57 protein-coding genes (2 of these 57 running past the window's edge) are annotated in these 55747 nt (G+C 61.7%); 35 read left to right on the forward strand and 22 right to left on the reverse strand.

From position 1 onward, the window contains the following. On the reverse strand, positions 1-262 hold the start of the coding sequence (locus KBY73_RS08785) for an aromatic ring-hydroxylating dioxygenase subunit alpha (protein WP_254936723.1). The gene continues 692 nt to the left of window position 1, outside the view; only the first 262 of its 954 coding nucleotides appear in the window; the start codon lies at positions 260-262; the stop codon falls past the left edge of the window. A 389-nt stretch (positions 263-651) separates the two neighbouring features. On the opposite strand from KBY73_RS08785, the gene KBY73_RS08790 reads away from it, so the two are divergent. The 5 genes from KBY73_RS08790 (at position 652) to KBY73_RS08810 (ending at position 4833) form a co-directional block, all read left to right on the forward strand. Continuing rightward, positions 652-924, forward strand: coding sequence for a cytochrome P450 (locus tag KBY73_RS08790; protein WP_254936724.1), 273 nt, complete (start codon positions 652-654; stop codon positions 922-924). Positions 925-1083: 159 nt separating this feature from the next. Beyond that, positions 1084-1665, forward strand: a complete 582-nt coding sequence (locus tag KBY73_RS08795; RefSeq protein ID WP_254936725.1) for an EF-hand domain-containing protein — start codon at positions 1084-1086, stop codon at positions 1663-1665. Between the two features lie 26 nt (positions 1666-1691). Further along, entirely contained in the window at positions 1692-2435 is a 744-nt protein-coding gene (locus KBY73_RS08800) for a Coq4 family protein (protein ID WP_254936726.1), read from the forward strand. Continuing rightward, a complete protein-coding gene (locus KBY73_RS08805) occupies positions 2425-3615 on the forward strand; it encodes an MFS transporter (RefSeq protein WP_254936727.1) in 1191 nt (396 codons plus the stop codon). The genes KBY73_RS08800 and KBY73_RS08805 overlap by 11 nt, the downstream gene beginning before the upstream one ends. A gap of 429 nt (positions 3616-4044) precedes the next feature. Then, positions 4045-4833, forward strand: coding sequence for a hypothetical protein (locus tag KBY73_RS08810; protein WP_254936728.1), 789 nt, complete (start codon positions 4045-4047; stop codon positions 4831-4833). A gap of 322 nt (positions 4834-5155) precedes the next feature. On the opposite strand, the gene KBY73_RS08815 is transcribed toward KBY73_RS08810, so the two are convergent. The 4 genes from KBY73_RS08815 to KBY73_RS08830 form a co-directional block, all read right to left on the reverse strand. Continuing rightward, positions 5156-5404: a hypothetical protein gene (locus KBY73_RS08815; protein ID WP_254936729.1), complete on the reverse strand. Its 249-nt coding sequence runs from the start codon at positions 5402-5404 to the stop codon at positions 5156-5158. 81 nt (positions 5405-5485) lie between these two features. After that, the gene (locus KBY73_RS15145) at positions 5486-6124 is read right to left on the reverse strand and encodes a PPC domain-containing DNA-binding protein (RefSeq protein ID WP_396096865.1); all 639 of its coding nucleotides are present in this window, start codon (positions 6122-6124) and stop codon (positions 5486-5488) included. Between the two features lie 658 nt (positions 6125-6782). Beyond that, positions 6783-7433 carry an SGNH/GDSL hydrolase family protein gene (locus KBY73_RS08825; RefSeq protein WP_254936730.1) on the reverse strand — a complete coding sequence of 217 codons (651 nt, stop codon included), beginning with the start codon at positions 7431-7433 and terminating at the stop codon, positions 6783-6785. A gap of 235 nt (positions 7434-7668) precedes the next feature. Beyond that, positions 7669-9204, reverse strand: coding sequence for an NAD(P)/FAD-dependent oxidoreductase (locus KBY73_RS08830; RefSeq protein WP_254936731.1), 1536 nt, complete (start codon positions 9202-9204; stop codon positions 7669-7671). A 118-nt stretch (positions 9205-9322) separates the two neighbouring features. On the opposite strand from KBY73_RS08830, the gene KBY73_RS08835 reads away from it, so the two are divergent. Continuing rightward, positions 9323-11008, forward strand: coding sequence for a protein adenylyltransferase SelO family protein (locus tag KBY73_RS08835; protein WP_254936732.1), 1686 nt, complete (start codon positions 9323-9325; stop codon positions 11006-11008). Here KBY73_RS08835 and KBY73_RS08840 read toward each other — a convergent pair. Beyond that, a complete protein-coding gene (locus tag KBY73_RS08840) occupies positions 10990-11661 on the reverse strand; it encodes a L,D-transpeptidase (protein ID WP_254936733.1) in 672 nt (223 codons plus the stop codon). The two genes, KBY73_RS08835 and KBY73_RS08840, sit on opposite strands and share 19 nt — an antisense overlap. Positions 11662-11680: 19 nt before the next feature. Beyond that, a complete protein-coding gene (locus KBY73_RS08845; RefSeq protein ID WP_254936956.1) occupies positions 11681-12100 on the reverse strand; it encodes a nuclear transport factor 2 family protein in 420 nt (139 codons plus the stop codon). A 279-nt stretch (positions 12101-12379) separates the two neighbouring features. Here KBY73_RS08845 and KBY73_RS08850 point away from each other — a divergent pair, with 279 nt between their 5' ends. Beyond that, positions 12380-13081: a glycosyltransferase gene (locus KBY73_RS08850; protein WP_254936734.1), complete on the forward strand. Its 702-nt coding sequence runs from the start codon at positions 12380-12382 to the stop codon at positions 13079-13081. A gap of 13 nt (positions 13082-13094) precedes the next feature. Next, positions 13095-14546 (forward strand): glycosyl hydrolase family 57, encoded by a 1452-nt coding sequence (locus KBY73_RS08855; protein WP_254936735.1) that lies wholly within the window; start codon positions 13095-13097, stop codon positions 14544-14546. A 6-nt stretch (positions 14547-14552) separates the two neighbouring features. Here KBY73_RS08855 and KBY73_RS08860 read toward each other — a convergent pair whose 3' ends face one another. From KBY73_RS08860 to KBY73_RS08880, 5 genes are all read right to left on the reverse strand, one after another. Continuing rightward, positions 14553-15218: an SDR family oxidoreductase gene (locus tag KBY73_RS08860; RefSeq protein WP_254936736.1), complete on the reverse strand. Its 666-nt coding sequence runs from the start codon at positions 15216-15218 to the stop codon at positions 14553-14555. A 45-nt stretch (positions 15219-15263) separates the two neighbouring features. Continuing rightward, positions 15264-16073, reverse strand: a complete 810-nt coding sequence (locus KBY73_RS08865; protein ID WP_106501758.1) for a prohibitin family protein — start codon at positions 16071-16073, stop codon at positions 15264-15266. Between the two features lie 26 nt (positions 16074-16099). Beyond that, positions 16100-17179 carry an alanine/ornithine racemase family PLP-dependent enzyme gene (locus KBY73_RS08870; protein WP_254936737.1) on the reverse strand — a complete coding sequence of 360 codons (1080 nt, stop codon included), beginning with the start codon at positions 17177-17179 and terminating at the stop codon, positions 16100-16102. Continuing rightward, positions 17176-18318 (reverse strand): DUF1611 domain-containing protein, encoded by a 1143-nt coding sequence (locus tag KBY73_RS08875; RefSeq protein ID WP_254936738.1) that lies wholly within the window; start codon positions 18316-18318, stop codon positions 17176-17178. The genes KBY73_RS08870 and KBY73_RS08875 overlap by 4 nt, the downstream gene beginning before the upstream one ends. Before the next feature lie 93 nt (positions 18319-18411). Continuing rightward, positions 18412-19431, reverse strand: a complete 1020-nt coding sequence (locus tag KBY73_RS08880) for a GGDEF domain-containing protein (RefSeq protein ID WP_254936739.1) — start codon at positions 19429-19431, stop codon at positions 18412-18414. A gap of 94 nt (positions 19432-19525) precedes the next feature. Here KBY73_RS08880 and KBY73_RS08885 point away from each other — a divergent pair, with 94 nt between their 5' ends. Continuing rightward, entirely contained in the window at positions 19526-19846 is a 321-nt protein-coding gene (locus KBY73_RS08885) for a 4a-hydroxytetrahydrobiopterin dehydratase (RefSeq protein WP_254936740.1), read from the forward strand. Here KBY73_RS08885 and KBY73_RS08890 read toward each other — a convergent pair. Continuing rightward, positions 19843-20694, reverse strand: coding sequence for a galactose mutarotase (locus KBY73_RS08890; RefSeq protein WP_254936741.1), 852 nt, complete (start codon positions 20692-20694; stop codon positions 19843-19845). The genes KBY73_RS08885 and KBY73_RS08890 overlap by 4 nt on opposite strands. A 146-nt stretch (positions 20695-20840) precedes the next feature. Between KBY73_RS08890 and KBY73_RS08895 the strand changes: the two genes are divergently transcribed. Continuing rightward, the gene (locus tag KBY73_RS08895) at positions 20841-21017 is read left to right on the forward strand and encodes a hypothetical protein (RefSeq protein WP_254936985.1); all 177 of its coding nucleotides are present in this window, start codon (positions 20841-20843) and stop codon (positions 21015-21017) included. Positions 21018-21094: 77 nt separating this feature from the next. After that, positions 21095-21298 (forward strand): hypothetical protein, encoded by a 204-nt coding sequence (locus KBY73_RS08900; protein WP_254936742.1) that lies wholly within the window; start codon positions 21095-21097, stop codon positions 21296-21298. A 3-nt stretch (positions 21299-21301) separates the two neighbouring features. Here KBY73_RS08900 and KBY73_RS08905 read toward each other — a convergent pair whose 3' ends face one another. Beyond that, the gene (locus KBY73_RS08905; protein WP_254936743.1) at positions 21302-21457 is read right to left on the reverse strand and encodes a hypothetical protein; all 156 of its coding nucleotides are present in this window, start codon (positions 21455-21457) and stop codon (positions 21302-21304) included. Between the two features lie 313 nt (positions 21458-21770). Here KBY73_RS08905 and KBY73_RS08910 point away from each other — a divergent pair, with 313 nt between their 5' ends. Next, complete coding sequence (locus tag KBY73_RS08910) at positions 21771-22898, forward strand: DUF4912 domain-containing protein (protein ID WP_254936744.1); 1128 nt, start codon at positions 21771-21773, stop codon at positions 22896-22898. On the opposite strand, the gene leuS is transcribed toward KBY73_RS08910, so the two are convergent. Continuing rightward, positions 22895-25525 carry a leucine--tRNA ligase gene (leuS, locus tag KBY73_RS08915; protein ID WP_396096871.1) on the reverse strand — a complete coding sequence of 877 codons (2631 nt, stop codon included), beginning with the start codon at positions 25523-25525 and terminating at the stop codon, positions 22895-22897. The genes KBY73_RS08910 and leuS overlap by 4 nt on opposite strands. Before the next feature lie 58 nt (positions 25526-25583). Beyond that, complete coding sequence (locus tag KBY73_RS08920) at positions 25584-25823, reverse strand: Hfq-related RNA-binding protein (RefSeq protein ID WP_254936745.1); 240 nt, start codon at positions 25821-25823, stop codon at positions 25584-25586. Positions 25824-25834: 11 nt separating this feature from the next. Between KBY73_RS08920 and dapF the strand changes: the two genes are divergently transcribed. From dapF to dacB, 5 genes are all read left to right on the forward strand, one after another. Next, on the forward strand, positions 25835-26968 hold the full coding sequence (gene dapF, locus KBY73_RS08925; protein ID WP_254936746.1) for a diaminopimelate epimerase: 1134 nt from the start codon (positions 25835-25837) through the stop codon (positions 26966-26968). Then, entirely contained in the window at positions 26969-28153 is a 1185-nt protein-coding gene (locus tag KBY73_RS08930) for an aminotransferase class V-fold PLP-dependent enzyme (protein ID WP_254936747.1), read from the forward strand. Continuing rightward, positions 28153-28845 (forward strand): DUF1995 family protein, encoded by a 693-nt coding sequence (locus KBY73_RS08935; RefSeq protein WP_254936748.1) that lies wholly within the window; start codon positions 28153-28155, stop codon positions 28843-28845. Before KBY73_RS08930 ends, KBY73_RS08935 begins: the two co-directional genes overlap by 1 nt. A 73-nt stretch (positions 28846-28918) precedes the next feature. Then, positions 28919-29458 (forward strand): DUF4330 domain-containing protein, encoded by a 540-nt coding sequence (locus tag KBY73_RS08940; protein ID WP_254936749.1) that lies wholly within the window; start codon positions 28919-28921, stop codon positions 29456-29458. 1 nt (position 29459) lies between these two features. Beyond that, positions 29460-30770, forward strand: a complete 1311-nt coding sequence (dacB, locus tag KBY73_RS08945) for a D-alanyl-D-alanine carboxypeptidase/D-alanyl-D-alanine-endopeptidase (protein ID WP_254936958.1) — start codon at positions 29460-29462, stop codon at positions 30768-30770. On the opposite strand, the gene KBY73_RS08950 is transcribed toward dacB, so the two are convergent. Then, positions 30767-31639: a hypothetical protein gene (locus KBY73_RS08950; protein WP_254936750.1), complete on the reverse strand. Its 873-nt coding sequence runs from the start codon at positions 31637-31639 to the stop codon at positions 30767-30769. The two genes, dacB and KBY73_RS08950, sit on opposite strands and share 4 nt — an antisense overlap. Before the next feature lie 8 nt (positions 31640-31647). Beyond that, positions 31648-32133, reverse strand: coding sequence for a pantetheine-phosphate adenylyltransferase (coaD, locus tag KBY73_RS08955; protein ID WP_254936751.1), 486 nt, complete (start codon positions 32131-32133; stop codon positions 31648-31650). Positions 32134-32198: 65 nt separating this feature from the next. On the opposite strand from coaD, the gene KBY73_RS08960 reads away from it, so the two are divergent. From KBY73_RS08960 to KBY73_RS08990, 7 genes are read left to right on the forward strand one after another with little or no spacing between them, the layout of a single operon-like run. Next, positions 32199-32693 (forward strand): flavin reductase family protein, encoded by a 495-nt coding sequence (locus KBY73_RS08960; protein WP_254936752.1) that lies wholly within the window; start codon positions 32199-32201, stop codon positions 32691-32693. Beyond that, a complete protein-coding gene (uvrC, locus tag KBY73_RS08965) occupies positions 32690-34651 on the forward strand; it encodes an excinuclease ABC subunit UvrC (RefSeq protein ID WP_261349707.1) in 1962 nt (653 codons plus the stop codon). Before KBY73_RS08960 ends, uvrC begins: the two co-directional genes overlap by 4 nt. A 44-nt stretch (positions 34652-34695) precedes the next feature. Further along, the gene (locus tag KBY73_RS08970) at positions 34696-34959 is read left to right on the forward strand and encodes a hypothetical protein (RefSeq protein ID WP_254936960.1); all 264 of its coding nucleotides are present in this window, start codon (positions 34696-34698) and stop codon (positions 34957-34959) included. A 2-nt stretch (positions 34960-34961) separates the two neighbouring features. Then, positions 34962-36473, forward strand: coding sequence for a cryptochrome/photolyase family protein (locus tag KBY73_RS08975; RefSeq protein WP_254936753.1), 1512 nt, complete (start codon positions 34962-34964; stop codon positions 36471-36473). 43 nt (positions 36474-36516) lie between these two features. Then, on the forward strand, positions 36517-37107 hold the full coding sequence (gene hemJ / locus KBY73_RS08980; protein WP_254936754.1) for a protoporphyrinogen oxidase HemJ: 591 nt from the start codon (positions 36517-36519) through the stop codon (positions 37105-37107). Further along, positions 37058-37765 (forward strand): PHP domain-containing protein, encoded by a 708-nt coding sequence (locus KBY73_RS08985; protein WP_396096876.1) that lies wholly within the window; start codon positions 37058-37060, stop codon positions 37763-37765. Before hemJ ends, KBY73_RS08985 begins: the two co-directional genes overlap by 50 nt. A gap of 29 nt (positions 37766-37794) precedes the next feature. After that, entirely contained in the window at positions 37795-38337 is a 543-nt protein-coding gene (locus KBY73_RS08990; protein WP_254936756.1) for a hypothetical protein, read from the forward strand. Positions 38338-38356: 19 nt separating this feature from the next. Here KBY73_RS08990 and cobN read toward each other — a convergent pair whose 3' ends face one another. Then, positions 38357-42085, reverse strand: a complete 3729-nt coding sequence (gene cobN / locus KBY73_RS08995; RefSeq protein ID WP_254936961.1) for a cobaltochelatase subunit CobN — start codon at positions 42083-42085, stop codon at positions 38357-38359. A gap of 85 nt (positions 42086-42170) precedes the next feature. Between cobN and KBY73_RS09000 the strand changes: the two genes are divergently transcribed. The 3 genes from KBY73_RS09000 to KBY73_RS09010 are packed head-to-tail and all read left to right on the forward strand — an operon-like array spanning position 42171 to position 47102. Then, positions 42171-43088, forward strand: a complete 918-nt coding sequence (locus KBY73_RS09000; protein ID WP_254936757.1) for a branched-chain amino acid transaminase — start codon at positions 42171-42173, stop codon at positions 43086-43088. Between the two features lie 5 nt (positions 43089-43093). Beyond that, positions 43094-46780 (forward strand): methionine synthase, encoded by a 3687-nt coding sequence (gene metH, locus KBY73_RS09005; protein ID WP_254936758.1) that lies wholly within the window; start codon positions 43094-43096, stop codon positions 46778-46780. A gap of 49 nt (positions 46781-46829) precedes the next feature. Next, positions 46830-47102 carry a DUF4090 family protein gene (locus KBY73_RS09010; protein ID WP_254931395.1) on the forward strand — a complete coding sequence of 91 codons (273 nt, stop codon included), beginning with the start codon at positions 46830-46832 and terminating at the stop codon, positions 47100-47102. A 3-nt stretch (positions 47103-47105) separates the two neighbouring features. On the opposite strand, the gene KBY73_RS09015 is transcribed toward KBY73_RS09010, so the two are convergent. Next, entirely contained in the window at positions 47106-47333 is a 228-nt protein-coding gene (locus tag KBY73_RS09015) for a hypothetical protein (protein ID WP_254936759.1), read from the reverse strand. 199 nt (positions 47334-47532) lie between these two features. On the opposite strand from KBY73_RS09015, the gene KBY73_RS09020 reads away from it, so the two are divergent. Next, positions 47533-47916: a DUF2237 family protein gene (locus KBY73_RS09020; protein WP_254936760.1), complete on the forward strand. Its 384-nt coding sequence runs from the start codon at positions 47533-47535 to the stop codon at positions 47914-47916. A gap of 8 nt (positions 47917-47924) precedes the next feature. On the opposite strand, the gene KBY73_RS09025 is transcribed toward KBY73_RS09020, so the two are convergent. Beyond that, positions 47925-48680 (reverse strand): SDR family NAD(P)-dependent oxidoreductase, encoded by a 756-nt coding sequence (locus tag KBY73_RS09025; RefSeq protein WP_254936761.1) that lies wholly within the window; start codon positions 48678-48680, stop codon positions 47925-47927. A gap of 33 nt (positions 48681-48713) precedes the next feature. Between KBY73_RS09025 and KBY73_RS09030 the strand changes: the two genes are divergently transcribed. The 5 genes from KBY73_RS09030 (at position 48714) to KBY73_RS09050 (ending at position 53373) form a co-directional block, all read left to right on the forward strand. Next, positions 48714-49688 carry an NAD(P)H-dependent glycerol-3-phosphate dehydrogenase gene (locus tag KBY73_RS09030; protein WP_254936762.1) on the forward strand — a complete coding sequence of 325 codons (975 nt, stop codon included), beginning with the start codon at positions 48714-48716 and terminating at the stop codon, positions 49686-49688. Between the two features lie 20 nt (positions 49689-49708). After that, a complete protein-coding gene (locus tag KBY73_RS09035; RefSeq protein WP_254936763.1) occupies positions 49709-50617 on the forward strand; it encodes a PhzF family phenazine biosynthesis protein in 909 nt (302 codons plus the stop codon). Positions 50618-50694: 77 nt separating this feature from the next. Continuing rightward, complete coding sequence (locus KBY73_RS09040; RefSeq protein ID WP_254936764.1) at positions 50695-51648, forward strand: SpoIID/LytB domain-containing protein; 954 nt, start codon at positions 50695-50697, stop codon at positions 51646-51648. Beyond that, complete coding sequence (locus tag KBY73_RS09045; RefSeq protein WP_254936765.1) at positions 51593-52477, forward strand: ATP adenylyltransferase; 885 nt, start codon at positions 51593-51595, stop codon at positions 52475-52477. The genes KBY73_RS09040 and KBY73_RS09045 overlap by 56 nt, the downstream gene beginning before the upstream one ends. A gap of 95 nt (positions 52478-52572) precedes the next feature. Continuing rightward, a complete protein-coding gene (locus KBY73_RS09050; protein ID WP_254936766.1) occupies positions 52573-53373 on the forward strand; it encodes a sigma-70 family RNA polymerase sigma factor in 801 nt (266 codons plus the stop codon). On the opposite strand, the gene KBY73_RS09055 is transcribed toward KBY73_RS09050, so the two are convergent. After that, positions 53321-53515 (reverse strand): sigma factor SigF, encoded by a 195-nt coding sequence (locus tag KBY73_RS09055; RefSeq protein ID WP_254936767.1) that lies wholly within the window; start codon positions 53513-53515, stop codon positions 53321-53323. The two genes, KBY73_RS09050 and KBY73_RS09055, sit on opposite strands and share 53 nt — an antisense overlap. 308 nt (positions 53516-53823) lie before the next feature. Between KBY73_RS09055 and KBY73_RS09060 the strand changes: the two genes are divergently transcribed. Further along, the gene (locus KBY73_RS09060) at positions 53824-55344 is read left to right on the forward strand and encodes a DUF3370 family protein (RefSeq protein WP_254936962.1); all 1521 of its coding nucleotides are present in this window, start codon (positions 53824-53826) and stop codon (positions 55342-55344) included. Between the two features lie 2 nt (positions 55345-55346). Beyond that, positions 55347-55747 carry the start of a J domain-containing protein gene (locus KBY73_RS09065; RefSeq protein ID WP_254936768.1) on the forward strand. The gene runs 658 nt beyond the window's last position, so the window shows 401 of its 1059 coding nt (coding positions 1-401); the start codon lies at positions 55347-55349; its stop codon lies beyond the right edge, outside the window.

Below are 55747 nucleotides of genomic sequence, written 5' to 3' on the forward strand. Positions count from 1 at the left end.
TGTGGCAGCGGTCAGGAATCGGCTGGCCGGGTTGCTGGGGCAGGAGCCGGCAGTGCCCCCTGGTGTCGAAGGCCCAGCCGTGATACGGGCAGTGCAAATGCCCCTCGGCGCCGATGCGACCGTCGGCGAGGGAGGCGGATCGATGGCGACAGCGATCGTCCAATGCGCCGAGCTGACCATTCTCTCCTCGCCAAATCACCAGGGACCGCCCCAGCAGGGTCACTGCCACCGGATCCGCCCCAAGCTCTTGAAGGGGGAGCATTGGATACCAAAACGGTTCCAACCTCTGAAGGAGCGAATCCATCGACGAAAGGCCTTGCCATCCTGCGCATCTTAAATTTGTTTTCTCACCAGTTCATTCAGCAGCCCTGAGCAACCCCACCGAGCTGCTCAAAGGGCGTGTGATCCACCCAGGCCATATGGGACCTACAGCAGTTACAGATCGCCAAATACCGTCTCAGCCTGAGGTTTCGCGCCTCTGAGCTCTGAAAGTTCATGCCGTAGGCCCATTCGCTCAAAAGGGTCTTTATGAACCGATCAGCCTTGGCGTTGATCCGGGGTCTCTAGGACTTTGTGCGCTTTGGCATCAGACCCATGGACTGGCAAGCCAGCCGCCAGGGCGTGGAGAGATAGGCACTCCTCGATGTCGACATGGATGATGTAGCCCTCCTGATTAAACTCGTATCGCCACATGGACACCGATGGCTGCAGATTCTTGAGACGGCCCAAGCACTCAATGTGAGCGCGGTGCGTGAGCCAATTGAACTGGGCGGTTGCCTCATCCCCGAAGGCGACTCGATCATCGCCCTGGTGGGAGCTGCGAACCGCGATCCTCGCGTGTACGTTGAACAGAATCGCTTCCTGTTGGATCGCCAACCCAACCCCCATCTCAGCTTTGCCCGCGGCCTGGACCACTGCCTCTGATTGCACCTGGATCGGTTGGAGATTCAGGCGGTGCTGTGAGCCTGGATGGAACGATTTGAACGCATTGACGTGGATGAAGGGCGTAGCAAGGTTCTGGTGGGCGATCGCTTTTGCGGCGTTGAGGGGTTCATGATCCGTTTCTCTTGAGGTTCTTTACCCGTGCAGATCCCTCAAGCCCTGGTTGAGCGCTACCAGCGCCTCTTTCGCTTCTACGACCGCGATCGTGACGGCAGCCATTCCCTGGAAGGCGACTTCCAGCCTGTAGCGCAGGCCATTAATGCTCGATGGGGTGAGCGACCAACGCCTTTTCCCGATTTGCTCGGCCTGTTGCTGTCCACCTACAGCCATGAAGTCGAAAGGCGCGATCTCGATGGCAATGGGGCCGTCAATGAGGAGGAATTTGTGACCTCCCATGCCTCGGTGATTGAGGCATTTGGCCGTTTGCCGCAGCAGGCACGTTCCTTTATCGCCAAATCAGCCGGTGGATTCTTTGATTGCCTCGACCTCGATGGTGATGGCTGCTTGGAGCTGGCCGATCTCGAGGCCTATGCCAGTGCCTTTGGCAAGCCAACCGCGGGTATTCAGGCGAATCTGGCGCGGATGCTGGCGGCGTTTGATTTGCCGCCAGATCGATTGCCCAAGGCCGTGTTTCTAGAGTTGGTGGTCCAGTATTGGTTTGATCCTTCAGGCGAAGCCCCCGGCCGCTGGCTGTTTGATATCGGGGCGGATCTTTCCCCCTGATCCTCCCTCCCCGAGTTCTCGCTCTAATGCGCAACCTCTCCCATCTGTTTGCGCCGCAGGGGGACTCGCCTGCCAGCGAACAGGTCACCCCCTTTGGCCGCGCCATGGGGCCCCACCTTCAGGCGATGCTGCCTGATTTGTTGCGGTTGATTGAACAACCCGATCATGTGCCCAGCGCCCTGGGCCTGCTCAACTGCAGCTACGCAAGCCCGTTGGCGTTCGAGGCTCGCCAATTGGTTCGGGCCGACTCTCTTGTTGCGGCGCTGGTGCAAGAGCGCTACTGGGGGGATTGGCCTTCTGTGGAAAAGCTTGCTGCCATGACCGAGGGCAGCTTGGGCCATGCACTAGCGGTTCTGCTTCAGCAGGCAGGTTTGGAGTTAATCGACAGGCCAGAAGGGATAGAGCAGCTCCCTGAAGACGATCAATATCTTCAGTTGCGCATTCGCGCTTGCCATGACATCTGGCATCTCGTGACGGGCTTCCCCAATACCCTGCCGGGCGAAGTTGCCCTCAATGGCTTTGGTGCCCGTCAGCTTAGGCAGCCGGGTTCGGCCTTGCTAATTGCAGCTGATCTGATGTCGCGGGCTCACTTGGGAGACACCAAACCCGATTTGGCTGATGCGGTGTCTTTTGGCCTGCGACTCGGCGGCGTTTGTGCGCCGCTATTAGCCCAGCGCTGGGAAGAGGGCTGGAACCGGCCGCTGGATCAGTGGCGCCAGCAGCTCGGTATCGCCGATGAATTGTGTTTGAGCCCCTTCCATGGACATTGATTCCCTACCAGCGGCACAGCCTCCCCAGCTCCCATCTCTAGGCCTGATGGCCCTTGCGGTAGGGATAAGCGTGGCCAATCCCTTTTATGCCCAGTCGTTGTTGCCCTCGGTGGAGGCGGCGTTTGGTCTCCAGGGCGGCAGTGTTTTGCTGGGCCCCATGGCCACCCAACTTGGGATGGCCGTAGGTTTTTTGTTCTTGCTTCCGCTGGGTGATGGCACCGAGCGGCGGCGCATGCTCACCCTGCTGGCCGCAGGAATGGCCCTGGCCTGTGGGGCCGTGGTGTTAGCACCAACCTTTCCAGTCCTGGTGGTGAGCTGGTTCGCCCTTGGCGTGGTGGCGCTTATCCCAGCGCTGTTGCCGCCCTTTCTGACAGCTCTCACCCCAGAGCATCAGCGAGGCCGCATGCTCGGCATCGTGCTCAGCGGCCAGTTCAGCGGCATTTTGCTCTCGCGCAGCGTCAGTGGTCTGGTAGCCCAATTGTGGGGCTGGCGTTCGATTTATGTCCTATCTGCTGTGGCCATGGTGGCAGTGGCGTTGTTGTTTCGCAGGCGGCTGCCTGCCTTCCCCCCTGCCGAAACCAAGGGCTATTGGGCCCTCCAGCGCTCCTTGGTCCAGCTCTGGCGTGCCAATGCCCGGCTGCGGCGCTCGTGCCTCACCCAGGCCATGCTATTTGGCAGTTTCATGGCCCTGTGGAGTGCGGTGGCCCTTCACCTGGCTGGGCCCCCTTGGCGTTTGGGCCCTGCGCTGATTGGCAGCTTTGGTTTGGTAGGCCTAGTAAGCATCCTGGCGGCGCCGTGGGTGGGGCGCTTGGTGGATCGCTATGGCCCAGATCGGATTGTGGTTTGGGGTGTTGTCTGCACTGGCCTGGGGGTGGGTTTGCTTGGGATATGGCCCAGCTCCTTGCCCGCCCTTGCCCTGGGGCTGATGGCGGTGGATTTAGGTGTTCAGGGCAGTTTCGTAGCCAACCAAGCCCGCATCTATGGCATTGATCCGGCGGCTCGCAGCCGCATGAGCGGCCAACTCTTTCTCACGGCCTACCTCGGAGCGGCGGCCTGTTCGGTTGTGATCTCCATGTTCTGGAGCAGCTGGGACTGGCTTGGCACCTGTGCCTTTGCATTGATCCTGGTCGCCATGGCGTTTGTTCTGGAGCGTCAAGGCGAGGGAGTGTCCCTACACTAGAGAGGTAAAATGTATAAGTTGGATGCGGTAAAGCCTGGGTAAAATCCGGCAAAAACTCGGTTAATTTATAGCCAGAAGACCTGTTTTGAGGCCGTTTTAGTCGAGGATTAAAGCTCTCCATCGAGTATTTCCAGCACAGAACATCCAGGCTATTTCTCCTCAGGCTTCAGCCGTAAATAGCAAGACACTGAGTGGCAACAGCTTCAACTGCCCCCTCCCAAAAGCCAAAGTATCGGGAATGGATCCTGTGCGCTTTTCTACTGGCGGTACCCAGCTCATTGGCAATGCTAATGCTGGGGGCATCGGTGACCATGGCCAAAAAAACAGCTGGTTCAATTCTGCGCCCGCCCCTGTTTTGGCTCAACTAAGCCGCGGCCCAGATGTCATTCCAGTAACGCGTCTAGCGGGATTTCATCAGCCTCTAGGTTTGTGGCCCAGTCCTACGACCTTAAGCAAGTAGTAATCGACAGCGGCGGGACCCAGCTTTTGATCCATCACTGCAACAAGGGCGTCGACCTGGTGGGGGTGGTGGCCCTCAGCGGCCACAACGCCATTGGAGGCGCCGCCAACACCGTTATCACCTTGAACCATTGCCCCAAAGACAAGGGCTTGCGAGACAAGATCAACCCCCAGCGCGGGCTGTTAAGCGAAGGCCGCAGCGGCGGAGGCTGTGACGTAGTGATCGACCGCGCTGCATCTGGATCATTCCGGCAAGTGAGCACCTACGAGCACTGGCAGCAGCAGCTATCTGAAGCTAAGAAGGCCAACAAACTGGATCGACTCACGGAACTGCAAAAGTATGTATTGGATGCATTGAACGCCAGCGATGAATGGCTCGCACGGCGGCAGATTTGCGAGGCCATTGGCCTTCCCTGGACAGAACGTGGACGCAGTGGTGATGCGCGCAAAGTTGGCGACTCATTGCAGCGGCTGGTGGAGCTAGGAGCGGTGGAATCGGCACGAAGTAGAACTGAAGCAACGTTCCGCGCCTCACGTGAAACACAAGAAACAACCGTGACAACAGCGCCAACCAGTGATTCCAATGTTCCTCAGTGTCACGAACAGGCCGTGACACTGAAAACGCCTGCGACAACATGCCGGCACGGTCGTCACGTACGTCACCACCCACACAGGCCTCCCACCCCGTTTGGCTGCCCCAACTGCTGGCGAGCCGAGAGGCCAACCCCGAGGATCACCCCCATACTTGAGGGCTGCTGATGGCAAAGCACGGCTTGCCTCTTTGGCTGGCCCGAAGGTCCAGGAATCACTCAGGCGGTGGGATGCCGAAATCGACCGCTGCTTAGCGAAAGGAGAGGAGGAGGAGCCTCCCTGCGTCCGGTATCCCCGGCCGGTTTTCTTAGTGCTGAAAGGTGATCTGGAGGACTGTGCCCTGGCGAACCTGGCGTCCCTTAAAGGTGTTTGGCATCTTGTGGGGTTAAGCGCAAGGTGCCATGAGTTGGTCAGAGCTGGTGCACCCCCACACCATCCTGCTGCCAAAACTACGCAGTCCTGAATAGGTGCGGCTAAGCCCAGATCGCATCTATGAGCTGCTCAGCGATGCCGCCGGCAACCGCTTGAGCAGGCTGATCGCCTCCGCCGGTGTCACCACCTTCAAGGCCTTGAGCTGGCGCTGCTTCTGCTGTAAGCCAGGCAGTGCCAATGCATAGATCAGCAACGCCACCAGGTCGATCGCCAGAAAAACCGGCCAGTAGGCCAGCACAACCCCCAGGGCCATCAGGACCAGCAAGGTGCCGCAGCCGGTGGCGCATCCGATGTTCTGCTGGGCCATGGAGTGGGGATTGCTGCTCAGATCTGAGGGGTCAGCACCGTCAATCTCAGCCTGGCTGATTACCAGCGCCAGCGGAAGAAGTCAGAGCCATGCAATAACCGCATGGAATTGCGCTAGTCCACGCTGAAGCCTCCCCACAACCATCTCAACGACGTCCCGCCTGGAGAAGCTGGGTCGCTTTCTGTTGCGGGGCCTGCGCATCGGTGCCAGCACGGTGTCGATCGTGGAGCTGCTTCGTAGCGACTGGACCGGCGGTATAAGCGCCGGGGTGGCCTGGCTGGTGTAGCTGCAGGTTGAGCGGCGGCTGCCTGCCCTCAACCAGGAGCCCGAGGAGTGGATCCGCAGCTCGGCATAGCCGGTAGCAGGATCCAGATCCCGCCAGAAATGCCACTCCGCCAGCAGGCCAAGCACTAGCTCGGTGGTGGTGCGCACCAGCGAGCCGGAGCAGAGGTGACCGCCGATCACGGCACCTTTGCTGTCAGCGATGGCGATGTGGAGCTGGGCGCCATCGGCTGAAAGGGTGCCGGAGACGCTGAGGATCTCCAGCTCGCCGTGGATGGTCGTGGCCTCAGCAGCCCCCGCAAAGCGCAGCTGAGCAACTGAGAGGCTGCCGATAGCGCTGATCACACAGCCCGCCTGCTCCTGCTGCTCGCCCATCCAGGTTTCAGGCGCCTGACGGAGAACGTCTCCAGGCTGCAGCCGCAACGGCACCACCTTCATGGGGCCAGTCCCTCCACCAGGCCCTGGATCATCACCAGGGCATCGACGAAACCCAACTGCCTGTGGCGAAATGCTCCCGGCAGGGTGCCGACCACTTGAAAGCCATTTCGCTGCCAGCAGTGCCCATACCGCTGGCCAGTCGGCCGGGTTTTAGGGGCGGATTTGCAGGGGGCGATCGGGAAGTTGTCAGAGATATGAACGTTGCTCTGTTGATTGTCACCCCAACATGAAGGCGCCCCGTGGAGGGCGCCTGCTCACCCAAGGTTTGCCGGTCGGGTGTCTGTTGTTTCACGCATCACCTGTCTGGAGCCTGGCAGGAAAGGAATAGGAATCACGTTTGGGAGAAGAAATGCTCAGGGCTTGACCTTCTCGGTTGTGATCCAAACCCGGGTTATGCAGCCCGGTGAGGTAAGGCTGGGAAACAAAACTGGCGTATCGCTCTCTGCTGTTACGGGATGACGCTCGAGCTGCCTCATCGCGTTCACTCTGATGAAACATTCGTACCTCCGTTGCGTACACCGGCTCAGGTTGGCTCCCTAGTCTCCCCTCAACTTAAAAGTAAGCCGCTTTCAAGCGGTGGCTGGTTTTGGGAGTACCTGTTCCCGTATTCCCGGTCCCACAGTCAGCGCACGAATTCGCAGGCCTCCCCATTGCCATATCAGGCTATATCACCTATTAAATCCTTCACTACCGGCACAAGTGCTAAGGCCAATTTGCGATGTCCATGGGCATCCAAGTGAATCCCATCTCCTGCTACGGCAACTACCTGATTACTGTCGATAAAGCTGCAGTTATATTGGGCGCATGACTGCTCGTATTGAGCAGGCAGCTCAGCGGAACGAGTTATTGCATCCTTGAAATGATGGGTCATGAGCTCGGACATATATCCAAACCTTGGTGGCGCAATCACTAAAATCTTTGGTGAACCCTTGCTGAAGCTGGTGGTGCTATTGGTTGCTATCTGCAAGAGTGCGCTAATGCCCCGTGCTGATTCATGAGCCGATGCATTTAGGTGGTGCTTTAAATCATTAGTGCCAAGCATTATTATTAACAGATCAAGCGGCGCATGGCTTTCGAGAACGGCCAGTATTGTGGTGCGAGCATTTCGACCGTCTCGATATGGTTCATCGAAAACAGTCGACCTCCCATTGAGACCCTCTTCAATAACGTAATACGACTCTCCTAGCGATTCTTGCAGAACTCCGGGCCATCGTTCCTTGCGAAGAAGGCGACCTGCAGTGAGGGGTATATATCCCCAAGTATTCGAGTCGCCAAAACAGAGTACCGATTTTTCTCTTGTCACAATCATTCCAAGTCGTGGCCTGACGATCGCTTAGACGCATCCGCATCAATTGGCAGCGATAGCTTCACAAACGACAAAGTTGCAGGCTTCTGGCTGAGCCTATCCCGGGGACTGCAGCCGCAAAGGCACCACCTTCACGGGGTTGGCCCCTCCACCAGCTCCTAGATCATCACCAAGGCAGAGGGATTTGGGCCCGAGGTAATAGGTTCCCACCACGGAGTAGTCAGTAAGTAGTCAGGCTTCAGCGCACCAGCTCCAGCTCCTCCAGCAAGCGCCGTTGGGCCGCAGCGGGCACAAAGCGGTGGGCCGCCATGGCTCCGCTCACGGCTACAGGCGGCACGCCAATTCCAGGGAATACGCCCGCACCACAGAGCGCCAAGCCTTTGATCGGGGTGCCGCCGCCGGGGAAGGCTCCGCGGTTGGCGGGCCAGGCGGGGCCATAGCTGCCCTGGTGCACCCGCAGAAAATCGCGATGGCTCAGGGGGGTTCCCTGCAGCTCAAGCACCACGCGCTCGCGCCAATCGGGCACCAGTTGATCGAAAACGCCATGGAACACATCGCAACGCTCGCGGCGCAGCTGCTCATAGGCGGGGCTGCCCCGCTCCAGATCCTTCCAGAGCTCCCAGGGTTCGTTGGCTGGCGTGTAGCCGTGCAACACCTGGTGGCCCGGCGGCGCCAGGGAGGGATCCAGCCGCGAAGGCATCGATAGGACCACCATATTGCGCTCAGCCCTGATGCCCCGCTGCCAATCCCCCACCCACACATGGTGGATCGGCAGCTCGGCCAGGCCTTGATCTTTGAAAGCCAGGTGCCAGTGCAGAAAACTGGGACAAGCCGGCGCAGCCAGAAGCTTCTGGCGCCAGCGCTCCGGCGCACTGCCCTTACCCAGCAGGGCGGCCGTATCCCATGGGCTGGCATTACTAATAACTCCGTGGCGGGCGTGCAGCCGTTCGCCGCTGACCAGGCGCACCCCCGTGGCTCGCCGGCCCGACAGTTCGATTTCAGCAACAGCCGCGCCCGTGCGCAGCTCGCCCCCATGGCGGCGGATGCCCCGCACCAATGCGTCCACCACGGCGGGGCTGCCCCCTAACGGGTAGTCCAACCCTGCATCGGGCTCAAACCACTCGCCAAACAGGGTGGCCATGGCGGCGGCACTGGTCTGATCAGGCTCCAGGCCGGAGATTAGAAAACACAGCATCTCCACCCAATGGAGCAGAAAGGGATCGCGCAGATGGCGGCGGGCAATAGGCCCAAAAGCTCCGCCCAGCGCTGCCAGCTTGCCCGCCTGGCCGATTAGTTCCCAACCCTGGCTGCCAAGAGTGGTGAGAAGGCCAGCGCCGGGGCGCAGGGCCAACAGCGGCAGCGATCCGGCGGCGCGGCAAAACGGGGCCATTGCCACCAAAAAGTCCTGCCATTCAGTGGCAACCGCTGGCCCCCGCAGGCTGCGGAGCACCTCCAAAAATGGATCCAAACCCACGCCAATTCGAAGATTGCCCTCGGGCAACAGCAGGCCCCACTCCGAGTAGCGCACCACCGGCACGCTTTCACCCACGGCCCGCAGCACCTGGGCCAGGGGGTTGGCACTAGGCCAGCGACCCAGCCCGCTCCAAAGCGAAGGGCCAGACTCGAAGTGGAAGGGTCCCCGTCGAAAACCATGGGCGGCGCCGCCGGGCTGGCTGTGGGCCTCCAGCACCTGCACCTCTAGCCCGTGACGCGAGGCGATGGCGGCGGCACAAAGGCCCCCCAGGCCACTGCCGATCACGATTAGATCCGGCATCGCCCCTCTCGCTCGTGGCAGCAAAGCAATCGACCTTAGTAAGTGGAGATAGGCCCTCGGGCTTAAGCCTCCATCCCTAGCCTCGATTGATACCTCTCGGCGAGAACCCGCGAGCACCGTGACCACTACACCGATCACATCCTTCGCTGAGTTCGCGCAACGGGCTGATTATTCGCTGCTGGAGGGCTTGCAGCCAGATCCCCAGGCCACGCTGGATGGCCACGATCACCGGCCCCGCCAGGTTTTTTCAGGCCATTACGTGCCGGTCACACCCACGCCCCTGCCAGTGCCCGCCTACCTGGCGCACAGCTCCGCCCTGTTCCAGGAGCTGGGCCTGAGCGACGCCCTGGCCCACGATGAGGCCTTCCTGCGGCTGTTTTCCGGCGACATCAGCGTGGCGCGGCAGCCGATGCGCCCCTACGGCTGGGCCACCGGCTATGCCCTCTCGATCTACGGCGCTGAATACATCCAGCAGTGTCCGTTTGGCACCGGCAACGGCTACGGCGATGGCCGGGCCATTTCCGTGTTTGAAGGCGTGTTCAATGGCCAGCGCTGGGAGCTGCAGCTCAAGGGCGGCGGCCCCACGCCTTACTGCCGCGGCGCCGATGGTCGGGCCGTGTTGCGCTCCAGCGTGCGCGAATTTCTGGTCCAGGAGTTCATGCACGCCCTGGGGGTTCCCACCTCCCGCTCCTTGACCCTATGTGGGTCTGGCGCTGAAATCGTGCGCCGGCCCTGGTACACCCCGGGTTCCCGGTCCTTTGATCCCGACGTGCTGGTCGATAACCCAGCGGCGATCACAACCCGAGTGGCGCCATCGTTTCTGCGGGTGGGCCAGCTGGAGCTGTTTGCCCGCCGCGTTCGCCGCCAGGCCCATCCGGAGGCGCTGAACGAGCTGCGCCTGATCGTGGCCCATCTGATTGAGCGCAACTACCGGCCGGAGATCGATCAGAACCTGGCGTTCAGCGACCAGGTGCTGGAGCTGGCGCGCTTGTTTCGCACGCGGCTTATCGCCCTTGTGGCCCATTGGATGCGGGTGGGCTACTGCCAGGGCAATTTCAACAGCGACAACTGCGCCGCCGGTGGTTACACCCTCGACTACGGCCCGTTTGGTTTCTGTGAACGCTTCGATCCCGGCTTCCAGCCCTGGACCGGTGGCGGCGAGCACTTCAGCTTCTTCAACCAACCGCTGGCGGCCGGAGCTAATTACCAGATGTTCTGGTCGGCCCTGCGGCCGCTGCTGTCTGACAACAGCGAGGCCCTGGCGCAGCTGGATTCCATCCGCGACGGCTTTGCCGGCGCGATGAACCAGGAGCTCGAGGCGATGTGGGCCCGCAAACTGGGCCTAGCCGCCCCTGATGCCGCCCTGGTGAACGAGCTGCTGGAGCTGATGCTGCGCTCCCAGGCCGATTACACGATCTTCTTCCGGAAGTTGTCGGAGCTTCCTGCCACCACCCCCGAGCACCTCTCAGCCCTCAAGCAGAGCTTTTATGAGCCGTGTTCGGAAGGCCTCGACGCGGCATGGAGCGGCTGGCTGGAGCGTTGGCGTGCCCAGATTGGCGACCTGCTCGAGACATCAGCAGCGATGAAACGCTGCAACCCAGCCATCACCTGGCGCGAGTGGTTGGTTGCGCCCGCTTATCAACAGGCGGATCAGGGTGACACCAGCCTGATCCAGGAGCTGCAGGCCGTATTCAGCCATCCCTACGAGGAACCTTCCCTAGAGCTGGCGGCGACCTACGACCGCCTCAAGCCCAGAGAGTTCTTCAACGCCGGTGGGGTGTCGCACTACAGCTGTTCGTCGTGAACACACTTGCCGCCAGTGGCGTTGATCACCACCTGATCGCCAAGCTTCACGGCCGAGAGCAGGAGCTTCAAATCTGGTCCGGCCACGTTCACGCAGCCGCCGGTCACCTTCTGGCCGATGCGGTTGTCGTTGTTGCTGCCGTGAATTGCGAAGCTGTACCAGCGAAATTTGCCGTCATAGGTGTTGAAAGCGAAGGGCTGCTTGACGCTGTCCACCGGCTCCAGGCTCACGTAGCCGCTGCCGTATTCGCCGCTTTCGCCATCGCCGTCGAAGTCGATGGCGTTCATGTTGCCAAAAAGCATTTTGCGCAGCTCGGCCTCGCTCTTGCCTGACTTGGCGATCAGGGCGGGATCCATCACAAAGGTGTTGCCGCTGAGGATGGCATTCACCCGGAAGCGGCCCAGGGGTGTGTAGCCCTCCTCGAAGCGGCTGCCGGCGCAGGTGATGCCGTTGCGGCCGAAGCCCACCTTAAAAATGGTGCGGTCCTCGCCCCGTGGCAACACCCCGAAGCTCCTGGAGGGATCCTTTGGGTCGAGCTCGATTCGGATGGGACCAGTAACGCCGGCCGGTACTGGTTTGGGTTGCTTGTTGGTGCCGCAGCCGAACAGCTCCGTAGCTAGAGCGAGCAGAGCGAGTGTGGAGAAAGGGCGCATCACGGTTCCTGCTGCTGCCTCAGCCCACAAAGCGCTTGTATAACCAGCGCACAAAGCCACCGAGCACAGGCACCGGCCCGAAGGTGGGGCCCACGAAGTCGAAATAGTCGCGGTGGTCGCAGATCTTGCCCTCGCTGTTGAGCAGCAGCCGGGAGGTGCCTGGATACACAAACTCAATGCCCTTGATCTTCAGACCCATCTCCCACTCCACAAAGGCCGAATTGGCTTCAATCGCGATCGCGCCGGGGGTGAGGTAGGTGTCGTCACAGCGCTTCAGCAGGCCCTCCTGGGCTTTGATGTAAGCCGAAATGCCATCTCGCTCCTGGGTGGGATCGCTGAAGTGCACGTCCTCGGCGTAAAGCTGCCGCCATTGCGCTTCGCTTGGGCCGGGGGCGCCGTAGGGCTTGTTGAACAAGGCGCGCAGCTGGGCACTGTCCACCGCGGGTAGATCAAGGGCTGAACCCAGGATGCCGCAGGCCCAGTGGTGAGCAAAGTCCCAGGGCGACATCCGTGCTGTGGGCCTTTGCGCTCAAGTTTTTTGAAAATTTGATTTGATCAGTTTCATGCTCAAATCTTTCGGATTTTGCCTATTTGGGCAGTGAGCAACGGTCTTAGTGTCTCCAGAGTCGACTAGGATGAATGGGCTCGCAATAATTCAACTAATTTGACGACAGTTAGCGTCATTACTCCGACCAGGCTTTTGCCCGATCGATTGTCTATGCTGAGCAACCTGAATCGCAGTCTGGCTGATAATAGCTGCAATATCGAACATGTGATTGTCGTTGATGGCAACGACCTCGAAGCCCTGCCTGCCGAGCTTGCAGCCAACGCCACTGTGATTGCTTCTGCCCGGCCGATTGGTCAGGCGGCTGCTCGCAATCTTGGCCTGCTTGTTGCTCGGGGGGAGTGGATCACCAGCGCCGACGACGACGACTGGCTTTACCCCCATTCCATCGACAAGCGCCTGGCCGCAATTAATGGCCAGGCAGGGGCCCTGTGGGCGGCCGGTTATTGCACTGACGATCTCAAAAACGATCCTGCAATTGTGGCCGCTGGGCCATGTCTGGCAGGTGATGTTTGGCGAGCCTGGCCATCCCCCCATGACAGCATTCCCCTGGGGCCAACCACCCTGCTTGTGCAGGCCGCCCTACTCAAGCGTGTCGGTGGCTGGATGGGCCTGCCACAAGGTGAAGATGTAGGCATGATGATCGCGGTTACAAGTAGTGCAGCAGGCGTACTAATTTCTGATTATGTCTATCACATACGCCTCCATGTTGGTCAGATGACAAAATCGGCGTGGTTTGATGATTTGGAGCTTTTATCGCGTCGATCTGCTTGGGAGCGCGGTCAAACCATCCTTTCGCAGCAACTTGCAAGTTCCTCAGTGCCGCTGATTCGGCAGCGCATTGCCACGCTTTGACTATCTCAAACCTGTGAGCAACCCCTCCTTGCCGCCGATCGCTGGCCGCGAAGCTGAAATCCTCGCCCTTGTGCAGCAGCAGCAGCCGGTATTTCTGCCCGCTACGAATCTGGAGTTGGAGCAGCTTCGTTCAGGCTTCGCCTGTGCCCTGCACATGCACCAGCCCACGATTCCAGCCGGTGCCAATGGAGAGCTGATCTCCCACCTCCAATACATGGTTGAGCATCCCGGCGAGGGGGACAACCACAACGCTGAAGCCTTCGCCCATTGCTATCGGCGTTTGGCTGACATCATCCCCCAGTTGATTGCTGAGGGCGCCAATCCGCGGATCATGCTGGATTTCTCCGGCAATTTGCTGTGGGGATTCCAGCAGATGGGTCGCCAAGACATCCTCGAGGCGTTGCAGCGGCTGGCCTGTGATCATGCCCTTCAACCCCATGTGGAGTGGCTCGGCACCTTTTGGAGCCATGCCGTGGCCCCCTCCACGCCAATCCCCGATCTCAAGCTGCAGATCCTGGCCTGGCAGCATCACTTTGCGGCGATGTTTGGTGATGCTGCCTTGCAGCGGGTGAAGGGGTTCTCGCCGCCGGAGATGCATCTGCCCAACCACCCAGACACGCTTTACGAATTCATCAAGGCCCTGCGGGAGTGCGGCTACCGCTGGCTGCTTGTGCAGGAGCACAGCGTTGAGAATCCCGATGGTTCCGCCCTCAGCCAGGAGCAGAAACTGGTGCCCAACCAATTGGTGGCACGCAGCTCCAGTGGTGAGGTGGCGTCGATCACGGCGCTGATCAAAACGCAGGGCTCCGACACCAAGCTGGTGGGTCAGATGCAGCCCTATTACGAAGCCCTGGGGCGTGGCCCCATACTGCTTGGCGGCGTGTCTGTGCCGGCCCTCGTCTCCCAGATCGCCGATGGCGAGAACGGTGGCGTGATGATGAACGAATTCCCCCAGGCCTTCATCCAGGCTCATCAGCGCATCGCCGCCGAGGATGGTGGCGCTGGCACGGTGGCGATTAATGGCAGCGAATATCTCGAGATGCTTGAGGCCGCCGGTGTGTCTGCCGGCGACTATCCGCCGATTCAGGCGGTGCAGCAACACAAGCTTTGGCAGCAGCTGGGCGACTCACCCAGCGCTGCAAATGTGGAGGTGGCCATCGCCGAGCTCCAGGCCCGTGATTCCTCCTTCTCGATGGCCGGTGCCTCCTGGACCAACAACCTCAGCTGGGTAGAGGGCTACTCCAACGTGTTGGAGCCGATGACCAGCCTAAGCGTTGCCTTTCACCAGCATTTCGATCCCCTAGTGGAGGCCGATCCCTCAGTTACCCATACTCAGTCCTACCAGCAAGCGCTGCTGCATTTGCTGCTGCTGGAAACCAGCTGCTTTCGCTACTGGGGCCAGGGGGTCTGGACCGACTACGCCAGCGAGATTCACCGGCGCGGCGTCGTCAGCCTGGGTGCTTGAGCGGCATTACCAAGGCAGCAGCGTGCCGTTGGCGTGCCAGAAGCCACCGCTGGTTGCCAGGCTGAGAGCATCAATCCGGGCCAGCAGGCCCCGCACCGCCTCCTCGGGGCTGATGCCCTGGGGGTTGAAGTTGACCATGCGGGTGCTCACCAGCCCAGGGTGCAGCAGTGCCACGGCGATGCCGCGGGGTCGCAGGTCGATCGCCAGGGATCGCCCCGCCATGTTCAGCGCCACCTTTGACATCCGGTAGCCGTAGGAGGAGCCGGAGCTGTTGTCGTCAATCGAGCCCATGCGGCTGGTCATCAGCGCCAGTTTGGAACCGGGCTGCAGATTCGGCAGCAGGGCGGCCACGAGCAGCAGGGGCGCCATGGCATTCACCTCAAACTGGCGCCTGAGGCTGTCGCTGTCGAGATGCTCCAGGCGGTTGGTTTCAAGGATGCCGGCGTTGAGGATCACCCCGTCAAGCGGCTGGCCAGCTAGCCGTTGCTGCAGAGAATCAAGATCTGCTTCGGCGGTGAGCTCGATCCCCGCCTCGAGGCGCACCCCCAGCGCCTCCAGTTCCGGCGACGGCGTGCGGCAGACGGCGATCACCTGATCGCCGCGGCCCTGTAGTTGTCTGCAGTACTCGAGGCCGATGCCGCGGTTGCTGCCGGTAACGAGGAATGTTGGCATTGCTGGCCTGTGCAATTGCTCAAGACTGACTGATATCAGCCAGCATCAGCGCCGTCCGTTGACGATCACCGAGTTGCCGCTCCCCCCAGCAGTACCCGGCAGGGCAGGCACCACGGAGGTCTGGCCATCCCACTTGTCGAGGAAGAGCTTGTAGAGCACCTGGTCATCGAGGCTTGAGTTGAGCGTTTCGTAGCGCTTGGCTTCCTGCTCGGCGATCAAGACCTCGGTTTGGGCGCGCAACAGCTGCTGTTCAGCAATCTGCTTCTGTTCAATCGCGGCGCGGTATTCCTCGGCGATTTGCAGACCAGTGAGATCGAGTCCCTGCACGCTCACGTAGTCAAACTTACGCAGCTCCTCCGCCACCTTCTCCTGCACCAGTTCCGAAATGGAGTTCCATTCGGTGGCGATTGTCACCAGCTCGTATTGCGAAAAGACTGATTTGAGTGCCTTCAGTAGCGATGGCTGGATCACGCGGGGATAGATCTGCTGGTCGTCGGTAGCGATCGTCTCGTAAATCCGCCCCGCTTCTGCGGGCTTCATGGCGTATTTCACTGTGGCAGTGGCCTGGATCACCTGGAGATCCTTAGTGAGAGTCGAAAACTGCTCTGGTCGCACCTGGGTGCGTACGTCAAATAGCGAAGTGTTCTGCACCAGGGGGGCCTTGATGTTGGCGCCTGGGCTGCGGGGGGTACCGGTGACCTTGCCCAGGGTTGTGACTACGGCCACGTTGCCGGCCGGCACGATGAACACGGTTTGGCTGAGCAGAATCGCGATGCCCACCAATACGGCCGCAATCAGGCTGAGGGTTGCTCCAGGACCATCGGGACTGCCAGCTGAGCGAAGGGGCGACTGCATGAACGGGTCTGAACCAATTGCGAACCCTAGGCAGGTCCTCCGATGAAGCAACGGCTCACAAATGGAGATGTCATCGACCGCAGCAGGGTGCTGTAGCTGATCTGGAAGCGCTGTTCATCGCCCGGCACTAACGCCTCTGCCGCTCCGCTCACCACCAAGTGGTCGCTGGATGCGCCCTCGATGCTGATCCCAGGGGCACTAAGACCGGCCGGGTCGGCATCCTGTTCGCCCAGGGCAAGTAGGGCTCGCATCGCCATGGCTTGGTCTGGTTGTTTTTGGGGAGCAACTGGCTCTTTGGCAAAACTGGTGCAGTGACGGGTTCCCCAGGCACGGCTTGGCTTGCGCTTGGACTCGATCACCTCTGCCACCAGGGTGATGGCATCTGTGTACAGCCCTGGTATGGCTGTGCGGGTGAGGGGCTCTCGCCCCAGCAGTAGGGCCTCGCCGAGTCGCAGGTGGTTGATGCGGCCCGGATCGCCGCCACCAGTCAGCCAGGGAAGATTGGCCGAATTACCTCCAGAGCACCACTCGAGCCTGATGCCAAAACGCCTTTCCAGGGAATCGATCAGACGCGATAGCTCGGCCATATTGGCTTCATCTGGGGCAACGCCGTTTTGACAGCCCAGATTGGTGCCGATGCCAACCAGCAGCAGGTTTGGCAGGGCCAGGGTTAGTAACACCATCGCCTCAAGATCTGCCGCGAGAATTCCCTCGCGCAGGTCCCCTAACTCCACCATCAGCAGCACTCCGTGGCGCACCCCCTGGCAATGGGCTGCAGCTGCCAAGGCCTTGAGCACCACCGCCTCGCTGTTGCAGCTAACCGCCGCATGGGCCACTACCCGATCCACCTGGCTGAGCATCGGTGAGCGAACCAGCAGCAGGGGCACGCCAAGCTCGCAACGGCTAAGCGATTCGATTGATTCGATTCGCGATTCACCGATGGAATGCACCCCTGCCGCCACCCAGGAGCGCACAATTTCTGGCAGTCCCAGGGTTGCCTTGCTGACCCCGGTCACCTTGATTCCTTGGCGGGCAAGCCGATTCACCATGGTGGTGGCGTTGTGCTGCAGGTGCTCGAGATGGATCTCAAGCCGCGGTGCGCTCAAAGCTTCCCGTCAGTTGATCCGCACAACTCGGGGAAAGCCCGCAGCACCATTGCCACCAGAGCAGAGGGTGCACGGCTCACCGCATCGGTGACAGGAATGGCGAGCTCGGCGGCATAGAGGGCGATTGCGGCACTTACCTCGGCGTCATCCATGCCCTCATGATTCAGGGTTAGGCCGATTACCCGCGTTGGCGCGAAGGATTCGATCAGGCGAATTTCACTGGCAGGCGTGGGCATCGGCATAAACGGAAAGTCGCTGAGCTGCCGGCGTGCTGGCGCGTGCTGCAGCACCACCGCTTGGGGCTGGCTGCCCCGCAGGATGAAGCCGGAAGAGAGGTAGGCGGGATGGCTGAGGGCCCCTTGGCCTTCAATCACGATCACCGCAGGTTTTTCCGTGCAGTAGGCCTCCACCACTGCGCCCTCCACCTCCCCTGAGCAAAACTGCGACGGAATTGCATCAAGAGGAATGCCATAGAGGCCCCCTTGAATTAATCCGGTTTGGCCCGTGCTCACCAAAACGGCGCGGATACCACTGGCGTTTAGGGCTTGAACCAGAAGCGTGGCCGTGGTGCGCTTACCGATAGCGCCATCGGTGCCGAGCACGGCGATTCGAATGCAGCGTGCCTTGGCGATCGAACCATTGAATAGGCGAAGATCCTTCAAAGAGGGTGGACGACGCACATCCCGAATTGACACTTGATGACGAATAGCCGCCAGCGCAAATTCACTGTCGTCATTAAGGAATTCGCGCATGCCGCTGACCAGATTCAGGCCTGCTGCCATGGCCAGCAGCAGCGCTTGACGATCCTCTTTGCCATACAGGCCATCTGCAGGCGCCATGCCATAGATGAAGGTGCTGGCGCGGGGCCCTGGCAAGGCAAGGGCCTGTTCTAGATCAGCCACGATGGGAATGCCGTTGCTGATGCCGTCTAGTAGCAGACCTGCATCATTCCCAGCTGATTGGCTGTCAATAATTGCTCTAATCTCGAAGGCTTCACAGAAGCGTACGAGTCCGTGGGCGGTTTTGCCGTCGAGCCCCGCGAAGTTTCCTTCGCAATAAACGACTGCAGCCGATTTTACCGCTACTTGATGCGGTGAAATCGAAATGGTCAGGTCATTGACCTGTTTTAGAAATGCCAAATAAGCCAGGACCCATCGTTTGCCCAGGCTTGAAACAAGTCTGAGGTGGTGATTTCAGGGCTCAGAATTGGCCGCTGGAGGGCGTGGATAAGTTCACCCTAGGGCGCTTTCTGCTTCTAGGGGGTCAGCCAGTATTTCGGCGATCTGGTTTTGGCCATTGCCCTGCGCCAGACATAGGGCCCGTTCGGCGCGAAGCAGGGCATCGACGGGATGGCGATCGGCGGGGGCCAGCAGGGTCATGCCGCCACTGGCCGTTAGCTGGTGGCCGCTGGCCGAAAAGGCTCCCCGCAGCTCGTTGATGCCAGCGCGGATGGCATCAGCCCGTTCCATGGCTGTGTCAGTGTCAACGTTCACCATCAGCAGGGCGAATTCATGGTCGCCGATTTGACCTACAAGGTCCTGCTCGCATTGCTGGGAGCGCAGCAGGGCGGCAACGTCCATTACCGCCTGATCCGAGGCCTGCAGACCCCAGCGGTTTTTGATCTGGTCGAAGTGGTCGAGCTGCAGGGCCAGCACGGCCAGGTTTTCGCCTGCCTGGCGTGCCCGCAGTAGCTCAGGCTCAGCTTGCTCCAGGAAGTTTGCTCGGTTTGCTAGGGCGCTGACTGGATTCACCGTGGTGAGTCGACGCAGTTCAAGTTCACGCAGCACCAGCTGGGCCAGATCCTCGAGCAGTCGCACCTGGCTGGAGCTGAAGTGGCGCGGCAACCTGTCGATCACGCACAGGGTGCCGAGGTTGTGGCCGTCGCGACTCTGCAGCGGTGTGCCTGCGTAGAAGCGCACCTTTGGGTCTTGAATAACCAGGGGATTGGTGCAGAAACGTGGATCCTGGCGGGCATCTGGCACCACCAGGGTTTCATCACCGGCAATGGCGTGGGCGCAAAAGGCCATCTTCCGCGGCGTTTCGGTGCTGTCTATGCCGTGGTGGGCAAGGAACCACTGGCGGTCGCCATCCACAAGCGAGATGAGCGCGATCGGGGTTTCCAGCACAGTCGAGGCGAGCCGCACCAGCCGCTCGAAATGCTCATCGCCTGGATGGTTAAGTACCCCCAAGCGCTCTAAATCCCTTTGGCGTTGGGATTCGTCCGCCGGAATCGGGTAATCGGGATACGGCATGGACTGATCCGATAATGCCAATCCTAGGAAGTCTTCGGCGCGCCAACCGGGCTTCGCTAGGGCCATGATTTAGTTGTTGCCAACAGCACTTCCCATGGCCCTGCACCAAGAAAGCTGTCTCCCCTGCCGCGATGGGGCGCCGCTCCTGGATGCGGCTGAACTAGCCGAATTGTTGACCCAGTTGCCCGGTTGGCTGGTTGTGGATGGACACCACTTGCAAAAGGCCTGGAGCTTCGCTGATTTTCAGCAGGCGCTCGATTGGCTCAACCGGGCTGGGGCGATCTGCGAAGCAGAGGGTCACCATGCCGAATTCAGCCTTGGCTGGGGTCACGCAAGCGCTGAGGTGTACACCCACAAGGTGGATGGCCTAACCAGAGCTGATGCGGTTTTGGCCGCCAAACTTGATGGGGCTTAGCAGGCGCTAACGGCGTAATGAGTCTGCAGCCGGCAGGTTTCGCTGGGACCAATCTCAAGTTTGCCATCGCCACTGATCAGAGCCTGGCGAGGTCCAGTCCAGGGCTCTAGGCAGACCATTGGACGGGGCGGTTCGGTCCAGAGCACCACCAGGTTGAACGGGGCGCTGAGCTGCAGATCAAGGGCCAGGCCGGCATCCGGATCCAGCAAGCGGACGTCTCCACTGGGACGGACCAACAGGTCAATGCCGTCGTCCATTCGCTTGATTTGTTCTGCTGTGTCAGCGTCGGCCATTGATAGGTGGTTTAAGCAGCGCTCCGGTAGCCCCTCAAAGCGGGGAGATTTGAGGTTGCTGAGATTGAAGTAGGGGTGGAGGCCGAAGCTGAAAGGCATCGGCTCCTGGCTGCGGTTGTGCACCGAGGTGTCGATCTCGAGGGCCCCTGGCACCAGGCGCAGCTCAAGCCTCAGCAGAAAGCTGAAGGGATAGCTCGTCAAGGTGGTCTCGCTGTCTTTGAGCTCCAGGGCGATGCCTTGGCCATCCTCGAGAGCGCTCAACTGCCATGGCAGCTGCCGGGCGAAGCCGTGCTGAGCCAGGGGAAAATTCCCCTGGGGTAGGGGCAAGGTGTTGTCCGGCAGGCCGCCGCAGATCGGGAAGAGGATGGGAATACCGCCTCGTACTGATTTGGCGGGGTCGAGGAAGCGTTCAAGATCGAGGTAGATCAGCTCCTTGCCGTTGCAGCGCCAGCCGGTCACCAGACCGCCGCGTTCAGGCACCACCCTCAGCAGATCCCCTGAGTCGCTTGCGAACTCCCAATGTGGATAGGGGGCATCGCGGTGTATCAGGGCCACGGAGCTCGAGCGGAGTTGGCCTATTTAGGCCTGCGGTCGGCCTCTGGGCGGGTGTTCCTTCACACAATCTTCCATTGATAAAGATCAGCACCGGTCTCGATACCCTTATCAATTCCATAAGGTTTTGCAAACAGCGAGTACCAGTTATGAATCGCTCAGAGGAAAGACTGCCTAGCCGGGAATTATTTGAGCCCCGCAGCCTGGAGTGGCAAGAAAATGGCGAGTTGGCAAGCACCGAGATGTTCGAGCTGGTCAAGCGTCTGCGGGCTGTGGAATCAGGAAAAACTGTCAACGAGCTTTGGCGGCTCAGCCAGAAAGCCTGAGGCTGGTTGTCGCGCCAACACGCCCCCTTGCCATTCCAGGCCAGCTTTGGTTGATTCAAGTGGTCGCAGCGCGTGTCATGTCTGATCCTTCTGCCATCGCAGAGTGGCGACATCGTGGCTGCAGCGTGCGCTTGATCAGGCGCTGTCCAGCTGCAGAGGCCTACCGCATTCAGCACTGCAGTGGCATGCCCATGGGTTCGGTAGCCAGCCTTGAAGAGGCACGCACCCTCATCGACGACCACATTCATTTACTTAGGCAGCGGCTTGTAGCCAGCGCTTAGTTTTCAAGGCAAAACCCCGACTAAGCCGCGGCGGCGCAGTTCCTGCTGGAATTCATTGCTGAGTGGATCCAGGCGCCATTGCCGCTGAGTCCACTGCCACAAGGCCTGTAGCCGCCAGCCCAACCACAGCAGGCACAGCACCAAGCCCAGCCAACGCATCGAAAGGTCCACGTAGACCACCCTTGTTTAAGAACGGACCTCGCTCCTGGCGATGGGCACGGCCATCCATTGACACAAGTCGCCAAGGGCCATGGCCTCCACCCCGATTGGCGGATCGGTTGATTTGCTCCCCCTGACAGGGCTAGGTCCGCGGTAGCCCTAACTGCCCGCCGGGGAGCGCCTGGAATCGGCTCTTGCCGGCAATACCTGCCGGGGCCGCTTGCTCCCCGAGAGTGGCGATCTGCTGACACGGCTCCGAAAACAGGCTCGGAATCCCTGAAAATCGACCGAGTTTCTTCGGAAAGCAGCGGTCATGACTACGTCAGGTTTTCCGATGTCAGGTGATGACGACGCCAACGACCTGACCTTGCGTCAACTGCGCCAGATGGCGAGCAACCTCGGCATCGGTCGCTACAGCCGGATGCTGAAGGATCAGCTGTTGCGGGCTATTGAGCGCAGGTCAGACTCCCAGCCCGCACCTAGCCAGCCCGGAGGCGATGCGCCTGAGGGTGCGGGTCTGCTCAGCATTGAAGCTGAGATGAGCTCTGCTCCCCGGCCCGCCTCCGAAACGGCAGTTGTATTTCTGCCCAGGGATCCCCAGTGGGCCTACGTGTTTTGGGAGCTCTCCGACTCCGACCGCCGCCAGGCAATGGCCGACGGTGCCAGCCAGCTGGTACTCCGAGTTGTTGATGTGACCGGTCTCGGTGCTGGTGCTGCCCACCAGCACACCATGCAGGAAGTAGTGGTTAACAGCCATGCCACCGAGTGGTATCTGCCTGTTCCCCTCAGCGATAGGGACTACCGGGTTGAACTTGGCTACCGGCTTGCTGGTGGCGGTTGGCGTTCATTGGCCTTCTCCTCGGTGGCTCGGGTACCGGCCCTCCATCCCAGTGAGCAGATCCTTGATCAGTTTGTGCCCTTCTCCTTAGATGCCGCTGCTCCTGCTGCAGCTAGTGGTGCAGCCGTTATGCCGACTGCAGCTCCCGGTATTCACGAGCGCGTATATCAGGCTGCTACCACCACTTGGCGGGCCGTCGGCCGCGGATCCGAGGCTTTCCACGAGGTGGATGCCAATTCCGACCACAATCAGGGTCTGAATGCTTCCGGTGCCGGTCTTTGGGCCAGCGGCCGCAACGAGTCAGGTGCTGGTGGTGTGGCTACTCGTCAGCGGGCCTTCTGGCTAGTAGCCGACGCCGAATTGATTGTTTATGGCGCTACTGATCCGGCGGCAACCCTGCGGATTGGCGACGAAGTCGTGCCCCTTGGCGAAGACGGCACCTTCCGGCTTCAGGTTCCCTTCCGTGATGGACAGCAGTTGTACCCGATCACTGCAGTAGCAGCTGACGGCGAACAACGGCGCAACATCACTCTTGAATTCGTCCGCACAACCCCGGACGCCAATGTCAACACCTCTGAGGAAGCGGTGGCTGAGTGGTTCTAGGGCACCAGATTCACCAGCTTTCCAGGCACCACGATTACCCGGCTGGGGGGCTTGCCCTCCAGCCATTTTTGTGCGATTTCGCTGTTGAGTGCCAGCTGTTCAAGGGTTGCTTTATCAGCGTTGGCGGGCACCGCCAGGCTGCCTCGCATCTTGCCCTTGACCTGAATAACCAGGTCAATTGTTTCGCGCACTAGGGCTGCAGGGTCTGGCTGCGGCCAGCTCTGAGCGTGGATGCTGCAGTTTTCGTCTGGATTGGCGCCCAAACGCAGCCAAAGCTCCTCTGCCAGATGGGGAGCAAATGGAGCTAGGAGAACCAACAAAGTGTGCAATGCCTCTTTAGCTACAGGCGCAGAGGCCGCTTCGAGATGTTCAGCCATCACATTGCTGAGCTTCATTAACTCAGAAATGGCGGTATTGAACTGATATTCACCATCGAGGTCCTCGCTGATCTCGGCTATGGCCGTGTGCACTGCCCGGCGCAGCTCCAGCTCAGATGCCGTCAGGGTCGTGTTGGCAAACTGGGCCGCAGCTAGCTCAACCACAGATGACAGTTGCAGGCCCCGGGCGCAGGCTCCATCCACGAGCCGCCAAAGGCGCTGCAAAAAGCGGAACTGGCCTTCCACATCGGCGTCTTCCCATTCTAGATCTTTTTCCGGTGGGGCCTTGAACAGGATGAACATCCTGGCCGTATCAGCGCCATACTTATCAATTACCTGGGCAGGATCGACGCCGTTGTACTTCGATTTCGACATTTTTTCGTAAAAAGTCTCTAGCACTTCGCCACTGATTGGATCACGGGGGTCGCTTGGATCGGCAACATCGCCCGGAGCGATGTATTTGCCGGAGTGGGGGTTCTTGTAGGTAATGCCCTGAACCATCCCCTGGGTAAGTAGGTGGGTGAAGGGTTCATCGAATCCCAGCAGGCCCCGGTCACGCAGCACTTTGGTGAAGAAGCGGGCATAGAGAAGGTGGAGGATCGCGTGCTCGATGCCACCCACGTATTGATCAACCGGCAGCCAGCGGTCCACGGCCTCGCGAGTAAACGGAAGGTCCGTGTTGTGGGGATCGCTGTAGCGCAGGAAATACCAGCTGGAGCACATGAAGGTGTCCATGGTGTCGGTCTCACGCTTCGCCGCCTTGCCGCAGCAGGGGCAGTCCACGTTCACCCAGCTATCTAGTTGGGCGAGGGGCGATCCGCCTTTGCCCTCAAGGTTGGCCCCCACCGGCAGCTCCACCGGCAGCTGTTCGGCCGGTACGGGCACCACACCGCAGCTCTCGCAGTGGATCACCGGGATCGGACAGCCCCAGTAGCGCTGGCGGGAGATCAGCCAGTCGCGCAGGCGAAACTGCACCTTGGCATTGCCCCAACCCTGACCCGCAGCGGCCTCGGTGATCGCCCTTTTGGCTTCACCGCTTGGTAAACCATCGAAGCAACCGGAGTGGATCAAAACCCCGGCTTCTGTCCAGGCACCACCTTCGAAGGCGTGCTCGTCGCTGCCCTGGGGAATGATCACCTGCTGCACCGGCAATTCGTACTGCCGCGCGAATACAAAGTCGCGCTGGTCGTGGGCAGGGACCCCCATCACTGCGCCGGTGCCGTAGTCGGCGAGGACGTAGTCGGCGATCCAGAGGGGGATAAGGGCGCCATTGGCTGGGTTGCGCACCCGGGCACCGATCGGCACACCCCGTTTGGGTTTGTCGTCGGCCGTGCGCTCAAGTTCGCTCTGGCGGCTCACCAGATCACAGAAGGCCTGCACGTGGAGCTCCTGCTCGGCGGTGGTCAGCCCAGCTACCCGGGGGTGTTCGGGTGCCAGCACCAAGTAGCTGACGCCAAAGATGGTGTCTGGGCGAGTTGTGAACACCGTGATCTGTTCACCGGTGCCAGCACCAGATGAATCCACAACCTCAAAGTGCAGCTCGGCGCCCGTACTGCGGCCAATCCAGTTGGCCTGCATGGTGCGCACCCGCTCCGGCCAACCCTCGAGCTTGGTCAGATCGTCCAGCAGTTGGTCGGCGTAGGCGGTGATCTTGAGAAACCACTGGCGCAGCTTGCGTTTCTCTACCAGGGCTCCGGAGCGCCAGGAGCGGCCCTCGCCGTCCACCTGTTCATTGGCAAGCACCGTTTGGTCGATGGGATCCCAGTTGACGCTTGCGTCTTTCTGGTAAGCGAGACCAGCATCTAGAAATTGCAGAAATAACCACTGGGTCCAGCGGTAGTAGTCGCTATGGCAGGTAGCCAGCTCTCGATCCCAGTCGATGGAGAGGCCAAGCCGCTTCAGCTGCTCCCGCATCGAGGCGATGTTTTGATCGGTCCAGATGCCGGGTTCAATTCCCCGCTCGATGGCCGCATTTTCAGCTGGTAAACCAAAGGCATCCCAACCCATCGGATGCAGCACCTGCTTGCCACGTAAACGTTGGACCCGGGCGATCACATCGGTGATCACGTAGTTGCGTACATGACCCATGTGCAGGTTCCCCGATGGATAGGGGAACATCGACAGGGCGTAATAGCTGTCGCCGCAGGATCCATCCAGCTTGGCTGGCGTGCGGTGCTGAGCCACGCTCTCCCAGCGCTGCTGCCAGCGCGATTCAAGGGCCTGAGGTTGGTAGCGGGGGGCGTCGCTCACGGCAGCCAGGCTGGATCAGGGCTTTGATCGTGCCATAGCCCAGTTGGATGCCTGCCGCTCAGCCGAGCGCACGGATCGTCGCCGCGGCCGCACGACTGATAAGGGTGAGGGGGCGGTTTTCGTCCTGCTTGAGCGCCAGGTAGTGGATGTCCTGCCAATGCAGGATTCCCTCAAGCTCCCCCACACCCAGCACCTGGACCGCCACAGGGGTTTTATGGCGAATCAGATCCTGCAAATGCCGAATGCTGGGTTGCGAGGTATCGAGGGCGGTGGTCCGCTTCTCGAAAAAGCTCTGCATAAGATCTAGCTATGGCTGCGCTCGCCCCCATCGTGCTCCAGTTCAGCAAATATCAAGGCCTGGGAAATGATTTCCTCATGCTTGATGGCAGGGGAGCCTCCAGCACCGACGCCAGCTACGGCCTCACTCCGGATCGAATCCAGCGCCTGTGCGACCGCCGCTTCGGGGTTGGCGCTGATGGTGTGATCCTGGCCCTGCCGCCCCGGCAGGGCGGTGAGTTGCGCATGCGGATCTTCAATGCCGATGGCACGGAACCGGAGATGTGTGGCAATGGCATGCGCTGCCTGGCCCGCTTTCTGGCCGATAGCGATGGCGATGTTCCCGGGCGTCAGTGGCAGATCGAAACCTTGGCGGGGCGCATCGTTCCCGAGCTGCGTCAGGACGGCAGGATCCGAGTCGACATGGGAGCCCCCTTTCTCGATCCTGAATCCATTCCGACCACCTTGCCTTGCGGCGATAACGGGCTGGCCCAGGGCAACTTGGAAGTCGCTGGCAACTCTTTTGCGGTCGGGGCGGCCGGTATGGGCAATCCCCACGTTGTAATCCCCGTTGACGACGTTGAGGCGGTGGATTTGGAGCGTTACGGCGCGGCATTCGAGGTTCACCCCGCATTTCCCGCCCGCACCAACGTTCATTTCGTTCAGGTAATCAGGCCCACTCACCTGGTGATGCGGGTTTGGGAGCGCGGAGCGGGCCCCACCTTGGCTTGCGGCACCGGCGCTTGCGCCACCCTCGTGGTGGCCCATCTGCTGGGGCTGGCTGAACGCTGCGCGCGCCTCGACCTCCCAGGAGGGCCCCTGGAAATCGATTGGGATGAAGCCAGTGGTCATGTGTTTATGGCGGGCCCCGCTGTGGCTGTTTTTGACGGCGTCGTGACTCCCGAGCTCTGGGGTGATGAGCCCTTCGAACTCGAGGCGGCCACCCCGGTGCAAAAGCAACCACACGCTTCGCCTGCAGTCGACTGCGCCAGCGTTTGCACCAATGGCTGCATCCGACCTGAAGCCTGCCCATCAGCCGAAGCGCGGGCCCGGGTTGATGCCCTGCTCAACAGCAGCTCCCTCGATGACCTAGTGGCCTTGGCGACCAATTCCCTTGAATCGCGGATTCGCTCTCGCTTTGAGCGGGATCCAGCCCAGGGAGGCTAGGTGGGTTATTCCGGCAGTCAGGTGCCAGCACTGGCTGGCTACTTCGACACCAGCGCCACCACTCCCATCGCTACTGAGGTGCTGGAGGCAATGGCCCTTGCCCAGGCCACGGCCTGGGCTAACCCCTCAAGCCTCCATGCCCCTGGCCTTGCAGCAGCAGAGCAGCTTGAACGCTCGCGGCTGAGCCTGGCCGCTGGGCTGGGCTGCGAGCCAGATGAACTGGTGGTGACCTCTGGTGGCACCGAGGCCATTCATCTGGCCCTGCTCGGTGCTGCTGCTGGCCTCAGCCCCGGCCGGCTGGTGATATCGGCGGTCGAGCATCCCGCCACGCTGGCGGCAGCTGCCCAACTGCAGCAGCGCGGCTGGAGCGTCCAAACCGTGCCGGTAGATAGGCAGGGATTGCTTGATCTCGACGCCCTCGATGGCTTGCTGGTGCCTCCAACCCGTCTGGTCTCGGTGATCTGGGGGCAAAACGAGGTTGGTAGCCTCCAGCCGATTGAGGCGATCGGGGCACGCTGCCGGCGGGCGGGGGTGCTGCTGCATGTTGATGCGGTGCAGGTTCTGGGCCACCTGCCGATCAGTTTTCGCCAGCTGCCCATGGATTTTTTAAGTGGGGCAGCCCACAAGCTGCAGGGCCCCAGGGGGGTTGGGTTGCTGCTAGTGCGTCGTGACCTCGCCCTCCAGGCCCAGCTTGGTGGTGGTGGCCAAGAGGGCGGCAGGCGTGGTGGCACCGAACCGGTGGTGCTGTTGAGCGGCTTCGCCAAGGCCCTGGAGCTCAGCTGTGCTGCGCCCTCGCTGGCACCCCTGCGCGACTCCCTGCTGCAGCGGCTTTTGAGCCTTCCCGGGGTGCGGTTGAGCGGTCCGCCCCCGGGCGACTCCCGCTTGCCTCACCACCTAAGCCTGCTGGTGGCTAGCGAGGCTGGCCAGCCGCTTTCCGGCCGCAACCTGGTGCGTGAGCTCTCCCGCCAGGGCTTCGCCCTGAGCAGCGGTTCCGCCTGCAGCAGCTCTGGATCGGCTGCCAGCTCCGTGCTCCGGGCCCTGGGCTATGGCGAGGCCGACGCCGCAAGTGGCCTGCGCATCAGCCTCGGTCCCTGGCACCGCGCCGCCGATCTTGAGGCCCTGGTCCAGGCGTTGCAGATGGCGCTTGCGGCCTCGGTAGCGTCGGAGCATCCGTTGACGGCCTAATGCTCCCCCCCGATCTGCGCAGCGCCGAAGCTGAAGCACTGGCAGCGATTCAGAGCGCCTTGGCAGCTGGAGCCAAGGGGCTGTGGAGTGTCGAGCTTCGGTTTGAGGGTCTGCGATTACTCCCCTTGGCCCTGCGATTGCAGGCTGGTCTCAATTCCGCCGCACCCAGCCTGAGGCTGCTTTGTGCCGATGCCGGCGCCACCGCCCTTGCCCAGCGCGATGCCCCTGATTTCGCGACCCGAATTGCCAGCCTGCGCGATCAGATGCGCCTTCAGCAGGCTGATGGCGGCAGCGAGGGCGTGCTGCTGCTGGTGGCACCTTCCCCCGCCGACTACGAGGAGGTGGAGCAGGTATGCGCCCTGCACCGCGGTGTTGTCCTGCTGTTAAACGGCAACCTCGAGGATGCGGCCATCGGCATCGGCAGCGTGGCTCGGGAGCGCCGTAAGGGTTTTCTTGCCGGCTGGCAGAGCGCCTATGCCCTGATACCAACTGGCGATGGGGCCCTGCGTCGGGCCTGTCCGGGGATGTGGGAGCTGTATCGCTGCGATGCCGATGGCTATCGCTTTGTTTGCAATTTCGACCAGAAGCCAGACATGGAGCAACGGGCGTTAGCCATGGCGGGTGAAGCCGGCCTGGGGCTCGGCGCCAACCTCAAAGTGATGGACGCTTTCATTGAAGGCCTGCGCAACTAGCCCCTTGCGGCCCCACTTGCACTGGATCTAACCGGCCAGCCTCCGTACACTTCGCCAAACGCAGACCCTGCCGATGGCTTCCGAGAGCGACCAAAGCCCTGCAGCAAAAGGACGCTCCTGGAGCCTTGTTGACATCGGCGCCGGATTTGCGGTGCTCCTGGCTGCCGCAGGGGTGATCTGGAGCCCCAAGCTGAGCGGAGCGGTGGCTCAGGCCACCGGTGGCCTCACCCCAGTCACCGTGCTGGTGGATGTGCGAGGTGTGCCGGTGGCTGATCCCGGGGCCTTGATTCAGGCCGCCCAGGAGGAGGGCAAGGTTGCAATCGTGATCCGTAACCAGCCCCATGGCTCGGTGGCGCTCAAGCGGGTATTGCCCCTGCAGCGACGCCTGGTGGCGGTCCAACCCAACGGATCGGTGGTGACGGCTGTTGACCCCAACCAGGCAACTCTGGGCAGCCTCGATGCTCGTTTTGTGCTCCAGGGCCAGGGCCGCAAGAGTGCTGGTGGTGTGGTTTTTGGTAACCAAACCCTCAAGATTGGTGCCCCAGTGGAAATTGAGGGGGAGCAGTTCCGCGTTGGCGGCACGGTTAGCGGCCTCCAGGTTGGAGGTGGCTGAGATGGCCCCTCTCAAAACCCCTGCTAAGCGTCAGCTTCTGCTGCGCCTTTCTGGTGTGCATGCCCTTGGGCTCGTTTTGGCGGTTGGGCCAGCCACTGCCTTGGCCCAGCAGGTGCCCTTGGCCCAGCAGGTGCCCCTGGCGTCCCTACCGCCCCTGCCCCCACCGGTTGGCCTGCCCCAGCTGCAGGCTCAGCTGAGCTGTCCGGCCCTGCAGCAGCGGCTGCTTGCCACCGTGGCTGGCGAGGCTTCTGTGTGGAGCATCACCATTGCCGATGGGCAGGGCCGCCTGCTGGCCGACCTCAACGGCAACCGGCCCCGCATTCCAGCTTCCAACCAGAAGTTGGTGAGCACGGCCTATGCCCTGGACAGATTGGGCCCTGACTATCGACTTAATACCCAGCTCTGGCGGCTGGGTGATGGCAGCTTCCGACTCACCGGTGAGGGTGACCCCGACCTGGCCCTGCCCCAGCTGCAGCGATTCGCCATGTTGGCGCTGGGATCGGGTGGCAGCAGTGGTGAGACGCCTTCGCTGGTGCGGTTGCAGATCGCCGAGGAGCCACGCCAGGCCTGGTGGCCCCAAGGTTGGCACCCGGACGATCGCTACTACGCCTACGGCGCCCCGATCACCCGGCTAGCTGTCACCAGCAATGCAATTAACGAGGCGGTGATGAATCCGCCTTCGCGGCTGCAGACCCTGCTGCAGAAAACCATGGTTCAGCGGGGAGCCAAGGTGCAGGTGTCGCTGGTCTCGTCCCGCGCCCCCCTGCCCGGTGATGCGGTGCTGCTGCATCAGGAGCCATCGGCGCCGATGCACAACCTGCTGAGCCTGGCCAACACCGAAAGCCACAATTTCACCGCCGAGGTACTGCTGCGACAGGGGGCTGGCACCTGGGATTTGGCCCGAGCTGCCCAGCTTCAGATGCTTTGGCTCACCGAACAGGGCCTGCCGATGCAGGGGGTTCGAGTTGCCGATGGCAGTGGCCTCGACCGCGCCAACAGACTCACCAGCCGCTTCTTGGCTGCGTTGCTTTTGCGCATGGATCAGCACCCCTACGGCCGCGCCTATCTGGCGTCGATGGCGGTTGCGGGCCAGCGGGGCACCTTGCGCAACCTTTATGTGGGCACACCCCTGCAGGGACAGTTCTATGGCAAAACAGGCACGATCAGCGGTGTGCGCTCCATCAGTGGCGTGCTGATGACGGGGGCCGGGCCCCGCTACGTAAGCGCCATTAGCAATGGCGCCAGTTCGCCCAACGTCACTATTGGCAGGGTGCTGCGTCAAGCGCAAAACAGCCAGCTGTGCCCCCCCTAGCCCGCTAACTGCTTGAGAGTGTTTGCGACCCGGCGGCGGCGACCCGGCGTCTCCTCGCCAGCTGGTGCGGTGGCTTCTGGCCCCTGGAGTCGCACCAGCTCGCGGCGGCCTCCTAATACCACCTGGCTCATCTCCTTCAACCTGCCCTCGAGTTCGCCCAGCACCTGCTCGGCGTAGCGGTTGGCACCCTCTTGAATGGCGGCCGACTCCTGGCGGCTGCGGCTCACAAGGGCGTCGCATTGCTGCTGGGTCTGCTGGCGGAACTGCAGGGCGTCGTTGTGCACCCGCTCCGCTTCTGCCTGGCTATCGCGCTGCACCCTCACTCCCTCTTGGCGGATCTGCTCAAGTTCAGCCATCGCCTGTTGACGATTGCGATCGTGCTGTTCGAGCAGCTGGCGATTGCGCTCGGCTGTTTCCTGTTCGAGCTGCTGACGACGGAGCGCAAATTGCTGCTCCATCTGGGCCATGCGGGCTTGGTGCTCCTGTTCAGCCTGGGCAACCTGCTGGCGGGCTTGCAACATCAGCTGCTCGCATTGCTGGCGGGCCTGATCCCGCAGCTCACCCACCTGCCGCTCCGCCTCCTGACGTATGGCGGCAGAGTTGATCAGCTGCTCCCGCTCCCTTTTGCCAGCAGCAATAATTTCGTCGGACTGCTGGCGGGCCTGGCCAATAAATTCCTCACGCTGGCGGATTAGAGCTACGGCCTGCTGCAGCTGGCCTGGCAACGATTCCCGCAGGGCATCCATCACTTCAATGGCGTCCTGCTCATTGACCAGCCTTCCGCCGCTGAACGGAATGCGGCTGCCCTCCAGCACGATCTCCTCCAGCTGATCGAGCTGATCCAGCACGGTGATGGTGGGCTCGGCCATGTACAGCTCTAAACAGATGCCCGATTAAAAAGCCTGCACAGGTCTTCCGCCACTCCGGGGGGCACCATGTGACGCACATCGCCGCCAAAGCGAGCCACCTCCTTCACCACTGAACTGCTCAGGAAGCTGTGGTGCACAGCAGTAGCCAGAAACAGGGTTTCCACCTGGGGGGCCAGGCTTTTGTTGGTGTGGGCGATCTGCAATTCGAATTCAAAGTCGCTCAGGGCCCGCAGGCCCCGCAGAATCACCTGGGCCTGGCAACGACTGGCGAAATCGACGGTGAGGCCATCAAAACTGCCCACTTCAACCCCCGGGAGATGGGCCGTGGCAGTGCCGATCTGCTCCAGTCGCTGCTCGAGGCTGAAGGCCGGCTGTTTGCTGGGGTTCTGCAGCACGGCCACCACCACGCCATCAAACAGGCGTGCTGCCCTCTCGATCAGGTCGAGGTGGCCCAGGGTGAGGGGATCGAAGCTGCCGGGGTAGAGGGCGCGCATCGGGCCAGCCTATGGGTGCCCGGGGCGTTTCTAGGGTGGGTGTAGTTTCCCGAGCCCTTGCCGCCATGGCCCTTAACACCGCCCTCAACGCTGAAGCCAAGAAAACCCTGCTGCGCAAAATTCCCCATGGCGTGTTCATCTGCGGCGTAGCTGAGGGGGATGAGGTCAATGGCTTCACCGCCAGCTGGGTGACCCAGGGCTCCTTTGAGCCGCCATTGGTGGTGATGGCTGTGCGGGCCGACAGCACCAGCAACGGCATCATTCAGCGCACCAAGAAATTTTCCCTGAACGTGCTTGCCGCTGACCAGAAGGACCTGGCCGCAGTTTTCTTCAAACCCCAAAAAGGCATGGGCGGTCGCTTCGATGCAGCACCCTTCAGCCTCGGTGAGCTGGGCTTGCCGATTCTCGACAACGCCTTGGGGGCGGTGGAATGTGAGCTGGTGGGTCAGGTGGCCCATGGCGACCACACCGTGTTTGTGGGCGAAGTGAAGACGGCCACCCTGCACCGCGATGGTGCTGCCCTTGAGATCGGCAGCACCGGCTGGCAATACGGCGGTTGAGCTTGCCCCTGCTGCAGCAACCCGAACGCCTCAAGGTCCGGCTTAAGGAGGTGCCCTCCGAGCCGGGCTGCTATCTGCTGCGCGACGCCAGCGATCGCATCCTCTATATCGGCAAGGCCAAGGTGCTGCGCAATCGGGTGCGCAGTTATTTCCAAAGTGGTAGCGGCCATGGCCACAGCCCGCGCATCTCCCTGATGGTGCGCCAGGTGTGTGAGATCGAATTCATCGTCACCGACAGTGAAGCCGAGGCGCTGGCGCTTGAATCCAACCTGATCAAGCAGAACCAGCCGCATTTTAATGTGCTGCTGAAAGACGACAAGAAATATCCCTATCTCTGCATCACCTGGAGTGAGGCCTACCCGCGCATCTTCATCACCCGGCGGCGGCGGTTTCGCTCGCCCCTGGATCGCTTTTACGGGCCCTATGTGGATGTGGGCTTACTGCGCCGCACCCTCACCCTGGTGAAGCGGGTTTTTCCGCTGCGCCAGCGACCCCAGCCGCTCTACAGGGAGCGCACCTGCCTCAACTACGACATCGGCCGCTGCCCAGGCGTGTGCCAGGAAAAGATCAGCTCCGAGGCCTACCACCTCACCCTGCGCCAGGTGGCGATGGTGTTTCAAGGGCGCAACGAGGAGCTGCTTGAGCTGCTGAATGAACAGATGGGTAAATACGCCGAGCGGCTTGACTTCGAGAGCGCCGCGCGGGTGCGCGACCAGCTGCAGGGCATCGACACCCTCACCGCTGACCAGAAAATGAGCCTCGGCGACAGCTCGGTGAGCCGTGATGTGGTGGCATTAGCCGCGGATGAGCGGGTGGCGGCGGTGCAGCTGTTCCAGATGCGGGCCGGCAAGCTGGTGGGGCGGCTTGGCTTCACCGCTGATGCCGTAGGCGCCGATGGCCAGCCTTTGGAGCCCGGCCGCATCCTGCAGCGGGTGGTGGAGGAGCACTACAGCCAGGTGGAGCCGGTGGAGATTCCCCCCGAGCTGCTGCTGCAGCACGCCTTACCCCAGCAGCCCCTGATTGAGGAGTGGCTGGCGGAGCGCCGCGGCCGCAAGGTGAAACTTGCCGTGCCCCAACGGCAGCAGAAAGCCGATCTGATCGAGCTGCTGGAGCGCAATGCCAGCTACGAGCTGCAGCGGGCCCAGCGTGGCGCCGAGCAGCAACTGCTGGCCACTGAAGACCTGGCCCAGCTGCTGGAGCTGCCAACCCCCCCCCGTCGCGTCGAGGGCTACGACATCAGCCACATCCAGGGCAGCGACGCCGTTGCCTCCCAGGTGGTGTTTATCGATGGTCTGCCGGCCAAGCAGCACTACCGCAAATACAAGATCCAAAGCAGCTCGATCCGCTCCGGCCACTCCGACGACTTCATGGCCATGGCCGAGATCATGCGCCGCCGCTTCCGCCGCTGGGCCCAGGCCAAGGCCGAGGGTGCCGACTTGGGCGAGCTCAGGCGGGCCACCAACACCACCCTCCACACCGCTGGCCTCAATGATTGGCCCGATGTGGTGATGATCGACGGTGGTAAGGGTCAGCTCTCGGCGGTGATGGAGGCCCTGCGGGAGCTGAATTTGCACGAAGAGCTGGTGGTGTGTTCCCTGGCCAAGCAGCGGGAGGAGGTATTTATGCCAGGGGCCAAGCAGCCCCTGGAGAGCGAGCCCGACCAGCTGGGTGTGCAGCTCCTGCGCCGCCTGCGCGATGAGGCCCACCGTTTCGCTGTGAGCTTCCATCGCCAGCAGCGGGGCGAGAGGATGAAGCGCTCGCGTCTCTCCGATATCCCCGGCCTGGGACCGAAACGGGTCAAGGAGTTATTGGCCCACTTCCGCTCGATTGATGCCATCCAGTTGGCCAGTCCAGAGCAGATCGCCGCTGCCCCGGGAGTGGGGCCGGCCCTGGCCCGCCAGGTGTGGGATTACTTTCATCCGAGTGACGAGCCCGCCGGCGAGGAGTTGGCCAGTTGAGGCGTCTGGCTTCCCTGCTGCTACTGCCCTTGGCCCTGGGGCTGATGCTGTTTTTTTCACCTGCCCTAACGCCGCCGGCCCTTGGCGCCCCCGGCATCTGCGTTGGGCCCGTCTGTGGTGATGAGATCCACCGCAGCGCTAAGCATCACTGGCAGCTGCGGCTGCGGGTAAACGACCAGCAGGGTCAGCATGAGCGTCTGGTGGTGGATTGCCGCAATGGGGTGCTCAGCCCCCTGGCTGGTCCGGTGGAGCGGGGCTATGCCGCGGCCGTAGCCCGCCGTGCCTGCCGTCTGGCTGGGGAGGCCTAAGTGTGATTGGCATCTGGGTGCTGGGCGACCAGCTGGACCCCCTCCAGGCAGCTTTGGCTGCCCACACCCCCGCAACCGCCCGGGTGCTGCTGATTGAGAGCAGCTCGGTGCTGCAGCAACGCCGCTATCACCGCCAGAAGCTGGTGCTGGTGTGGAGTGCCATGCGCCACTTCGCGGCCGAGTTGCGCCAGCGGGGGTGGACGGTAGACCTGCTTGAGTCCCCGACCTTTGCTGAGGCGCTGAAGGATTGGCTGGCTGAGCACGAGATCAGCGAGCTGCACCTGATGGAGCCAGCCGAGCGCCCCTTTCGTGAAGCGATTGAACAGCTGCCCCTGCCTGCGCCCCTGGTGTGGCACCTCTCCAATGCCTTTCTATGGAGCCGGGATGATTTCGGCGCCTGGGCTGCTCCCTACAAGCAGCTGCGCATGGAATTGTTCTACCGGGAGGGCCGCAAGCGTTTTGGCGTGCTGATGAGCGATGACGGCCAGCCGCTTGGTGGCCAGTGGAACTACGACCAGGAGAATCGCAAGGCACCGCCCAAGGGGCTGGTGGGGCCAGAGCCCTTGGTCTTTGAGCCCGATGCAATCACCCTGGCCGTGATTGCCAAGGTGGACCAGCTGGCCCAGGAGCTTGAGGCCGCTGCAGAACCTGGCTTACCAGGGATTAGTGCGCCGTTCGGCTGGGCAGTTACCCGCAGCCAGGCGCTGGCGGTGCTGGAACATTTCATCGATACGCGGCTCGATGGCTTTGGCCCCTTCCAGGACGCCATGGTCAGCGGCCAGCCCACCCTGTGGCACGCCCTGCTCTCCCCTTATCTCAACATTGGCCTGTTGCAACCGCTTGAGGTGATCCGCCGGCTGGAGCAGGCAGGCCTGGAGCGGGGTACGCCCCTTGCCTGCCTTGAAGGGGTGATTCGCCAGATCCTGGGCTGGCGCGAATACACCCACGGCCTTTACTGGTGGTTTGGCGCCGACTATCCCGCCCGAAATCACTTCGGCGCTAATCGTCCGTTGCCCGAGTGGCTGGAGCAGCTGGGCGGCAGTGGCATGGCCTGCATGGACACGGTGCTGGCCGAGCTTGAGTTCAACGGCTACGCCCACCACATCCAGCGCTTGATGGTGCTAGCCAACTACGGCTTGATCGCCGGCCTCGATCCCCAGGCCTTCACCGCCTGGTTTCACCGCATGTTTGTTGACGGCTACGACTGGGTGATGCAAACCAACGTGCTCGGCATGGGGCTGTTTGCCGATGGCGGCATGCTGGCCAGCAAGCCTTACGCCGCCAGCGGTAATTACATCAATCGGATGAGCAGCTACTGCAAGGGCTGCCGCTACAACCCGAAGCAGCGCACTGGAGCGGATGCCTGTCCCTTCAACTCGCTCTATTGGGATTTCCTGGCTCGGAACCAAGAGGGTCTGCGCCGCAATCACCGCATGGGGCTGGTGATGAAGCAGCTAGAGAAGATCCCCGCCGACGAGCTGGCGGCGATCCGGGCCACCGCTTCAGCCCACTGACCGCTTCAGCCCTAGCTTGTGAGCCCCTGCTTGAATTGCCGCCATGCCTTTATTGACCCTGAGCTGGCCCGCCGAGGCCTACCTCTGGTTCAAGACTCTCCACATCGTGGGGGTGGTGGTGTGGTTTGCCGGGCTTTTCTATCTAGTGCGGCTGTTCATTTATCACCGCGAGGCTGAGGAGCTGGAGGAGTCCCTGCGGCCGGCTTTCCAGGCTCAGTACGGCTTGATGGAGCGCCGTCTGGCCAACATCATCACCACCCCCGGCATGGTGGTCGCATTGGTATGTGCGGCTGGCTTGCTGAGCGTGAATCCCGCCTGGCTGCAGCAGGGCTGGATGCACGCCAAGTTGGCCTTCGTGGCTGCCCTGCTGGCCTACCACGCCTTTTGCTATTTGTTGATGGGCCAGCTCAACAGGGGAGTCTGCAGCTGGAGCCCTAAGCAATTGCGGGCTCTAAACGAGCTTCCCACCCTGCTGCTGGTGATCGTGGTGATGCTGGTGGTGTTCAAAAACCAATTCCCCACTGGTGCTGCCACCTGGTTCATCGTGGCCTTGGTGGTGTTCATGGCCGCTTCGATTCAGTTCTATGCCCGCTGGCGGCGGCTGCGGGCGGAGCGGTTATCCCCGAGTGCCTGATCCCCCGGTGCCTGATCACCCCTTGCGGCAGGTGCTCCGTCAGCTGACGCCGGCCTGCTGCCCTAGTCGGGTCAATTTCCACTGCCACACCATCTGCAGCGACGGCAGCCTGAGCCCCCTTGAGCTGGCCCAGCAGGCCCTAGACCTCGGCCTGGAGCACCTGGCCATCACCGATCACCACAGCCTGGCCGCCCACGGGCCTGCCATGGAGGTGTTTGAGGCGGCGGCTAGCGAGGGTCGTGCCGTGCCCAGCTTCTGGCGAGGGGTGGAAATCAGCTGCTTACTCGAGGGTTGTTTGGTGCATGTGCTGGTTCTTGGTTTTGATGCCGATCACCCCAGCCTTGAGCCCTATCTGCAGGGGCGGGCGCTGGTGGGGCCAGCGCTCCAGGCTGAGGCGGTGCTGGAAGCGGGGCACCAAGCGGGGGGCCTGCTGCTGCTTGCCCATCCCGCCCGCTATCGCCTGCCCTTCCAGCGGTTGATCGCCGCAGCCGATCGTCTCGGTTTTGATGGCGCCGAGGCGTGGTACGACTACCAGATGCAGCCGCGCTGGACACCAACGCCTCTGGTGTGCGATGCGATTGCCGCTGAGTTGCAGCAACGTGGTCTTTTGATGAGTTGCGGTACCGATACCCATGGACTAGCGCTTCTCGGCCGCTAGGGTTTGCTAACGCTTACCCCTGGCAGACGATGGGTTTGTTTGATCGCCTGTTCGCTACCCGCACCGGCAACGCCACCGCCCCGAAGACCCCCCAGCCCAAGAAGGAGGTCGAATCCTTCTTCCTCGATGCTGACGCTTCCAGCAGCATGGGCAACGTTGATTTCATGCGGCGCTCCAACACCATTCGCCGCACTTTCCCGGGCACGGCTGACAGCCCCGGCAATAAGGAGATGGTGGCTGAGGTGGCTTCGATGGAGTCGCGGCTGGAGCGGGTCTCGGAAGGCTTGGGTGGCCAGAGCAGCCAGCCTGAACAAGCCATTGATCTCACCGGCGGTATCCCAAAACCTGTCAAGAAGACCTTCGCCCAAACCATGTCCCAGGCGGAGCTTGATCAGCGCAAGAAGGGTTCTGCCATGGGCGTGAATGTGCCTGGTGGTATTGCAGCGATCAAGCAGGAGCAGGCTCAAGCTGGCGCCATGGGCCAGAGCCAGCCCCAGATCAGCCAGCAGGCCAGCGGCAAAGCTGGCGCCATTGATCCCTTCAAGCAGATGGTCAGAGATCTCAATAGCTAAACAACCTGGCTGGGTTTCCTTAGCGCTGCTCAATTAGACTTTCGCTGTCAAGAACCAGCTGGCGCAACTGCTCCAGCTGGTTTTTTTGTGCCCCTTCCCATAGACCCCTGTTGTGGGCTTCCAGTAGCCGTTCAGCCATGTCGCGCAGGGCCCAGGGATTGCTCTGCACCAGGAAATCACGCACTGTCTGATCCCCGAGCCACTGGTCGCAGATGGCGCCGTAGCCCCAGTCAGGGACTCGGCCGGTACTGGCGTCGTAGGCAAACAAATAATCGAGGCTGGCAGCCATTTCGAAGCCGCCTTTGTAGCCGTGGCCTTTCATCGCTTCGATCCAGCGGGGGTTGAGTACGCGGCTGCGCAGAACCTTGTCAAATTCCCGCTCCAGCCGGTGCAGCCGAGGCCGGGCAGCTCGGGAATGGTCGCCAAACCAAAGCGCTGGGCGCTGCCCTGAGACCCGCTCCACAGCCGCACTCAAGCCTCCCTGAAACTGGTAGTAGTCGTCGGAGTCGAGCAGGTCGTGCTCCCGGTTGTCCTGGTTGTGCAACACCACCTGAACCGCCTTCAGCCTCTGCTCCAGGCCGCTCCGGTCGGCCTGGGCTTCGATTTCAGCCTGCCCAGAAGCCCCGGCCTGGCTATCGTAACGCCAGCTGCTCCAGTTCAAAAAAGCCTCGCCCAGGTCAGCCCGCTCCTCCCAGTGGCCGCTGTCGATCAGGCCCTGCAGTCCTGCTCCGTAGGCGCCTGGCGCTGAGCCGTAGACGCGGGCGCTGTGGCCTTCGCGGCGATAGGCGGCGGCGAGGGGGTTGTCTTCTTCTGGCTCGGTTAGAGCGGCTACCAGTTCAGTGGCCCGGTTAACCCACCCCACCAGTTGGGGGAAAGCGTCGCGGAACAGTCCTGAGATGCGCAGGGTCACGTCCACCCGGGGACGGCCCAGCAGGCTGAGGGGAATCACCTCCAGATCCACCATGCGGCGGGTGGGTCCATCCCAAACCGGTCGTACGCCAAGAAGGGCTAGGGCTTGAGCGATGTCTTCGCCGCCATTGCGCATCGTTGCCGTGCCCCAAACCGAGAGGGCCAAACTGCCCAGGTGCTCCCCCTGCTCCTGTAGGTGCAGTTCCAGCAGCAGTTCGGCGCTGCGTCGGCCCAGGTCCCAGGCCGCTTCAGTGGGTAGCCCGCGCAGGTCGACGCTGTAAAAATTGCGCCCCGTTGGCAGCAGGTCTGGTCGGCCGCGGGTGGGGGCGCCGGAGGGTCCTGCGGCAATGCGCTCGCCCTCCAGGCCCCGCAGGAAGGCTTCCCGCTCGGCACGGCCGCAGGCCAGTAGTGGGGGCATCAGGGCCTGGCGCAGGTGCATCAGCGCCTGCTGCAGCCTGGGTCCAGGCAATGGCGAAGGCTTGGCTTGGCTTGGTTGCTCACCGGCCAGCTCCTGCTCCACCAGGGTCAGAGCTTGCGCCTCCAACAGCGCTACCCCATCTCCCACCAGGCGCGGCAGCTCTCCGCCAAAGGCGGCCTGGAGCCGTTGCTGGTCAGCCTGGGCCAGGGGCTTGCCGTCTTCATCGCCCCAGGGGTCGAAGCTGAGTTGGAGGTCTTGTGCCAGGGCCTGGGTGAGGCCGGGTTGCGCTGCCAACGGACAGCGGGCCAAGCAGAGCAGCAACTCCGCCAGGCGACCGGGCTCCGGCAAGGTGCCGAAGGTGTGAAGCCCTAGACGGATCTGGGCCTCCTTGAGCTCGCAGAGGTAGCCATCGGCAGCATCGAGCCGGCTATCAAGCTCCGCGCCGCCGCCGAGGGGTAGCTCCAGATTCTCGAGCTGCTCGGCCAGGGTCTGGCGCAGGGGGCCGGCCCGTTCACTGCCGAGCTGACATGCCTCCCAATACTCATCCAGCAAAACCTCAAGTCGTTGCAGCGCCCCATGCAGGCCCGCCCGTCCGAGGGGCGGTGTCAGGTGATCGAGGATTACTGCCTGGCTGCGTCGCTTGGCCTGGGAGCCCTCGCCTGGATCGTTGACGATGAAGGGATAAAGGTGAGGCAGCGGCCCTAGGGCCCACTCCGGAAAACAGCTGGCGGACAGCCCCAATCCCTTGCCAGGCAACCATTCCAAATTGCCGTGCTTGCCCACATGCACCACCGCATCGGCGCCGAACTCTTGGCGTAGCCAGAGGTATTGGGCCAGGTAGGCATGGGTTGGGGGCAGATCAGGACTGTGGTAACTGAGGGCCGGATCCCTGTCGTAACCGCGGTCAGGCTGGATCAACACGCTCACATGCCCCAGCTGCAAGCCCCGGATCGGGAAGCCGGCTGCAGCTCCGGCGGCGCTAACCAGAGCGACATCGAGTTCAGGCGGCCCCCACACCGCCTCGAGCCTTTGGCGGCCCTCGCTGGGGAGGCAGGCATACCAGGCCTGGTATCTGGCAAGGGGCAGCAGGGTCAGGGCGGGTCGGTGCTCGCTTTCCGGATCGTTGCTGCGTCCAGCCAGCAGCATCTGGATCAGGGCCTCGCCATCGACAGGCACTCGACCCTCCAGCTTGTAGCCAGCCCCGGCCAGCCACTGCAATATCAAGGCCGTTGAGGCCGGCGTATCGAGTCCAACACCATTGGCGAGGCGGCTGTTGCGGGTTGGGTAATTGGCCAGCACAAGCGCAACTCGGCGTTCGGCGGCTGGGGTCTGGCGCAGGCGGATCCAGTTGGCACAGAGCTGGGCGATCCAGGCCAGCCGCTCCGGATCCGGTTGGTAGCGCTGCAGGGCCGAGGCAAGACTCTCGCTGGCACCCACGGTCTCCTTAAAGGCGCCAATGCGGGTAGTGAGCCGCCCGTCCAACTCTGGCAAGGCCACTTGGAGGGTGAGGTCGGTTGGGCCCAAGCCGATGCTGCTGGTCTGCCAGCGGCTGCGGGGCTGGCTACTGCAAAGCAGCTGCAGCACCGGCACACCGAGTTGCTCCCATAGCGGCGCCCCTAGTCCGGCTTCCTCAAACTGCACAGAGGCAAAGGAGGTGCTGCACAACACGGCCTGAACTCCTTCCCGCTGCAGCAGGTCGGCCACACCCCGCTGCACCGCCCGATCCCGTAGGCCGCTTACCCACAGCGCCCGCGGGCATAGTCCCGCCTGGCGCAGGGCTAGCAGGGTGGCGTCCATCATGGCCAGGTCACCGGCCTGCAGCAGGGCCCTGTAAGCGATCACGCCTACGCGAGGGCCTTGCTCCTGCTGCCAGTCATGGGGTAGTGGATCGGCGAGGGGCTCGGCTCGTGGCGGCGCTGGGGACCGACCTTCAAGCAGACCCTGCAATACCTGCAGCACCTGGCGCAGGTTGGCCGGTCCCCCCTGCCGCAGGCAGCGGGCCAGGCCGATTGCTAATTCAGGGGCGACAGTGCCCAGCTCCGCCAGCACCTGCTCCTCATCAGCCGTGCCAGCCAGCACAAGCAATTGCCGCTCAGGGGCTGAGCCTGCCCAGCTCTGGAGCTGCTCTAAGCCGTAACTCCAGTGGCCCCTGCTCCCCAGTAATCGCACAACCACAAGCCGGGCGTGGCGCACCGTGGAATTGAGGTAGTGGTCGATCTGGGCCGGGTGAGCCAGGGCAGCCAGGTTTAGGCCGCGCAGCTCCGCTGTCAGCAGCTGAGGTTCCCGCTCAAGCAATTGGTCAATCGCCAGCAGGTCGGTGTCGGCACTACTGAGCAGCAGTACAGGCGCGGCAGGCTGCTCCACCAGAGCGCCGATATCGGCTGCTGCTCCTCCCCCAGGTACCGATGCCAAGCGATGCATCGCCCCATCCTGCTTGCTGCGGTGAGAAGATCGGTTCAACTCGGCCCAAGGCCGCCGCGCCAGCACAGCCCGCTTCGCCCTCACCATGCACCAGTTCCTGCCCTACGCCTGGTTCGGTGGCCGATGCGTGCCCTTTGCCGAAGCCACCCTGTCGGTGGCCACCCACGCCCTCCACTACGGCACTGGAGCCTTTGGCGGCATGCGGGCCCTGCCCAATCCCAGCGACCCGGCTGAGATTCTGCTTTTCCGCGCCGATCGCCACACCCGCCGCCTCAGCCAGAGTGCCAGGTTGCTGCTCACTGAGCTAGCCGAAGAAACCATTCACGACGCGATCGTGACCTTCTTGCGGGCAAATAAACCAACCTGCCCGGTTTATTTGCGCCCGTTTGTGTACACCAGTGATTTGGGTATCGCACCCCGGCTGCACAACATTGAGACCGACTTTCTCATCTACGGACTGGAGCTGGGCGACTACCTCTCTCCGGAGGGTGTGAGCTGCCGCATCTCCTCTTGGACCCGCCAGGAAGACCGCTCCCTGCCCCTGCGCGGCAAGATCAGTGGCGCTTACATCACCAGCTCCCTGGCCAAGACAGAAGCTGTAAAAAGCGGTTTTGATGAGGCCCTGCTGCTCAATAGTCGCGGCAAGGTGAGTGAAGCCAGCGGCATGAATCTTTTTATTGTTCGAGATGGCGTACTTATCACCCCCGGGGTTGATCAGGACATCCTTGAAGGCATCACCCGGGCCAGCGTGCTGGAACTGGCCCAGGCCATGGGCATCCCCACCCTGGAGCGTCCTGTCGATAAGAGCGAGCTGTTTGTGGCCGATGAAGTGTTCCTCAGTGGCACCGCCGCTAAGGTCACTCCGGTGCGCCGGGTGGAGACCACCGACATGCCTGGCCAGCGGCCGGTAATGACCGCGATTCGCGAGCGCCTAACGGCAATCACGGAAGGCCGCGATTCCGCCTATGACCACTGGGTAACCCGGATTCGCGTAGACGGTTGATCAACATGACTGCGGCAGTAGCACCCCAGCCGGTTCAGCGAATCGGCTTTCTTGAGCGCCTGCATGGGCCTGAGCGGCCGGTGCTGGTGTTCGACGGTGCGACAGGCACCTCGCTGCAGCAGATGGATCTGGGCCCCGATGATTTCGGCGGCGCTGCCCTTGAGGGCTGCAATGAAAATCTGGTTTTCACCCGTCCCGATGCGGTGCAGGCAGTGCATCGCCAGTTTTTGGAGGCGGGCTGCGATGTGATCGAAACCGACACCTTCGGGGCCACCTCGCTAGTGCTGGCTGAATACGACATCGCCGACCAGACCTTTGCCCTCAACAAGAGGGCCGCAGAGCTGGCCCGCGAAGTGGCCGCTGCCTACTCCACCCCAGAGAAGCCGCGCTTCGTGGCTGGCTCCATGGGGCCGACCACGAAACTGCCGACCCTGGGCCACATCGACTTCGACACGATGAAGGCATCTTTTGCTGAGCAGGCCGAAGGGCTGCTGGCGGGAGATGTGGATCTATTTATTGTCGAGACCTGCCAGGACGTGCTGCAGATCAAGGCGGCCCTGCAGGGCATTGAGGACGCCTTCGCCAAGACCGGCCAGCGACGGCCGTTGATGGTGAGCGTGACGATGGAGACCACCGGCACAATGTTGGTCGGCTCCGATATAGCTGCGGTGGTGGCAATCCTGGAGCCATTCCCGATTGATGTGTTGGGGCTCAACTGCGCCACGGGACCGGAGCAGATGAAGGAGCACATCCGCTATCTGAGCGAGCACAGTCCGTTTGTGGTGAGCTGTATCCCCAATGCCGGCCTGCCAGAGAACATCGGCGGTGTAGCCCACTACCGCTTGACACCGCTCGAAATGAAGATGCAGTTGCTGCACTTCGTTGAAGATCTAGGTGTGCAGGTGATCGGTGGCTGCTGCGGCACCACCCCTGCCCACATCGCCGCATTGACCGAGTTGGCAGCCGAGCTGCATCCAGCTGCTCGACCTGTCCGCACCCCCCAGACCCAGCACGCACGCCCCCTGCTGCAGGGTGAGCCTGCCGCGGCCTCGATCTACAGCACCACGCCCTATTACCAGGACAATTCCTTCCTGATCATTGGTGAGCGACTTAACGCCAGCGGCAGCAAGAAAGTGCGCGAGCTGCTAGCTGAGGAGGATTGGGATGGCTTAGTGGGAGTAGCGCGGGGTCAGGTGAAGGAGAACGCCCACGTGCTCGACGTCAACGTCGATTACGTCGGTCGCGATGGTGAACGGGACATGCATGAGCTGGTGAGCCGTCTTGTCACCAACGTCAACCTGCCGTTGATGCTTGACTCCACTGAGTGGCAGAAGATGGAGGCCGGGCTCAAGGTGTCCGGTGGTAAATGCATCCTCAATTCCACCAACTATGAAGATGGTGATGAGCGTTTCTTCAAGGTGCTGGAGCTTGCCAAGGCCTATGGCGCCGGGGTGGTCGTGGGCACCATCGATGAAGAGGGAATGGCACGCACAGCGGAGCGCAAATTTGCCATCGCCCAGCGCGCCTACCGAGACGCGGTTGAGTTTGGAATTCCTGCTCATGAGATTTTCTACGACCCCCTAGCCCTACCGATATCCACGGGCATTGAGGAAGATCGGCTTAATGGTGCGGCCACGATTGAGGCAATTCGCCGCATTCGCACCGACTTACCAGGGGTGCATGTGGTGCTGGGCGTCAGCAACGTGAGTTTTGGACTGTCGCCGGCGGCCCGGATCGTGCTCAATTCGGTATTTCTGCACGACTGCTGCGAAGCCGGCATGGATGCGGCGATCATTAGTCCTGCCAAAATTCTGCCCCTAGCAAAGATCAGTCCAGAGCATCAGCAGGTGTGCCGCGATCTGATCTACGACCGGCGTCGCTTTGAGACCAATGAGCCGGGTTCTATTTGCAGCTACGACCCTCTGACCGTTCTCACCACCTTGTTTGAAGGGGTGAGCGCCAAGGAGGCTAGGGCCTCAGGCCCTTCTCTTGCCGACCTAAAGGTGGAGGAGCGTCTCAAGCAGCACATCATTGATGGTGAGCGAATTGGGCTTGATGCCTCCCTAAACGAAGCGCTTGCTACTTACCCGCCACTGCAGATCATCAATACCTTTTTGCTCGACGGTATGAAGGTGGTGGGCGAACTCTTCGGCTCCGGCCAGATGCAATTGCCCTTCGTACTCCAGAGCGCTGAAACCATGAAGGCTGCGGTAGCCCATCTAGAGCCCCACATGGAAACGGCCGAGGGAGAAAGCTCGGCCAAGGGTAAATTCCTGATCGCCACTGTTAAAGGTGATGTGCATGATATCGGCAAAAATCTTGTAGATATTATTCTCACCAATAACGGCTATGAGGTTGTCAATCTAGGCATCAAGCAGAGCTGCGAGGCTATTATCGATGCCCAGCAGCAGCATCAGGCCGACTGCATCGCCATGAGTGGCCTGCTGGTGAAGTCGACTGCCTTCATGAAAGATAATCTGGAAGCCTTTAATCAGGCTGGTATTGCTGTGCCGGTAATACTTGGCGGAGCAGCCCTTACGCCTAGGTTTGTTAATGGTGATTGCCGGGCCGCCTATCAAGGTCAGGTTATCTACGGTCGCGACGCATTTGCCGACCTGCGTTTCATGGACGCCCTGATGGAAGCAAAAGCAGCCGGTGCCTGGGACGACCTTCAGGGTTTCCTTGGACCGATTCCGGAGGGGCTTGGCATCGCTTCCCCTGAGCCCCCCGCAGAAGAGTCTGCCAAGGCGGATGGTGCAATTGCAGCCGTAGCTATTTCCACTACAGAAGCCACTACAAAAACCACTTCAAAAGCTACTGTCAGCGCCGAACCAAATGATCAGCGCTCTACGGCTGTGGCCGAAGAGAGCGCCCTTGAGCCACCTTTTTGGGGTAGCCAGGTTTTGACTGAGCATGAGATCGACCTGCAGGAAGTATTTGCCTACCTAGATCGCAACGCCCTGTTTGCGGGCCAGTGGCAGCTGCGTAAGACCCAGCAGCAGAGCCGCGAAGACTACGAAGCAATGCTGGCCGAGAAGGCGGAGCCTGTTCTGCAGCAATGGATGGGGCGCTGTCTAGAGGAGCGCCTGCTTTCACCCAGGGTGGCCTACGGCTATTTCCCCTGCGGCCGTAGTGGCAACGCTGTGGTCTTGTTTGATCCTGCTAAGCGCCAGCAACAACTAGGACGCTTTGAACTGCCCCGCCAGCGCTCAGGCAACCGCTATTGCATCGCTGATTTCTACCGCGATCTCGTTATCTCAGCCGATGGCTCGTCGCTGCCAACCGATGTGTTGCCGATGCAAGCCGTAACCATGGGCGAAGGCGCCACCAGCTTTGCCCAGCAGCTTTTCAAAGCCGATCAATACACCGATTACCTCTATTTCCATGGACTCGGAGTCCAGATGGCTGAGGCTCTGGCCGAATGGGTGCATGCGCGCATCAGGCGTGAGCTTGGCTTTGCTGACCCCGCCGCGATGCCGCTGCGCGACGTGCTGGCCCAGCGCTATCGCGGTAGCCGCTATTCATTTGGTTATCCCGCCTGCCCAAACGTGGCCGACTCCCGTCAGCAGCTCGCCTGGCTCGGTGCTGAGCGGATTGGTCTGTCGATGGATGAGAGCGACCAACTCGAACCAGAGCAGAGCACCACTGCCCTGGTGGCCCTAAACAGCCAAGCCCGTTACTTCTCCGCCTGACCAGGGGGGCGGCGGCTTCTAGCCTGGCCAATCACCTTGCAAAACGGCTATGGCCATTGCCGGACCTGGCGGCGTTGATGCCGCAATCGCCTCGGGCATCGACCTGGATGGCACCCCGATCCCCTCAGAGATGATCGCTCTCTACACGGAGGTGATGGATCTGGAAAGCCAGCGGGCCCGCAGCGGCGTCAAGAAATCAATGCGCAATCGCATCGTCAAGACAGGCTCGAAGCATTTTGACCAAGCCAGCCTTGATGCCCGGCTTAAGGCTGCCGGATGGGATGGCTTGAAAGCTAAGGAGATTGCTTTTTTCTACTCCTGAGCTCTAGCTGCACAGCTCTTCGAGAGCGTCGATCACCTCCTGCTGAAACTCCTCCAGGTTGGAGGAGTCGCTCAGGTCGATGCCTTCGCCGGCGGCGTTCTGGGTGAGTTCCTGGAAATGGAAAGCCCCTTCGCCGTGGGCGAGGAATTCCATGGCGGAGGGTTCACCGCTTTCTTTGTACGCGTCGCAGAGGGCCAGAAAGGCCGCGTCTTCGGTGAATTCCCAGCTCATGAAGGGGGCCGCGCTGAAAGACAGGGTGAACGCGCTCTTCGACCTTTAACGCCTCCCCCCCGGAATCCGTCAACCACCCAGCCCAACTTTGTGCGGGTGTGTTGCCTTTGACATAGCTCTGAAGCTTGACCTCAGAGCAGTGCTGCAACCTCCGAACTGCCTGGCCAGACTGGAGCTATCCACATTTTCCCCGGTTCCCGTGAGCGATTCCAGCCTGCCTGCTTCCGCTTCGCTAAATGTGCTGGGTGAACCCTTGGTGGTGTGCGGTTGCCAACCAATGACAGGTTGGTTCCGCGATGGTCATTGCCGTACAAATGCGGCCGACCTGGGTCGTCACAGCGTCTGCTGTGTCGTTAGCGATGCCTTCTTGCGCTACAGCCAGGCCCAGGGAAACGACCTCAGCACCCCGGCGCCTGCCTATGGCTTCCCCGGTCTCAAGCCTGGAGACCATTGGTGTGTGTGTGCGCCGCGCTGGCTTGAGGCCTACGAGGACGGTATGGCGCCACCTGTGCGCTTAGAGGCCACGGAGGATTCCGCTCTGGAGGTGATTTCCTTAGCAATCCTGCAAGCAAACGCTGCTTGATTTGAGAGCTACCAGGCGATTTGCTGCCCATCCCAGGCCCAGAACTGCCCAGTCTGTTGCGGCCCAAGCGCCGCCAATACGTTGAGCAGCTGCTGAGCAGCGCGCTCTGGACTGAACAGCCGATCTGGCGGCACACCGGCCTGGAAGGGGGCGGAGAGGCCCGTGGCCGTGGTTCCGGGGTGTAGCAGACTCACACACCCCTTTGGCTTTCTGCGAGCCCATTCCAGGGCCAGGGTGCGCAGCATCTGATTTTGGGCAGCCTTGGCGGCTCGGTAGGCGTACCAGCCACCAAGGTGGTTGTCGCCGATGCTCCCCACTCGGGCCGAAAGGCTGGCGAAATGAAATGGGTCTGCGGGGCTAAACAGGGATTCGATCGCCTGGGCCAGCAGCAGGGGCGCAAAAGCATTCACCGCAAAGCTGCGCTCTAGGGCCTGGCGATTCACCTGACTGAGGCGCTTTTCCGGGTAGAGCAGGGGCCCATGCAGCAGGCCGGCCGTATTGATCACCAGCCGCAGGGGGGGGCGATTCTCCAGGCTTGCTGCCAACGCCGAGAGGCTGGAGTCGTCGGTGAGATCCAGCGGTAAAAACCCGACCCCGCGCCACAGGGGATCCCCCGGCAAACGCCAGTCCTGGCGTGAGGCTCCCACAAGCTGCAGCCCCGGGGCGATTCGTCCCAGCTCCTGGAGCAGGGCCTGGCCGATACCGCCACACCCCACCACTAGGCCTGTGCCATGCCAGTGCTGCCAGGGCGAAGCTGAGCTCATTGCCACAAAAATTTCAGAGCTGAAGCCGCACCCATGGACCTGCCGCATGATGGCAGTGCCTACCTGCCTGCTGCTTCGGAGTCGATGGGCATTCGCATCGCCGTGTTGGGCCTGGGGGCTTGGGGGCAGACCCTGCTTGAGCGCTGGGGTCAGCAAGGTCACATCGTTACGGGTTGGTCCCGGCGCTCTGGCACCAATCCAGTGGAGCTGCTTGCCAACCAGGATCTGGTGGTTTCGGCGGTAGCCATGGCAGGGGTCCAGCCCCTGGCTGAGCAGCTGGCTCCCCATTGGCCCGCCGGATTGCCCCTATTGAGCTGCAGCAAGGGGTTGGATCTCCAGCTGCTGGCAACTGCCACCCAGCTCTGGTCAAACCAGTTGGCGGGTGCCCCCTTGCTGGTGCTGAGTGGGCCGAATCTGGCAACCGAGGTGCGCCAAGGGCTACCAGCGGCCAGTGTGATCGCAGCTGCGGATCAGGATCTAGCCCGCCGCTTTCAGCAACAGCTCAGCGACACTTCGCTACGGCTTTACACAAACACAGATCCGATTGGCACCGAGGCCGCCGGGGCACTCAAAAACGTTATGGCCGTAGCGGCCGGCATCTCCGACGGTCTGGCTTTAGGTGCGAACGCCAAGGCATCCCTGCTCTGCCGGGGCCTAGCCGAGATTGGTGTGGTGTTGGAGGGTTTAGGTGGTGCCACCAGCACTCTCTATGGCCTGGCTGGCTTGGGTGATTTGTTGGCCACCGCCAACAGCAGCCTCAGCCGCAACTATCGCTGCGGCGTGCTTCTGGCCGAGGGCTGCAGCGAACAGCAGGCAAGTGAGCGCATCTCAGCAACAGTTGAGGGTCCGCGCACGGCCAGAGCAGCCCTGCAGCTTGCAATCCGTAAAGGCTGGCATCTGCCGATCTCTGAACAGGTTGTGCTGGTGCTCGAAGGCCGCACCACCCCTGCCGCCGCCGTCAAGGCTCTGATGGAGCGCGATCTGCGGCCGGAGTGGCAGCAAGCATGAGCTTGCCTGGCTCTGCCGTCGTGCCACTTGTCGCCCTGCCAGCTGTGCTGGTTGAGGCTTTTGCTGATGGGCCCTGTTGCGGCAACGGCGCGGCCGTGGTGCATCTAGACCAGCCCATGGGCGATGTTGCCCTGCAGGCCATTGCCCGCAGTCTCAACCAGTCTGAGACGGCTTTTTTGCTGCAGCAGCAAGGCCGCTGGACGCTGCGCTGGTTCACCCCCAGCTGCGAAGTCCCCCTCTGCGGCCATGCCACCCTCGCCGCCCTGCTGGCCTTGGGCCACTGGCAGCAGCTGGCGCCCGGCAGGAGATTGGAGCTGTTCACCCGCAGTGGCCCCCTGGCGGTAGCCCTTGATGCCAGCGGCAGCTCAGGGCAGCTGGTGCTGCCCAGCGCTGGTCTGCTGCCGGCCGAGCCATCGCCAACGCTTATCCGGTTACTGCATGAACGTCTAGGAGCCTCACCCCTGGCCTACTGGAGCTCAGGCCTCGGTTATCGGGTGGCCTTGCTAGCGCCAGAGGTCGCGCTGGCCCAGTTGCCTGGCCTGGCTGCGGAATTAGAGGGTTCTGATCGGGCCGGCTTGGTGTTGATGCAGGCCATCGAGACCGCATCGATAAACGACGGTCCCTGCGTGCTTGGACGGCCAGCGGACTACCAGCTGCGTTTCTTCGCTCCAGGGCTTGGCATTGATGAGGATCCAGTTACTGGCTCTGCCCACGCGCTGGTTGCCCCTTTTTGGCTCGATCGCCTAGGCCGCTGCTCCGTAGTGGGTTGGCAGTGCTCGCCGCGGCCGGGGGGGTTGGTGTGCGATGGCGCTTCTTCGGGCATGATCCGACTTAGCGGTTCGGGCCATCTCCTTTGGAACGGCACATTGCAGGTGCATGCCGATGGCTCCGGAGCCGAGTCCTGGGCTTCCCTGGTCGCCTGCGCCTGAATCAGGGGTTACTCCAGAAAAGAGATTTACTCCCAAAGAGAGGACTACGCCTGGATGGTCTCTTCAGCCGGCGACTGATGCTGGCTGGCCCAATGGCTGTTGTGGCGGTGGCGGTGGGATTTGCGGCCCAGGGCCTAGCTCCCCGACCCTATGGGGCCGCCCATGGCGAGTTGCTGGATGCCCTTGTTGATTCGCCGCCCCCGGCGCAAGACACGACTACCGCAGCTGAGCAATTGCGCCGTCTCGAGGCGCGCCGGGCAACCCCTCAAGCAGCTGCCAATGCCACTGCCAGCCTCGGCCTGGCTGAGCCCGAAGCGGGTCCGGGAGTTGATCTGGAAATCCGCGTCGCCCTACTTGGCGCCGGCGCCAACCCCGATCTCTCCGCCAGCGGAGCCTGGCAGGTTGTCAGCCGAGACGGCCAGCTGCTCCAGCAGGGTGGCGCCGGCAGTTCGGTGAACCTCAGTGAACTCTGGCTCCAGGGGCCAGAAGCCTGGCTTCAGACCAGTGGGAGCTCCCTATTGGTCAACGGCCGCCCCTATGGAGGTCGCCTGCGTTTGATTCCGGATAGTGGCGGGCTCAGGGTGGTCAATCACGTTGGTCTGGAGACCTACATCGGTGGCGTGGTTGGAGCTGAGATGCCGAGCAGCTGGTCGCTAGATGCTCTGCGCGCCCAGGCCGTAGCCGCCCGCTCCTATGCCCTCGCCCACATGGCTCGCCCAGCCAACCGCCACTGGCATCTTGGTGACACAACACGCTGGCAGGCCTACAAGGGCCTATCCAGCAGCAACGAACGCACCCGCCAGGCTGCCGCTAGCACTGCCGGCATGATCCTCAGCTATCAGGGCGCCATCGTGGAAAGTCTTTATGCCGCTAACCGCCAGATATCCCTGGAAGCCCACGGCCATCTCGGCGCAAGCATGAGCCAGCACGGCGCCCAGGATCTGGCTAAGCAGGGCTATCGCTACAACCAGATTCTTGGTCACTACTACCAGGGAGCATCTCTGGCGCGCCTCAAGGCTGGTGCGAGCTGAGCGCATCTGGCAGCAGGCGCTGCAGTTATCCAGCCAGGCGCAGGCCAGCGGCTCCCTGGTTCCCCTAGCTACCGAGGTCCTGGCTGCCCCACAGCACCAGCCATTTGTGTTGCGGCGTTTGCTGAGCACCACCCCCAAACACCTACGCCGTGGTGGCCCTAAGCCCAATCCCTTTTTGCCCTGGGAGCAAGCTCTGGAAGTGGAACGGCTCAGCAGCGGCCATGTGGTGCTGCTCAACAAATATCCAGTGCAGGCGGGCCATCTGCTCCTGATCACGGACTCCTGGCAGCCGCAATGCGGCTGGCTTTCTGCGGACGACTGGCGCGGGGTCTCTCTCCTGGCCAGTGACACCGGTGGGCTGTGGTTCTTCAACAGTTGTGCCGCCTCTGGCGCCAGCCAGCCCCACCGGCATCTACAGCTGCTGCCCCGCCGAGTTGGAGAAGCCAGCACACCCCTGTCTGCGGCAATCCAGGCTCAGCTGGATAGGGGCGAGCGGCCCTGGCCTTGGGCCTATCGGCTGAGTCGCCGCACAGATGCCCTCGGGGGTAGGGATCTACCCGCCCTTTACCTGGAGCATGCCGAGCAGCTGGGCTTGGGCCATCCCCACCAGGACTCCCAGCCCAGGCACCCATACAACCTGCTCTTCGACGACAACTGGCTGCTTACTGTGCGGCGCACCCAGGAACATTGCGCTGGCTTCAGCCTCAATGCCCTCGCCTTTGCTGGCTATCTGCTGGCCACGGAAAGGTCCGATCTCGAGCTGCTGGAGCGAGAGGGCCCTTGGTACTTACTGCAGGCGGTTGCCGCTGCTCCCGACAAGGGCTTGTGATCGACATTCCGTAATTTTTCGGTTGCGCAGTAGGGCCCCGCCGCGGCTGGTTGGAAAGGAAGGGAACAAACACCCTGCCAAACCAACTTCAGCCCATGACCCAATCGATCAAAAACAAATCCCTCAGCCGCCGAGCCCTGCAACAACGTAATCAGAGGGTGAACCAGTACCGCGGTCTGGTGACGCCAATTGCTGTGCACTACAGCCGCCGCTGTCCCGAGCCCCTCGACGACCTGGTTCAGGTGGGTCTGATGGGCCTGCTACGAGCAGCTGAGCTCTATCAACCGCAAACAGCAACTCCTTTCGAGGCCTTTGCCAGACCCCACATCCGGGGCGCCATCCTGCATTACTTGCGCGATTCGGCATCAGCCGTGCGGTTACCGCGCCGGCAGATGGAGCTGCACGACAAGCTGCGTCAACTGAAGGCCAGCTGGAGCAGTGGCCATGGGCAGGAGCCCAGTGCCGAAGATCTGCGCCTAGCTCTGGAGCTCAGCCTTGAACAATGGCAAGAACTGCTACGTGGACAAGCGCTGGCCAGGCCTCTTGAGCTGGAGACTGGCTATGAGGAAACCAGACTTCAGGAGGGTTGTAGCGGCAGGTCCTGGGAGTCTGAATTCACCGGCGCGGATGGCTGGGACTATCAGGGAGCTGAAGTGCGTCAGCAACTGGCTTGCCTTGAGCCCGGATTACGTCATGTGATCCAGAAGGTAGTGCTCTCGGGCTGGAGCTACCGGCGCACGGCAGCGCTGCTTCAGGTGAGTCCGATGACCGTGCAGCGGAGGCTCAAGCAGGGCTTGGCACAGATGCGCGCCGCCCTGCTCAATGCAGACGCGTTTTCAACTCTCAGCTGCCAGCCGAGGTCGCATCGCGCTCCATCTGTCGCTCCAGCGTGCTGATCGAGGCATTCATGGCTGCCAGCTGGCGTTCCACACCGTCCCGCCAGAACTGAAGCATGCGCAGCTTGCGCTCTTGGTGACGCCTCCAGCTAACAGCACCACCGTCATCAACGCTGCCACAGCAGCCCAGGAGGGGAAGCATGAGAAAGTAGGAAAGGTCATTAAGGTTCTAGCGAGCCTGACGGGCTTGCCGAGTGTCGTGTTTCTCCCCCAGCGATGGCCCCGAAACACCCTTCGGTCAGTTCCCTTCCAAGCCCCTGTAAGAGCTCTCAATCTGGGTTTGCAACCGACTGCCCGTCATACCCTTGTGGAGTCGGGGCCATTGCACTCAAACCCAACCCCCTGATTTCCAGATTTCCGTTGCGGCCGTTCAAACTGCTGATAGCAGCTGCCTTGGGGGTTCCCCTCGGCTTATTGCAGGCGTTGCCAGCGGCCGCTTACGTAGCTCTAATGGCGGGCCAGCAGGCCCGTCCCCTAAACGGCACCTTCAACAAGGTGCCGGTTCTGCACTCGAACCAGCCTGAGGAGGTTGAAGGCCCCGGGATCCTGATCAGCACAGCGCCGGGTTATGCCTACGCCGAAGAGACTGGCCGGCCCTTGCGCAATGCCGAATTCACCTTCAACGGTGATTTTGGGGTGCACATGCACCACAAGTATTTTCCCCCCAACCGCCGCCAGCTATCGCCCACTGCCAGGCGTCCAGAACTCACCCTAGGGCTGATTCTGATCAATCCCGGCCTGCGGGCAGTGCACATCCGCTTTGAGAACGGTGCAGTTCGCAACAGCTTTGAGGCGCCCTATCTTGTCAATTACAAGATGGGTGTAAGACCTCTCGGGCCTCGTCCTTGGAATACCGGCCCTGGAGATGCAACCGCTGTGCAGGTTCTGCGCGGTCGCCTAGATCCCAAACTTAATCAGGAAATAACTATTCCTGCTCGCAGCCGCATTGTCCTATTTCAGACCCAGTTGCCTGCGCTCGGCATTGCTAACGCCCTGTTGAAAGGCAGAAGTGATGGACCTTTTCAGATGGCTGTTGTTGCGGCTAAGGACCCCAATAGCGACTGGGATCTAATCTCTATTTTGGATCAGGGCCGTCTTGCCCCGGGCAGGGTTTATCTGAACCGCATTGCTGACATCAAAAGCCGCCGCATTTTCTCCCGTGTGGGAGGTGTCGCCATAGGTGATGCATACCAAGCCACCCTCACCCACAATCTCGCGCAGCAAGGCCCATTACATATTCCCCTAACCAGTACTAATCGCCATAATTTTGGTACCCGCGAGATCCAGGTAAATCCTCTTGCAAGCCGCATGCTGGATTCATCCTTAGACAATGTGGGCACCTACGGCGTTCGCTTTGATGTCGATCTGAATCTCAAGGGTGCTGGCCCCTATGAGTTGGTTCTCAGCCACCCCACCGCCTCAGGCACTGGTAAACCTTTCACCGCCTTCAGGGGATCACTGCAAGTGCGCACAGAGGAAGGACTTCAAGAAATGCACGTTGGCATGCGCTCTGGCCAAAGTTTGCCTCTCACCTCTTTGAATCTTCGGGGGGGTGTATCCAACCCAGTTCGGATCAGTTTGGTATATCCGGCCGATGCCACCCCTGGTCACCTACTCAGCATCGTGCCAGCCAGTCAGGTAGCCATGGTCAAGGAGCGAGAACGTTTGCTTGAGCTGGCTCGCAACACAGCCTCCCCCGCGGCGATGAGGCCCCCCCAGTCCCTGCCTGCGATTCCTGATCAAGATCTTGAGGGTCAGGATGGATCAGAAGAAATGACCCCGTTGGTGCTGCAACCACGTTTCCCCAGCCTGCCGCCCCTCAGAACAAATCCACCGCCACCACCGCCTATTTCACAGCCGCGTTATTCCCCCAACCAGACTTCAACACCTGGGAATCAATCCTTGGTTGATCGCTACCAGCAGGCCCTGGAAGCGCAGCAGGAGATGATGCGCGGCCTTATTGGCCGCTAGGCATGGCTAAGCCGGCGGACCCCAATCGTCGCCGCTTCAGTCTGGAGCTGCCGGTCGATTTGCTCGATAAAATTGATGCGCTGCGGGCGGAGTGGGGCATCCGCAGTCGCGGAGACACTTTTGAGCGTTTGCTACAAGAGATCTTCCCAAATAGTGAGGAGGTCGAGACCTCAGTTCTTGCCGACGACGGCAATCACTTGCCTGATGGCTATCTGAGCGGACAAACCAGCCTGGAATCAACCTTCAACGAACAGGGGGCGTTGGTGTTGATGACCAGAGGCTCCGGGGGAGACCTATGCCTGGATCGGGAATCAGCTGATCCGGAATTTGCCTTCAACTTCGACGTTGATGCGTCGATGGCAGCGGAAGTGCGCCCTCGTCAGAGCGGCATTGACTTACCTGG

Origin of the sequence: Cyanobium sp. Tous-M-B4 (assembly GCF_024345395.1) — a bacterium.
Classification (GTDB): Bacteria; Cyanobacteriota; Cyanobacteriia; order PCC-6307; family Cyanobiaceae; genus Cyanobium_A.

Excerpts from the sequence above, each read along its gene's own strand:
- KBY73_RS08865 (WP_106501758.1), bottom strand. The coding sequence starts at position 16,073 with ATGCAGTCGCCCCTTCGCTCAGCTGGCAGTCCCGATGGTCCTGGAGCA.
- KBY73_RS09055 (WP_254936767.1), bottom strand. The coding sequence starts at position 53,515 with ATGCTTCCCCTCCTGGGCTGCTGTGGCAGCGTTGATGACGGTGGTGCT.
- KBY73_RS08970 (WP_254936960.1), top strand. The coding sequence starts at position 34,696 with ATGCTGTTTTTTTCACCTGCCCTAACGCCGCCGGCCCTTGGCGCCCCC.
- KBY73_RS08850 (WP_254936734.1), top strand. The coding sequence starts at position 12,380 with ATGCTGAGCAACCTGAATCGCAGTCTGGCTGATAATAGCTGCAATATC.
- KBY73_RS08895 (WP_254936985.1), top strand. The coding sequence starts at position 20,841 with ATGAATCGCTCAGAGGAAAGACTGCCTAGCCGGGAATTATTTGAGCCC.
- dacB (WP_254936958.1), top strand. The coding sequence starts at position 29,460 with ATGGCCCCTCTCAAAACCCCTGCTAAGCGTCAGCTTCTGCTGCGCCTT.
- KBY73_RS09025 (WP_254936761.1), bottom strand. The coding sequence starts at position 48,680 with ATGAGCTCAGCTTCGCCCTGGCAGCACTGGCATGGCACAGGCCTAGTG.
- KBY73_RS08885 (WP_254936740.1), top strand. The coding sequence starts at position 19,526 with ATGGCCCTGCACCAAGAAAGCTGTCTCCCCTGCCGCGATGGGGCGCCG.
- metH (WP_254936758.1), top strand. The coding sequence starts at position 43,094 with ATGACTGCGGCAGTAGCACCCCAGCCGGTTCAGCGAATCGGCTTTCTT.
- KBY73_RS08815 (WP_254936729.1), bottom strand. The coding sequence starts at position 5,404 with ATGGCCCAGCAGAACATCGGATGCGCCACCGGCTGCGGCACCTTGCTG.
- KBY73_RS08940 (WP_254936749.1), top strand. The coding sequence starts at position 28,919 with ATGGCTTCCGAGAGCGACCAAAGCCCTGCAGCAAAAGGACGCTCCTGG.
- KBY73_RS09015 (WP_254936759.1), bottom strand. The coding sequence starts at position 47,333 with ATGAGCTGGGAATTCACCGAAGACGCGGCCTTTCTGGCCCTCTGCGAC.
- KBY73_RS09060 (WP_254936962.1), top strand. The coding sequence starts at position 53,824 with ATGGCGGGCCAGCAGGCCCGTCCCCTAAACGGCACCTTCAACAAGGTG.
- KBY73_RS08935 (WP_254936748.1), top strand. The coding sequence starts at position 28,153 with ATGCTCCCCCCCGATCTGCGCAGCGCCGAAGCTGAAGCACTGGCAGCG.
- coaD (WP_254936751.1), bottom strand. The coding sequence starts at position 32,133 with ATGCGCGCCCTCTACCCCGGCAGCTTCGATCCCCTCACCCTGGGCCAC.
- KBY73_RS08805 (WP_254936727.1), top strand. The coding sequence starts at position 2,425 with ATGGACATTGATTCCCTACCAGCGGCACAGCCTCCCCAGCTCCCATCT.
- KBY73_RS09030 (WP_254936762.1), top strand. The coding sequence starts at position 48,714 with ATGGACCTGCCGCATGATGGCAGTGCCTACCTGCCTGCTGCTTCGGAG.
- KBY73_RS08880 (WP_254936739.1), bottom strand. The coding sequence starts at position 19,431 with ATGCCGTATCCCGATTACCCGATTCCGGCGGACGAATCCCAACGCCAA.
- KBY73_RS15145 (WP_396096865.1), bottom strand. The coding sequence starts at position 6,124 with ATGAAGGTGGTGCCGTTGCGGCTGCAGCCTGGAGACGTTCTCCGTCAG.
- KBY73_RS08825 (WP_254936730.1), bottom strand. The coding sequence starts at position 7,433 with ATGATTGTGACAAGAGAAAAATCGGTACTCTGTTTTGGCGACTCGAAT.
- KBY73_RS08860 (WP_254936736.1), bottom strand. The coding sequence starts at position 15,218 with ATGCCAACATTCCTCGTTACCGGCAGCAACCGCGGCATCGGCCTCGAG.
- hemJ (WP_254936754.1), top strand. The coding sequence starts at position 36,517 with ATGCCTTTATTGACCCTGAGCTGGCCCGCCGAGGCCTACCTCTGGTTC.
- KBY73_RS08800 (WP_254936726.1), top strand. The coding sequence starts at position 1,692 with ATGCGCAACCTCTCCCATCTGTTTGCGCCGCAGGGGGACTCGCCTGCC.
- KBY73_RS08990 (WP_254936756.1), top strand. The coding sequence starts at position 37,795 with ATGGGTTTGTTTGATCGCCTGTTCGCTACCCGCACCGGCAACGCCACC.
- KBY73_RS08910 (WP_254936744.1), top strand. The coding sequence starts at position 21,771 with ATGACTACGTCAGGTTTTCCGATGTCAGGTGATGACGACGCCAACGAC.
- KBY73_RS08830 (WP_254936731.1), bottom strand. The coding sequence starts at position 9,204 with ATGCCGGATCTAATCGTGATCGGCAGTGGCCTGGGGGGCCTTTGTGCC.
- KBY73_RS09040 (WP_254936764.1), top strand. The coding sequence starts at position 50,695 with ATGCTGGCTGGCCCAATGGCTGTTGTGGCGGTGGCGGTGGGATTTGCG.
- KBY73_RS08905 (WP_254936743.1), bottom strand. The coding sequence starts at position 21,457 with ATGCGTTGGCTGGGCTTGGTGCTGTGCCTGCTGTGGTTGGGCTGGCGG.
- KBY73_RS09050 (WP_254936766.1), top strand. The coding sequence starts at position 52,573 with ATGACCCAATCGATCAAAAACAAATCCCTCAGCCGCCGAGCCCTGCAA.
- KBY73_RS08900 (WP_254936742.1), top strand. The coding sequence starts at position 21,095 with ATGTCTGATCCTTCTGCCATCGCAGAGTGGCGACATCGTGGCTGCAGC.
- KBY73_RS09010 (WP_254931395.1), top strand. The coding sequence starts at position 46,830 with ATGGCCATTGCCGGACCTGGCGGCGTTGATGCCGCAATCGCCTCGGGC.
- KBY73_RS08790 (WP_254936724.1), top strand. The coding sequence starts at position 652 with ATGGATGATGTAGCCCTCCTGATTAAACTCGTATCGCCACATGGACAC.
- KBY73_RS09000 (WP_254936757.1), top strand. The coding sequence starts at position 42,171 with ATGCACCAGTTCCTGCCCTACGCCTGGTTCGGTGGCCGATGCGTGCCC.
- KBY73_RS08840 (WP_254936733.1), bottom strand. The coding sequence starts at position 11,661 with ATGCGCCCTTTCTCCACACTCGCTCTGCTCGCTCTAGCTACGGAGCTG.
- KBY73_RS08920 (WP_254936745.1), bottom strand. The coding sequence starts at position 25,823 with ATGCAGAGCTTTTTCGAGAAGCGGACCACCGCCCTCGATACCTCGCAA.
- KBY73_RS08950 (WP_254936750.1), bottom strand. The coding sequence starts at position 31,639 with ATGGCCGAGCCCACCATCACCGTGCTGGATCAGCTCGATCAGCTGGAG.
- KBY73_RS08960 (WP_254936752.1), top strand. The coding sequence starts at position 32,199 with ATGGCCCTTAACACCGCCCTCAACGCTGAAGCCAAGAAAACCCTGCTG.
- KBY73_RS08985 (WP_396096876.1), top strand. The coding sequence starts at position 37,058 with ATGCCCGCTGGCGGCGGCTGCGGGCGGAGCGGTTATCCCCGAGTGCCT.
- cobN (WP_254936961.1), bottom strand. The coding sequence starts at position 42,085 with ATGCATCGCTTGGCATCGGTACCTGGGGGAGGAGCAGCAGCCGATATC.
- dapF (WP_254936746.1), top strand. The coding sequence starts at position 25,835 with ATGGCTGCGCTCGCCCCCATCGTGCTCCAGTTCAGCAAATATCAAGGC.